General features: G+C 43.8%; 56 protein-coding genes (2 of these 56 cut by a window edge). 31 read left to right on the plus strand and 25 right to left on the minus strand.

The annotated features are described in order from the left end of the window. A protein-coding gene (locus AAA942_RS00185) for a hypothetical protein (RefSeq protein WP_338218199.1) crosses the window boundary here: on the plus strand, positions 1-302 show its 3' portion. 250 nt of this gene lie to the left of the window's left edge; 302 of the gene's 552 nt are visible here — the last part of the coding sequence; its start codon lies off the left edge, out of view; it ends in the stop codon at positions 300-302. A gap of 130 nt (positions 303-432) precedes the next feature. On the opposite strand, the gene AAA942_RS00190 is transcribed toward AAA942_RS00185, so the two are convergent. From AAA942_RS00190 to AAA942_RS00205, 4 genes are all read right to left on the minus strand, one after another. Further along, positions 433-798 carry a flavodoxin family protein gene (locus tag AAA942_RS00190; RefSeq protein ID WP_338218200.1) on the minus strand — a complete coding sequence of 122 codons (366 nt, stop codon included), beginning with the start codon at positions 796-798 and terminating at the stop codon, positions 433-435. 87 nt (positions 799-885) lie between these two features. Continuing rightward, complete coding sequence (locus tag AAA942_RS00195) at positions 886-1332, minus strand: nuclear transport factor 2 family protein (protein ID WP_338218201.1); 447 nt, start codon at positions 1330-1332, stop codon at positions 886-888. 101 nt (positions 1333-1433) lie between these two features. Then, positions 1434-1883 carry a nuclear transport factor 2 family protein gene (locus AAA942_RS00200; protein ID WP_338218202.1) on the minus strand — a complete coding sequence of 150 codons (450 nt, stop codon included), beginning with the start codon at positions 1881-1883 and terminating at the stop codon, positions 1434-1436. 143 nt (positions 1884-2026) lie between these two features. Then, positions 2027-2569, minus strand: a complete 543-nt coding sequence (locus AAA942_RS00205; RefSeq protein ID WP_338218203.1) for a fasciclin domain-containing protein — start codon at positions 2567-2569, stop codon at positions 2027-2029. Between the two features lie 332 nt (positions 2570-2901). Here AAA942_RS00205 and AAA942_RS00210 point away from each other — a divergent pair, with 332 nt between their 5' ends. The 6 genes from AAA942_RS00210 to AAA942_RS00235 all read left to right on the plus strand — a co-directional run bounded on the left by AAA942_RS00210 (position 2902) and on the right by AAA942_RS00235 (position 8002). Then, the gene (locus AAA942_RS00210) at positions 2902-3621 is read left to right on the plus strand and encodes a hypothetical protein (RefSeq protein WP_338218204.1); all 720 of its coding nucleotides are present in this window, start codon (positions 2902-2904) and stop codon (positions 3619-3621) included. Positions 3622-3624: 3 nt separating this feature from the next. After that, positions 3625-4524, plus strand: a complete 900-nt coding sequence (locus tag AAA942_RS00215; RefSeq protein ID WP_338218205.1) for a helix-turn-helix domain-containing protein — start codon at positions 3625-3627, stop codon at positions 4522-4524. Positions 4525-4529: 5 nt separating this feature from the next. Next, positions 4530-5039 carry a hypothetical protein gene (locus AAA942_RS00220; RefSeq protein ID WP_338218206.1) on the plus strand — a complete coding sequence of 170 codons (510 nt, stop codon included), beginning with the start codon at positions 4530-4532 and terminating at the stop codon, positions 5037-5039. A gap of 69 nt (positions 5040-5108) precedes the next feature. Then, entirely contained in the window at positions 5109-6089 is a 981-nt protein-coding gene (moaA, locus tag AAA942_RS00225) for a GTP 3',8-cyclase MoaA (RefSeq protein WP_338218207.1), read from the plus strand. Further along, the gene (locus AAA942_RS00230) at positions 6090-7265 is read left to right on the plus strand and encodes a molybdopterin molybdotransferase MoeA (protein ID WP_338218208.1); all 1176 of its coding nucleotides are present in this window, start codon (positions 6090-6092) and stop codon (positions 7263-7265) included. Next, positions 7265-8002, plus strand: coding sequence for a sulfite exporter TauE/SafE family protein (locus tag AAA942_RS00235; RefSeq protein ID WP_338218209.1), 738 nt, complete (start codon positions 7265-7267; stop codon positions 8000-8002). Before AAA942_RS00230 ends, AAA942_RS00235 begins: the two co-directional genes overlap by 1 nt. Before the next feature lie 33 nt (positions 8003-8035). Here the strand turns inward: AAA942_RS00235 and AAA942_RS00240 are convergent, their stop codons facing one another. The 3 genes from AAA942_RS00240 to AAA942_RS00250 form a co-directional block, all read right to left on the minus strand. Further along, positions 8036-8539 carry a GNAT family N-acetyltransferase gene (locus AAA942_RS00240; RefSeq protein WP_338218210.1) on the minus strand — a complete coding sequence of 168 codons (504 nt, stop codon included), beginning with the start codon at positions 8537-8539 and terminating at the stop codon, positions 8036-8038. Beyond that, positions 8536-8826: a type II toxin-antitoxin system TacA family antitoxin gene (locus AAA942_RS00245; protein WP_338218211.1), complete on the minus strand. Its 291-nt coding sequence runs from the start codon at positions 8824-8826 to the stop codon at positions 8536-8538. The genes AAA942_RS00240 and AAA942_RS00245 overlap by 4 nt, the downstream gene beginning before the upstream one ends. Before the next feature lie 156 nt (positions 8827-8982). Then, a complete protein-coding gene (locus AAA942_RS00250; RefSeq protein WP_338218212.1) occupies positions 8983-10344 on the minus strand; it encodes a glucoamylase family protein in 1362 nt (453 codons plus the stop codon). 201 nt (positions 10345-10545) lie between these two features. On the opposite strand from AAA942_RS00250, the gene AAA942_RS00255 reads away from it, so the two are divergent. The 4 genes from AAA942_RS00255 to AAA942_RS00270 are packed head-to-tail and all read left to right on the plus strand — an operon-like array spanning position 10546 to position 13066. Beyond that, positions 10546-10785, plus strand: a complete 240-nt coding sequence (locus AAA942_RS00255; RefSeq protein ID WP_338218213.1) for a MoaD/ThiS family protein — start codon at positions 10546-10548, stop codon at positions 10783-10785. A gap of 3 nt (positions 10786-10788) precedes the next feature. Beyond that, entirely contained in the window at positions 10789-11856 is a 1068-nt protein-coding gene (locus tag AAA942_RS00260; protein ID WP_338218214.1) for a HesA/MoeB/ThiF family protein, read from the plus strand. A 7-nt stretch (positions 11857-11863) separates the two neighbouring features. Continuing rightward, complete coding sequence (locus AAA942_RS00265) at positions 11864-12310, plus strand: molybdenum cofactor biosynthesis protein MoaE (protein ID WP_338218215.1); 447 nt, start codon at positions 11864-11866, stop codon at positions 12308-12310. A 45-nt stretch (positions 12311-12355) separates the two neighbouring features. Then, a complete protein-coding gene (locus AAA942_RS00270; protein WP_338218216.1) occupies positions 12356-13066 on the plus strand; it encodes a hypothetical protein in 711 nt (236 codons plus the stop codon). A gap of 32 nt (positions 13067-13098) precedes the next feature. Here AAA942_RS00270 and AAA942_RS00275 read toward each other — a convergent pair whose 3' ends face one another. From AAA942_RS00275 to AAA942_RS00285, 3 genes are all read right to left on the minus strand, one after another. Next, the gene (locus AAA942_RS00275) at positions 13099-14340 is read right to left on the minus strand and encodes a carcinine hydrolase/isopenicillin-N N-acyltransferase family protein (RefSeq protein ID WP_338218217.1); all 1242 of its coding nucleotides are present in this window, start codon (positions 14338-14340) and stop codon (positions 13099-13101) included. Positions 14341-14344: 4 nt separating this feature from the next. Then, positions 14345-15712: a flavin monoamine oxidase family protein gene (locus AAA942_RS00280; RefSeq protein ID WP_338218218.1), complete on the minus strand. Its 1368-nt coding sequence runs from the start codon at positions 15710-15712 to the stop codon at positions 14345-14347. A 113-nt stretch (positions 15713-15825) separates the two neighbouring features. Beyond that, positions 15826-16398, minus strand: coding sequence for a TlpA family protein disulfide reductase (locus tag AAA942_RS00285; RefSeq protein WP_338218219.1), 573 nt, complete (start codon positions 16396-16398; stop codon positions 15826-15828). Between the two features lie 270 nt (positions 16399-16668). On the opposite strand from AAA942_RS00285, the gene AAA942_RS00290 reads away from it, so the two are divergent. Together AAA942_RS00290 and AAA942_RS00295 are read left to right on the plus strand one after the other, a co-directional pair. Next, positions 16669-18909, plus strand: a complete 2241-nt coding sequence (locus AAA942_RS00290) for a Tex family protein (protein WP_338218220.1) — start codon at positions 16669-16671, stop codon at positions 18907-18909. A 214-nt stretch (positions 18910-19123) separates the two neighbouring features. Next, positions 19124-19702 (plus strand): hypothetical protein, encoded by a 579-nt coding sequence (locus AAA942_RS00295; RefSeq protein ID WP_338218221.1) that lies wholly within the window; start codon positions 19124-19126, stop codon positions 19700-19702. 111 nt (positions 19703-19813) lie between these two features. Here AAA942_RS00295 and AAA942_RS00300 read toward each other — a convergent pair whose 3' ends face one another. Continuing rightward, the gene (locus AAA942_RS00300; RefSeq protein ID WP_338218222.1) at positions 19814-22606 is read right to left on the minus strand and encodes a TonB-dependent receptor; all 2793 of its coding nucleotides are present in this window, start codon (positions 22604-22606) and stop codon (positions 19814-19816) included. 304 nt (positions 22607-22910) lie between these two features. Between AAA942_RS00300 and AAA942_RS00305 the strand changes: the two genes are divergently transcribed. Both AAA942_RS00305 and AAA942_RS00310 read left to right on the plus strand, forming a co-directional pair. Continuing rightward, the gene (locus tag AAA942_RS00305; protein WP_338218223.1) at positions 22911-23168 is read left to right on the plus strand and encodes a hypothetical protein; all 258 of its coding nucleotides are present in this window, start codon (positions 22911-22913) and stop codon (positions 23166-23168) included. Beyond that, entirely contained in the window at positions 23165-23938 is a 774-nt protein-coding gene (locus AAA942_RS00310; RefSeq protein WP_338218224.1) for an XRE family transcriptional regulator, read from the plus strand. Before AAA942_RS00305 ends, AAA942_RS00310 begins: the two co-directional genes overlap by 4 nt. Positions 23939-23994: 56 nt before the next feature. Here the strand turns inward: AAA942_RS00310 and AAA942_RS00315 are convergent, their stop codons facing one another. The 3 genes from AAA942_RS00315 to AAA942_RS00325 all read right to left on the minus strand — a co-directional run bounded on the left by AAA942_RS00315 (position 23995) and on the right by AAA942_RS00325 (position 26349). Further along, a complete protein-coding gene (locus AAA942_RS00315) occupies positions 23995-24756 on the minus strand; it encodes a hypothetical protein (RefSeq protein ID WP_338218225.1) in 762 nt (253 codons plus the stop codon). Between the two features lie 100 nt (positions 24757-24856). Continuing rightward, positions 24857-25285 (minus strand): DUF2141 domain-containing protein, encoded by a 429-nt coding sequence (locus AAA942_RS00320; RefSeq protein ID WP_338218226.1) that lies wholly within the window; start codon positions 25283-25285, stop codon positions 24857-24859. Continuing rightward, complete coding sequence (locus AAA942_RS00325; RefSeq protein ID WP_338218227.1) at positions 25282-26349, minus strand: AMP-binding protein; 1068 nt, start codon at positions 26347-26349, stop codon at positions 25282-25284. The genes AAA942_RS00320 and AAA942_RS00325 overlap by 4 nt, the downstream gene beginning before the upstream one ends. A gap of 95 nt (positions 26350-26444) precedes the next feature. Here AAA942_RS00325 and AAA942_RS00330 point away from each other — a divergent pair, with 95 nt between their 5' ends. Then, positions 26445-27281 carry a 1,4-dihydroxy-2-naphthoyl-CoA synthase gene (locus tag AAA942_RS00330; protein ID WP_338218228.1) on the plus strand — a complete coding sequence of 279 codons (837 nt, stop codon included), beginning with the start codon at positions 26445-26447 and terminating at the stop codon, positions 27279-27281. A 95-nt stretch (positions 27282-27376) separates the two neighbouring features. On the opposite strand, the gene hutG is transcribed toward AAA942_RS00330, so the two are convergent. Further along, entirely contained in the window at positions 27377-28333 is a 957-nt protein-coding gene (hutG, locus tag AAA942_RS00335; protein WP_338218229.1) for a formimidoylglutamase, read from the minus strand. Positions 28334-28416: 83 nt separating this feature from the next. On the opposite strand from hutG, the gene AAA942_RS00340 reads away from it, so the two are divergent. After that, positions 28417-29040, plus strand: coding sequence for a Uma2 family endonuclease (locus AAA942_RS00340; protein WP_338218230.1), 624 nt, complete (start codon positions 28417-28419; stop codon positions 29038-29040). Between the two features lie 49 nt (positions 29041-29089). On the opposite strand, the gene AAA942_RS00345 is transcribed toward AAA942_RS00340, so the two are convergent. The 3 genes from AAA942_RS00345 to hutH form a co-directional block, all read right to left on the minus strand. Further along, the gene (locus tag AAA942_RS00345) at positions 29090-31093 is read right to left on the minus strand and encodes a urocanate hydratase (protein ID WP_338218231.1); all 2004 of its coding nucleotides are present in this window, start codon (positions 31091-31093) and stop codon (positions 29090-29092) included. Between the two features lie 104 nt (positions 31094-31197). Beyond that, positions 31198-32475: an imidazolonepropionase gene (hutI, locus tag AAA942_RS00350; protein ID WP_338218232.1), complete on the minus strand. Its 1278-nt coding sequence runs from the start codon at positions 32473-32475 to the stop codon at positions 31198-31200. A 73-nt stretch (positions 32476-32548) separates the two neighbouring features. Further along, complete coding sequence (gene hutH / locus AAA942_RS00355; RefSeq protein WP_338218233.1) at positions 32549-34114, minus strand: histidine ammonia-lyase; 1566 nt, start codon at positions 34112-34114, stop codon at positions 32549-32551. Between the two features lie 178 nt (positions 34115-34292). Here hutH and AAA942_RS00360 point away from each other — a divergent pair, with 178 nt between their 5' ends. Beyond that, positions 34293-35159 carry a LysR family transcriptional regulator gene (locus AAA942_RS00360; protein ID WP_338218234.1) on the plus strand — a complete coding sequence of 289 codons (867 nt, stop codon included), beginning with the start codon at positions 34293-34295 and terminating at the stop codon, positions 35157-35159. A gap of 139 nt (positions 35160-35298) precedes the next feature. Continuing rightward, complete coding sequence (locus tag AAA942_RS00365; protein ID WP_338218235.1) at positions 35299-36093, plus strand: helix-turn-helix domain-containing protein; 795 nt, start codon at positions 35299-35301, stop codon at positions 36091-36093. Here the strand turns inward: AAA942_RS00365 and AAA942_RS00370 are convergent. The 4 genes from AAA942_RS00370 to AAA942_RS00385 form a co-directional block, all read right to left on the minus strand. Further along, positions 36090-38960 (minus strand): two-component regulator propeller domain-containing protein, encoded by a 2871-nt coding sequence (locus AAA942_RS00370; protein ID WP_338218236.1) that lies wholly within the window; start codon positions 38958-38960, stop codon positions 36090-36092. The genes AAA942_RS00365 and AAA942_RS00370 overlap by 4 nt on opposite strands. Positions 38961-39061: 101 nt before the next feature. Then, entirely contained in the window at positions 39062-40747 is a 1686-nt protein-coding gene (gene menD, locus AAA942_RS00375) for a 2-succinyl-5-enolpyruvyl-6-hydroxy-3-cyclohexene-1-carboxylic-acid synthase (RefSeq protein WP_338218237.1), read from the minus strand. Continuing rightward, entirely contained in the window at positions 40744-41955 is a 1212-nt protein-coding gene (locus AAA942_RS00380; RefSeq protein WP_338218238.1) for a chorismate-binding protein, read from the minus strand. The genes menD and AAA942_RS00380 overlap by 4 nt, the downstream gene beginning before the upstream one ends. Next, positions 41952-42374 carry a hotdog fold thioesterase gene (locus AAA942_RS00385; protein ID WP_338218239.1) on the minus strand — a complete coding sequence of 141 codons (423 nt, stop codon included), beginning with the start codon at positions 42372-42374 and terminating at the stop codon, positions 41952-41954. Before AAA942_RS00385 ends, AAA942_RS00380 begins: the two co-directional genes overlap by 4 nt. A gap of 53 nt (positions 42375-42427) precedes the next feature. On the opposite strand from AAA942_RS00385, the gene AAA942_RS00390 reads away from it, so the two are divergent. Further along, complete coding sequence (locus AAA942_RS00390; RefSeq protein ID WP_338218240.1) at positions 42428-43063, plus strand: histidine phosphatase family protein; 636 nt, start codon at positions 42428-42430, stop codon at positions 43061-43063. On the opposite strand, the gene AAA942_RS00395 is transcribed toward AAA942_RS00390, so the two are convergent. From AAA942_RS00395 to AAA942_RS00405, 3 genes are all read right to left on the minus strand, one after another. Continuing rightward, complete coding sequence (locus AAA942_RS00395; RefSeq protein WP_338218241.1) at positions 43035-43355, minus strand: hypothetical protein; 321 nt, start codon at positions 43353-43355, stop codon at positions 43035-43037. The genes AAA942_RS00390 and AAA942_RS00395 overlap by 29 nt on opposite strands. Before the next feature lie 292 nt (positions 43356-43647). Then, a complete protein-coding gene (locus AAA942_RS00400; RefSeq protein WP_338218242.1) occupies positions 43648-44415 on the minus strand; it encodes a zinc ribbon domain-containing protein in 768 nt (255 codons plus the stop codon). Positions 44416-44418: 3 nt separating this feature from the next. Beyond that, complete coding sequence (locus AAA942_RS00405; RefSeq protein ID WP_338218243.1) at positions 44419-45519, minus strand: Nif3-like dinuclear metal center hexameric protein; 1101 nt, start codon at positions 45517-45519, stop codon at positions 44419-44421. 39 nt (positions 45520-45558) lie between these two features. Between AAA942_RS00405 and lpxK the strand changes: the two genes are divergently transcribed. The 11 genes from lpxK to gmd form a co-directional block, all read left to right on the plus strand. Next, entirely contained in the window at positions 45559-46605 is a 1047-nt protein-coding gene (gene lpxK / locus AAA942_RS00410) for a tetraacyldisaccharide 4'-kinase (protein ID WP_338218244.1), read from the plus strand. After that, on the plus strand, positions 46602-48551 hold the full coding sequence (locus tag AAA942_RS00415; RefSeq protein ID WP_338218245.1) for a putative porin: 1950 nt from the start codon (positions 46602-46604) through the stop codon (positions 48549-48551). Before lpxK ends, AAA942_RS00415 begins: the two co-directional genes overlap by 4 nt. A 271-nt stretch (positions 48552-48822) precedes the next feature. After that, positions 48823-49434 (plus strand): tRNA-(ms[2]io[6]A)-hydroxylase, encoded by a 612-nt coding sequence (locus AAA942_RS00420; RefSeq protein ID WP_338218246.1) that lies wholly within the window; start codon positions 48823-48825, stop codon positions 49432-49434. A gap of 378 nt (positions 49435-49812) precedes the next feature. After that, positions 49813-51057, plus strand: a complete 1245-nt coding sequence (locus tag AAA942_RS00425) for an ABC transporter permease (protein WP_338218247.1) — start codon at positions 49813-49815, stop codon at positions 51055-51057. A 340-nt stretch (positions 51058-51397) separates the two neighbouring features. Further along, the gene (locus AAA942_RS00430; protein ID WP_338218248.1) at positions 51398-52225 is read left to right on the plus strand and encodes a polysaccharide biosynthesis/export family protein; all 828 of its coding nucleotides are present in this window, start codon (positions 51398-51400) and stop codon (positions 52223-52225) included. Then, positions 52225-54669, plus strand: coding sequence for a GumC family protein (locus tag AAA942_RS00435; RefSeq protein WP_338218249.1), 2445 nt, complete (start codon positions 52225-52227; stop codon positions 54667-54669). The genes AAA942_RS00430 and AAA942_RS00435 overlap by 1 nt, the downstream gene beginning before the upstream one ends. A gap of 458 nt (positions 54670-55127) precedes the next feature. Then, positions 55128-55457, plus strand: a complete 330-nt coding sequence (locus AAA942_RS00440) for a four helix bundle protein (protein ID WP_338218250.1) — start codon at positions 55128-55130, stop codon at positions 55455-55457. A 129-nt stretch (positions 55458-55586) separates the two neighbouring features. Further along, a complete protein-coding gene (locus tag AAA942_RS00445; RefSeq protein ID WP_338218251.1) occupies positions 55587-56012 on the plus strand; it encodes an adenylyltransferase/cytidyltransferase family protein in 426 nt (141 codons plus the stop codon). A 113-nt stretch (positions 56013-56125) separates the two neighbouring features. Beyond that, positions 56126-57118: a GDP-L-fucose synthase family protein gene (locus tag AAA942_RS00450; RefSeq protein ID WP_338218252.1), complete on the plus strand. Its 993-nt coding sequence runs from the start codon at positions 56126-56128 to the stop codon at positions 57116-57118. 80 nt (positions 57119-57198) lie between these two features. Then, positions 57199-57585 (plus strand): four helix bundle protein, encoded by a 387-nt coding sequence (locus AAA942_RS00455; RefSeq protein WP_338218253.1) that lies wholly within the window; start codon positions 57199-57201, stop codon positions 57583-57585. 56 nt (positions 57586-57641) lie between these two features. Continuing rightward, positions 57642-57671 carry the start of a GDP-mannose 4,6-dehydratase gene (gmd, locus tag AAA942_RS00460; protein WP_338218254.1) on the plus strand. It continues 1110 nt past the right edge of the window, so only the first 30 of its 1140 coding nucleotides appear in the window; its start codon is at positions 57642-57644; the stop codon falls past the right edge of the window.

Consider the following 57671-nt stretch of genomic DNA (forward strand, 5'->3'; position numbering starts at 1 on the left):
TCATCAAGGGTCTGGCAATTTGGGGTGAGGTAACCCCCTTGATCTATGAAATCAATCAAAATGACGAAGTAGATGTTTCGCAGGGTTTTACTGATGCCTCCGGATTTGTAAATCCAGGAGATAAGTTTAGTTTGTACTTTGCTCCGTCTCTTCAAATCAACTTGTCAAAGATGATAGATTTGGAGTTTCAACCCTTCTATAGGTATCAATTTGGTGATAAATCCAATTACGAATACAACAACGAACAGGGCGCCCCTCTTTCTCAATATGGCGTCAACTTGGGAATTATCAAGCGGTTTTAAACTAACCGAATTCTATCCAAAGACTGCCTTTGAAAGAAGGCAGTCTTTTTGTTTTCATACTTCGACAAAAAAAGATAGACTCCCTATTTCTTTTGGTAAGTATGATTTTCGCATATAGGTCTCAAAGCCACTACCTACTCGTTCCTGCATGGGTGTTGAAAGGGATGACCGTTTTCCCATCCAGATCATTTTCGCGCAGAAAGCTTTTTATGGGTGGAGGAAGCTGCATGCCCCAAGTAGGGAAACCAAGGAAAATGGAGTCGTATTTTGATAGGTCAACCTTGGTTTTCAACAGAGGTAGAAATCCCGTCTCATTTTCTCTTGCCACCTGAGCTACTATGGCTCTGTAGTCTTCAGGATAAGGATTTACCAGCTCCAGTTCGACCAAATCTCCGCCAACTTCCTGCTGGATCATTTCAGCGACTGCTTTGGTGTTCTTGGTGCGGGAAAGGTAGACGATGAGGATTTTTTCGGAATCCAACTGCGTATTTTTCACAGACGTTCCTGAATTAGTTTGACAGGAGCTTGAAAATGAAAAAAGAAGGAAGATTCCCAAGAAAATATTCCTCATCGCTTCATTGGTTTATTGGCCTCCCGGAGTCATCAATCGCGTAAAAGAGAGCGAACCCAGCTTCCAGCCCTCAGCCTTTTTGATGTACACTTCGGTAACTTCAAATGGATTGGTAACCTCATTGCCCCCAACCTCAGCAACTAGGGTGATACGGTTGAGGAGAATGGCAGTGTTGTCAATGATTTCTACCGAAACTTCATGGATATCAGCTTTTTTATACCAAATTCCCCCGCTTCGAATGATGTCGATTTCTTGATCTTTGCCCCAAGAACCACCCATGTGGACAAAGACAGATTTGTCATCAAACAGCTCAGCGAGTTTGTCAGCGTTCTTATCGGCCATCCATTGCCATTTGGTTTTGGAGAGTTGGATGATTTCTTGTTGCTCGGGAGTAGTTTGGGAGAAAGTGACTTTCGCGGCCAAAAGGACTATAAATAAGCTGATTAGTGTCTTTTTCATTGGAAAATATTTGGGAAAAGAAATCGTGTTGAGATTTGATTTTTAAGGATTACAAATCCTATAGATAAGGCCTCGGAATTACAAATTCCGAGGAGCATGGCCTACTTCTCAATCTCGTGGGTATCCCGTACGCTGCTGAAAGTCAAGGCAAGCATTTTCCAATCGGCTCCTTCTTTTTGGTAAACTTCCGTCACGGTGAATTCAGTCACCACATCATTTCCTCTTACATGGGCTGTCAATGTGATTCTATTCCAAACGAGGGCTGAATTTCCAAATAATTCAACAGCCGTATCGTGGACCTTAGCGTCTTTGTACCAAATGCTACCCGTTTCTATAATTTCCAGTTCACGGGCTGTAGTCCAGGTTCCACTCATATGGACAAATTTGGCATCAGGATGAAAAAGGGGTTTTAATTTAGCCACATCCTTTTCAGCCATCCATTTCCATTTGTTCATGGAAAGTTCGTAAACCTCTTTCTCAGTGGAGGATTGTGCAATTGCTGTACCTGCGCTGAATAGCAATAGAGCAATTAGAAATAAGTGTCTTTTCATTTTTTCAGGTTTTAAATATCAATATTCGTCATTGTCATGCTGCTTCAATTACTGCCATCAAACCAATCCTTACAAAAATCAAACAGCAACAAAAAAGCCGACTCGGTGGAGTCGGCTTTAAGACTATTTTGAATTCTTAGAACTTATTCTGGTAGAAGCACGGTGTCAATCACGTGTACCACGCCATTTGTTCCTGCCAAATCAGCAGCTACCACAGTAGCACCACCGATCATTACTTTTCCATCCTTGATCGATACAGTCAAGTCTTGACCATTCAAAGTGGTCACCACCTGTCCGTCGCTTAAGTCTCCGGACATCACATTACCTGCTACCACATGGTAAGTAAGGATTCCTGTCAAAGCGTCCTTGCTTTCAGGCTTCAAAAGTCCTTCCACTGTACCGGCAGGAAGGGCTTCAAAAGCTGCATTGGTAGGTGCAAATACGGTAAATGGTCCTTCACCGCTCAGGGTTTCTGCCAATCCTGCAGCCTGAACTGCAGCCACTAAGGTGGTGTGGTCGGGGGAGCTGACAGCAATGTCAACTACGGTGTTGGATGGGGCAGGAGTTTCTTCTACTACTTCCACTACTGCTTCTTCTGTGGTTTCTTCCTTTGGTGCACTGCATGCGGTCCATAAGCCTAAAGCAAGGAAGGTGGCGGCCAAAGCCGAAATTTTATTCATTTTCATTGGGTAAGGGGTTTGATTTTCAAGTAGAAAACAGATAAATGGCTATAAGGTTTTAGGTTTTTTTGTTTTATAAAGTGAAGCCTGAAAGAGTTTTTCGGTTTGAAGAGTTTGAAATGATAATGCTTTTGAGGGATTTGAGCCTAAGGAATATGGGTGTTTGATAATCGTAAGTTTTCCTTTGAAAATCATTAGTACTAGGTGGAGTATTTCTTTCAATTTTGTGCTATTCTATCTCTCAAATTCCACCTTACATTACTCCATTGAAACCTTTCTTTATCCCAAACCAAGGAAAAGCAAATCGATTCGCCTGTTCATTTGCCTTTCTCATATCCTTGATTTTAGTAAGTGTTTCTGTCCAAGGGCAGGAAAGTATCCATAGGCATGTGGGCGGAACAATTACCCTGACCAACAATGGGATATCCATTATCCCATCGTTTTCCTTAGGTCATCCTGCTGTATTTTTTGACTTGACTATGGGAGGTGACCGATTTTCCTTTGACCCCATGCTTCGGTTTGGATTGGATGGGAAGCCTTGGTCATTCGTGCTTTGGGGGAGATACAAGGTGATCAAAGACCGGCGCTTTTCGCTGACTGTGGGTGGTCACCCTGCCTTTTTGTTTCAGGAAGCCCAAGTGATGGTGGATGGAAAGCCCGAAATGAGAATGGTGGCCAATCGCTATGTGGCTGGGGAAATCAATTCCAGCTTTAAAGTAAGTAAAGACTTGACTTTAAGACTTTACTATTTGAAAGGCGTTGGGGTTCAGGTGATGGGACCGAAAAGTTCTGATTTTCTGGCTTTAAGCCCTGAATTTCCGGACATCAGATTGGCAGGAGAGTTTAGCATGGTCATCAATCCCCAGTTCTTTTTCCTGAAAGTAGATGAGAATTCCGGGTTTTATGTCAATTCGGGGCTTACCTTTAAAAAAGGGGAGTTTCCGGTGCAGTTTCAGGCCTTCGCCAATAAAAAACTCAATTCCACTATCCCGGGAGATGATTTGGTTTGGAATCTGAGTCTGCTGTATAAGTTCAACACCTCATTTTCAAAAAAATAAATTATGGATAGCTCTGAAAGCCTTAGGGAATTTTATGAAAGAAAATTCAACTGGATTCCGGAAAACATAGCTTCGGAAATCGGTCATTTCAATATTTTCCGCCTTGAGCCATATCTGGAAGGCAAAATGAAAGCCGTGCCCTACCGGAGAAGGGACTTTTATAAAATTATGCTGGTCAAAGGCCCAGGTACTGTTCACTATGCAGATCGGATCAATGAAGTCAAGAAACAGGCACTTTCCTTTTCCAATCCGTTAGTTCCCTACAAATGGGATAATTTGGCGCCCGATACGCAAGGGATTTACTGTATTTTCAACCCATATTTCTTTCTAAATTTTGGGCAAATTCAGCAATATGAGGTGTTTCAGCCCAGTGGGAATCATATTTTTGAGTTGAGGAACGAAGAAGTGCAGGAGGTGGAGCGGATTTTTGAAAAAATGGAGGCGGAGTTCAGTTCCGAATACAAATACAAATACGATGCGATCCGGGCTTTGATTTTAGAGCTGATTCATTTTGGGATGAAGCTGCAGCCTGCTGAGATTCAAAAAACCCAACACGGAAACGCTTCCCTGCGGATTGCTTCCATCTTTTTGGAATTGCTGGAAAGGCAATTTCCGATCGACGAAACCCATCAGACGATCGGCTTAAGAAGCCCTTCGGACTTTGCAGATCAGCTCAATGTCCACGTCAATCACCTCAACCGGGCCGTCAAAGAAATGACCGGAAAGACGACTTCTCAGTTGATCGCAGATCGGGTACTGCAGGAAGCCAAAATTCTTCTTAAACAAAGCAACTGGAATGTATCAGAAATCGCTTATGGCTTGGGATTCAACGAAGTGACTCACTTCAATAATTTCTTCAAAAAGCACGTAAATTTATCTCCAACTCACTTCAGAAAGGGATGAAACAGATGAATTTAAAACTAGTTTGGGTTTATTTTCTGTCAATCGGATTTGTTGCACAGGCTTGGGCCCAGCAGACTAAATCCATATCGGTAACGGGAGAGATAGCCTCAGAAATCGTTTTGGATTGGGACCTGATTTCAGCTCAAGAGGCAGAGGAAATCGGGGACTTTTCCATCACCAATCATCTCGGAGAACCTAGAGGAGTCCTCCAATCCGCCAAGGGTGTACCGGTAAGCTCCTTGTTAAAAGATTTGGTGTTCAATACACCTTCACCAAAAAAACTCAGCGAGTTTTACTTTGTATTTGAGGCGGAGGATGGGTATAAGGTGGTATTTTCATGGAATGAGCTTTTCAACAATCCTCTGGGAGAGGAGGTTTACTTCGTGACCTTCGCCAATGGAAAGCCCATGGAGGAAATGGAAGATAGCATTCTGGTCATTTCGAAGACCGATTTCCGTACCGGAAGAAGGCATGTGAAAAATCTGGTGAAAATCCAAGTTAAAAGAGTGCCTTGATTCAAGTTTTATGAGTCCATTTATCCCGAATGACTTTTTTCCCAAGGAGGGAATTCTCAACTTGTGCCTATGCTGATTGACCTTTTCGGACGTATTCACGATTACCTCAGGATCTCACTGACAGATCACTGCAATTTCCGCTGCACTTATTGTATGCCGCAAGAAGAAATGGAGTGGATGCCTCAGTCCAAGCTGATGAGTAAGGAGGAAGTCATCGAACTGGCAAAAACCTTTATTAATCTTGGGGTCAAAAAGATTAGATTGACCGGAGGAGAACCTTTGGTGAGAAAAGAGTTTCCGGAGATTTTGGAGCATCTTTCTGCCTATCCTGTCGAATTGACCCTGACCACAAATGGCGTTTTGATTCACAAACACATCGACGTTTTGAAGAAAGCCGGTGTCCGCTCAGTCAATGTCAGTTTGGATACACTCAACAGGGAAAAGTTTTTGAAACTGACCCGCAGAGATCAATTCGATCTAGTTTGGGGAAATATCCTGTTGCTTTTGCAGGAGGGCTTTCGGGTCAAAGTCAATGCGGTGGCGCTTCACGGTTTGATCGAGGACGAAATCTGTGATTTCGTAGCGATGACTGAGCAGCTTCCCATCCACATGCGATTCATCGAGTTTATGCCTTTTACAGGCAATCACTGGCAAAGCAAGAAAGTGGTCACAGCGGCTCAAATGCTGGATTTGGTGAAGGAAAAGTATGAAATCGTCAAGCTGGAAGACAAAAAGCACGATACGGCCAAGAAATACAAGGTTCCGGGTTTTGCAGGGACTTTTGCCTTTATCACTACCATGAGTGAAAACTTCTGTGCGGGCTGCAACCGAATCCGTCTGACAGCAGATGGAAAAATCAAAAACTGTCTTTTTGGAAAGGAAGAATTGGATTTGTTGGGCGCCTTGCGAAAGGGAGAAAATGTGGAAGAGATTATCCGGCTTTCTATTTCCAGAAAGCATAAAGCTTTGGGGGGACAATTTGACCCGGACTACCTGAAGGCCAATCCCGATGCAATCGAAAATAGAAGTATGATCAAAATCGGAGGCTAAATGATTTCTGTAAGCGAAGCGAAGGCAATTCTTCAGGAACTCGACTTGTCGCGGAATGTCCAAGTTTTACCTATCTCATTGGCTCAGGGATTTTTCTTAGCCAAACCCATCACCTCCCAATTAGACGTTCCCTCTTTTGACAATTCAGCCATGGATGGCTATGCTTTTTCCTGGGAAGAGGGATTAAGTAAATTGGAATTAGTCGGAGAAGCTGCCGCTGGTGCTACAAAACTTCCTAAAATCAGGAAAGGTCAAGCGATTCGTATTTTCACCGGAGCTCCTTTGCCTTCGGGTGCTGATTCGGTAATCATGCAGGAGAAAGTAGATCGTAAGGGTACTATCATTTATTTTGATGAAGCAGATGCTATTTTTGGCAAGAATACCCGGCTTCGGGGAGCCCAGTGTAAAAAAGGAGACATTATTGCCGAAGCTGGTGCAAAAATTACTCCTGGCTTAGTCAGCCTTTTGGCTTCGGTGGGAGTAGCAGAGGTTCCTGTCTATCGGGCCCCAAAAGTTGCCATTATTATCACAGGGAATGAGATTCAGGACTTGGGAAATAAGCTACGACCTGGCCATATCTACAATGCCAATGGACCTGCCTTGGAATCTTGGCTAAGAAAGTTGCAGGTAGATGAAATCCAAGCAATCAAAGTCCCTGATCAAAAAGAAGCTGTGGTAGAGACTCTAGCCCGAGCTTTGGATAAAAATGATTTGATCATTTTCACAGGAGGGATCTCTGTGGGAGATTATGACTTTGTCAAAATCGCTTTGGAAGAAAACGGGGTGAAGCAGCTTTTCTACAAACTCAAGCAGAGACCCGGCAAACCCCTTTATGCTGGAGAAAAAGAGGGTAAGATCGTTTTTGCCTTGCCTGGAAACCCGGGTTCGGTACTTTCCTGCTTTATGCAGTACGTAAAGCCTGTCATTCAATCCTGGAAAAGAGATCCGGAAGCATGGAATCATTTTCAAAATCTTCCATTGGCTCAGGATTTTGATAAGAAAATTCCGCTCACCCAATTTCTGAAAGCAAGAATCCAAAATGGAAAAGTAGAGGTGCTTCAGGGTCAGGAATCCTTCAACTTGATTGCTTTTGGTTTGGCGGATGGATTTGTGGAGATACCGGAGGAGTCATCCCTTGTCGAATCGGGTACTTTGGTTAAATTTTATCCTTGGTGATGGAAGACCTGATTTATTATGGCCTGTTTTTTTTGATGCCTTTTGCTGCGTTTTTGTATGCTTCGGTCGGGCATGGAGGAGCGAGTTCTTACCTGATGATTTTGGCATTGTTGGGATTTGCTCCTGAGGAGATAAGGCCCACAGCCCTGATTCTGAATATGATGGTGTCCATGGCTTCTTTCCTGAATTACCGCAAGGCAGGAGAGTTTCCGACCAGTCTGTTTTGGTCCTTGATTCTCTTTTCCATTCCTGCGGCTTATCTGGGAGGAACTATCCTGCTAGATGCCTCCATTTACAAAAAAGTCCTGGGAGCACTTTTGCTTTTTCCTGCCTTGAAGTTTGCCGGAGTTTTTCCGATTGCTGACAAGGTTAAAGTCGAACGGGCTTGGTGGATGGGTCCTCTTTTGGGGATTCTGATCGGGTTTCTTTCAGGAATGATCGGAATCGGTGGGGGAATTATTCTTACGCCTATCGTACTGATGCTGGGTTGGGCAGGAGTGAAAGAGACGGCAGCTTTGAGTGCGCTATTTATCTTTTTGAATTCTGTGGCCGGATTTTTCGGAGCCAGCATTTACGAAATTCCTATGAAAGAGGAATTGTGGGTTTTGGTCCCATTAACAGTTGCAGGAGGGATTTTTGGCGCTTATTTGGGGGCTAAACGCCTTTCTGTCAAGTCCTTGAAGTACCTTTTGGCTTTCGTGCTGCTTTTTGCAGCGGTGAAGTTGATTTTGAGTTGAAAAAACTGTTCTATTCAGACTATAAGGTGATTTTCAATCAAATAATTGGCTGATCGTCTTCATCGGTAAAAACATTTTTCCGCTATCAGGTAACTTGATGAATCCGAATTTTTTATAAAATCGTTCGGCCTCTAGGTCTAGGGGATCTACGATCACGGCAAATGAGCCGATGGTCTTTGAAATCAGATGACACCTTTTCAAGGCATCCACAAGAAGTAGTTTTCCTATTCCTTGCCCTTGGAACCGTTGATCAATTGCAAGCCTTCCCAATAGGATGGTAGGAATGGAAGTGTATGAGTTTGGTAACTTTTTTTGAATTTCAAGAGGAATATTTGATTGATCAATACTTCCATTGGATAAGGTGTAGTATCCTTTAATCAAATCGGTATCGGATTCCGTGATCACAAAGCAAACTGCGAGTTTTCGCTTAATGTCCTGATTGGCTTGCCTATGGAGGTAATGATCCAGCATTTCTTTTCCACAGGAAAAATCGGATTTCCGGTGAGTGGAGTTTAAGGGCTCTGAAAGCTGACTCATTTATTTATCAGGGATTCGAATTCAGCAGCAGCTTTAGCAAGTTCCTCGTTGGGAGACTTGGGATTCATGATAGCGTCGAAGAAAATTTCAGCATCTTTTTGAGATGCAATCACCCGCTCATTTTCGGCGATTATTTCCTTTGCTTTTTCTTGGAGAGTAGCGACTACAAAATCCGTCAGATTTCTATATCCACCGATTTGGGCAGCTTTTTCAAAAAACTCCTTTTGCTCTTTGCTTAGTCTTGTGTCAAAGCGGGAAGATTTTGAATTGGATTTTTTGGTTTCCATTTTGATTTTTTCCCAAAGTACAACTTTTATCCGTACAAATATATATTGTACGGAAATATTCCGTCAAATCCTTTCAGGGAAAATATTCAATTCCATTTTCTCCTATGACCTCCTCGCTTTCTTCCTGCTTTTTGCCTCGATCAAGCTTATACTTTCTTAATTGGGGATTTCGTAGGAAAGGCCCAATTTTTCCAAGCCTTGCTGTATTTCAGGAGCATTCATTACCAACTTCCAACCCAAACCTGATCTATAGTTTTCAATCATGGTCACGATCGGTCCCTGATCAATAGCCAAGTAGCGCTTAGGGAAAAAGTCATGATGAGGGCTCATCGCGTCGTAGAATCCATAAGGTCCAAACACTTTTTCTCCATAGTTTTCATACAGATTCCTTATCACCTGCATGGATTCCTCAGGGGTGTAAACAATGGAAGAAAGAGCTGCAGTCGGAGAAATCACACCTACATCATCTCCGGGGCGATGGGCATGGTAAAAATTGACCGAGTAGGAGGCGGTCAGGCCCCACAAGTTTTCACCATACCCTTTAAATTTTCCCGGATTGGAAATGCACCAAGCCCGATTGATCAGAGTTTGATTCCTGTTTTCTTCCCAATAGTCGGCATACTGATCTTTAAGTCCTTTGGGATTGATGCTGAGGTAGGAATAGTGGGCCCAAAAAAGCGGGCCTCCCAATTCCTCTGCCCCATTATGCTTTAGCTGTAGGGGAAAACCATAGGGCGTCTCTTTTGGTGAATGAATGCCGCCTGACCTCGCCCAGCCTTGATGGTAAGCTTCTGGATCGATGGGGTGAGTGGGAGAGGCTGCCGCCAAAATGTAGGTTACCAAAGTTTCATTGTAGCCTTCCAATGCGAAATTCATGTCCCAGCCAAAATTGGGGGACCAATGCCAGTAAAGTACCTTTTGCCCGTTTCGGGTATGCCAGGTCCAATCCATTTCCTCCCAAAGGGTTTGGATTCGCTGAGATATTTGTTTTTCGGCCTCATTCCCATTTTTGAAATACTCCCTGACTGCAAGGAGCCCCTGCATCAGAAAGGCCGATTCGACCAAATCTGCTCCGTCATCCTTCGGGCTGAAGGGCTTGGTTTTGCCCGTTTTTCCATCCAACCAATGGGGCCAAATCCCATGGAAGCGATCGGCTTTTTCAAGAAAGGAAAGCATCTTTTGGAATCGAGCTACGGCTTCCTCCCGACTGATCCAGCCCCGCTCTATTGCTCCTAAAATCCCTATCAATCCCATTCCTGTACCTCCGGTGGTGATGATATGCTGATCCTGATCGGGATAATCTCCATCGATATGAATTCGCTCGGGAGCCATTCCTGAATTGGGCTCCGCTCCTTCCCAGAAGTACTGAAAGGTGTAAAACTGAACCGTGTCTAGCAATTGCTCATCACTGAGCTGAGGTTTGGTATCAGGAGGCTGATTGGATGGCTCGCTTTGGCAGGAAAAGAGCAGGAGAAAAGAGGCTATTCCGGAAAGAATGGGTGAATAGATTTTGAGCATCATATGGGATTATTGGAAAATCTCAGTGATAATACGCATTCTTCATCGGGGAAAAAAGGAGGTTTCCGAAGGATAAAATTCGAAGTCAAGGAAAAGAATGGAGTGAATGCAGAGATAATTTTTCAGATTTTCTCACAATTCCTTTACCGGTTAGTTTAATCCAAAGGTGAGCAGTAATTTAGAGCAGACAAGAAGAAAATGATGTCAGATCAGATTAAAATCAAAGCTTTTGGAATGATTGCGGAGAAAATGGGGCAGGAGGAAATCCTTGTGCCTAATCCCGGGTCTACAGATCTGCTACTCCATAAGCTTTATCAAGAGTTCCCTCAACTCGAATCCATGAAGTTCAGCTTGGCCATCAACAAAAAGCTTTGCTCCGAACCTACATCCATACCCCAAGAGGCTGAATTGGCCCTTTTACCCCCATTTTCCGGAGGCTGATTTATGAATAGATACGACAGACAATTGGTGCTGCCGGGATTCGGCATAGAAGGCCAAGCCCGACTTCGAAAATCTTCTGTGCTTGTGATTGGAGCGGGGGGATTGGGATGTCCGGTTTTGCTCTATCTCGCAGCAGCCGGGGTAGGTAAAATAGGCGTGGTGGACGGAGATCAGGTGAATCTTTCCAACCTTCACCGGCAAGTACTTTTCGGAGAAAAAGACTTGGGGAAAAACAAAGCGGAAACTGCCGTCCGACACTTTCAGCAAAAGTACAGCGATATCCAATGGGAGATTTTTCCGGAAATGATCAGCAATTCCAACGCCGAAGAATTGATTTCCGGCTACGATTTGATCATCGATGGGAGTGATAATTTCCCCACCCGCTACCTGGTCAATGATGCCTGTGTGCTGTTGGACAAACCTTTGGTCTTTGGAGCAATCTATTTGCATGAAGGGCAGGTTGCGGTATTCAACTGGGGTGAAAAGGCCTGCAATTACCGGGATGTATATCCGGAGATGCCTTCTGCCACAGAAATCCCCAACTGTGCCGAAACCGGAGTTTTAGGCGTTTTGCCGGGCATCATTGGCAATCTGATGGCATTGGAAGCGATCAAGGTGCTATCCGGCTTTGGTAAACCTTTACAGAATCGGATGCTTTTTTTCAACAGCATTAGTTCCCAATCCTATGAGGTGGAAATTTCACCCAATTCCAAAGGAAGAAACGCCATTCCGGGAAGTATTCAAGATCTGCATGCCTTGGATTACGAGTTGGCCTGTGAAGGAATCAAGCAGCTGACTTGGAATGAGGCCATGCGAAAAATGAATTCGGATGTGGCTTTTGTGGATGTGCGGGAACCCGGTGAAATGCCTCCTTTGGAATGTACCGGACTGCAGAAAATCCCTCTTTCTTCTCTGGCTGATCATTTTGACCAATTGGAAGAAGCAGAAGAAATTCTCTTTTTCTGCCAAAGCGGAAGTCGCAGTCAAACAGCCGCCCAACTCCTGCAAAAAGAGTTTCCGAAAAAGAAAATCTTCTCTATCCGGGGAGGAATCAATGCCCTGAAAACCTAAATCTGAAATGGAAAAAGAACGCAAACCCAAAAATATTTTTGTGCAGGGGCCGATTTCTCCTGAGAAAATCGCCCAATCCATAGCCAATCATGCCAGCAAAACCGATATCGGAGGCCATTCCATTTTTCTTGGGCAGATTCGGGCCGACCAAAAGCCGGAAGGCAATGTTATTGCCATTGACTACACGGCTTACGAGGACATGGCTTTGGAGAAGGCCTTTGAAATCAGAGAGGATGTTTTTGCCAAATACCCGCTGACCTGCATGCATATCTATCACAGCCTGGGAGAGATCAAAGTCGGGGAGATTTGCCTCTTCGTTTTTACCTCCTCCAAGCACCGAAAAGCCGCCATGCAAGCCTGTGATGAATTGGTGGAGCGGATCAAAGCAGAACTTCCGATATGGGGGAAAGAAATCCTGGATACGGAAGGACATGTTTGGAAGGTAAACACCTAGGAATCAAGCTAAATTAAGTTTACCTTTTCGTCAAACACTTCGCCTATGTTTGACAAATTGAATCTGGGTTTACTTGACCTGTTGACGATTCTGCTTCCCGGGGGACTGCTAATTGGTTTTTTGATTTTTGTGGGTTGGCCGGAGGACTTGTTCGTTTTAAACAGCCTGGCAGATTCACCTTGGATGGAGGGAACCATATTCTTTGCCACAGCCTATGTTTCCGGGCATTTTATTTATCTGGTTTCCAGTTTTTTGGATGGATGGATATATGATAAAATCAAACCGATCTGGTGGTCCAATTTGAGTCTGTTCAATCAGGCCTTGGGTATTCGTTTCGCCAAAATCCAAACGGTCAGTAGAGGAGATTTCAATACATTCAAGTATGCAATGGCCTATTTGCTGACGCATAAGCCCAATCTCCATTCGGCAGTAGAACGAACGATGGCCGAGTCCAAGTTTTTCAGGAGCTTTTGTGTGGTGCTGTTCGTTGGGATTGTTTTTTCTCTGGTCAAAAGCAATTGGGTTTTAGGGGGGATTTGTCTGGGGTTGATGCTGCTATCCCTGATTCGATACCTCACCCAGCGGGCCAAATCCATCGAGGCAGCCTATCAGTACTTAATCCTGCTTCATGAAGGTGACTTGGGTTCTTTTCCTCCCCAAGAAGATGAGTTGAAGCTGTATGCCGGTCAGAAGAAGTCTGATTTTTGGAAGAAAGTGGGTTTAAGTGTAAATCAGGTTTTTGTTAGGAGATCGTAGGAAAGGTTTTTTTCAGATTCCGCATTCACCTTTCAAAGAGGACTGGATTTAGATGAAAATTCCTGCAAAACTCTCAAATACTCCCGAATACACTTTTCTGTAAATTGGCTAAAGTCTTTAGTCTCTGGATTCTTTTCTAGCAGCTTTTTATTTTCCAGAACCCAGCTCGTTTGAAGTTGGTCCAGTTGATTTCTCCATTCAGGCTGCAACTTGGAATAGTCATTTAGGATAGATCTTTGTATGGATTTGGCTTTCCACCAAAGGCTTTTGTCAGGATGGGCTGATGGGGAAAAAAGTCCTTGATCCCAGCTTGTCCCAAAATAAAACGGCAAATACACGCTCAGGCAGGGATGGGCTGTCCCGGTCATCCAAATCGTCGGGTTTCCAGATTGGGGTATTTCGGCCACCATGCTTCCCGTGGTATCCGAGGGATTGGTCATTCCGGTGGCATGCATACAGATGCAGCCTGTGGTGGCTTTTTTCGGGTTAAAATCTTCCCGGTCATGCTGTCTGAGGGCCTCAAAAAAGTCCCGTACTTCCAATTCCTTCCTTTTTTCCAAAAATCCAAAGGTGCAAGCCTGTCTTTGTTTTGCTCTACCCACTTGGGTATAAAGTAGGTCGGAAAATCTCCCGCGGAAACTCTCTTTCTTCCCTGAAAATAGCGATTGAACCGTCCGCTTCTCTTCTACAAAATGAGCTTCATCATAATCTTGGTCCAAGGTCAGCCCGTTGGAAATGCTGCCCATGGAATTGACACGACGATAGCCCCAGGATTTTCCTGCCGTTTCCAGAATGAATGCCTCTTGAGGATCAGCGATCAGGAAACTGTTGTGGTAATAGAAATTGCGGTTTTGATATCCTCCACAGGCATTTTGTCCAAATTCTTCCAAAAGATTGGTGATGATTTTCAGGGCTTGTTTGGCTGAGTTGCTTCTTTCCAAAGCCAAGCGAAGCAAATCCATGCCTGTGAGTCCAACTTTCTTTTTGTCAAAACGGACGTTGGTGAAAACCGCCTCATTTCCGATCACGACTCCGTGTTCATTGACTCCCATCTCGGCACCCCACATCTGAAAGGGCTTCGAGAGAATTACTTCGAAAGTTTCCTCTACTTGAGGGATCGTGATGTAGGTGCATTTCAGCTGGTTTTCCTTCGGAAGTTGCCTAGGGTAATGAGCTATTGACTGCGCTTCCAAAGGCTCCCGGTCAGAGTTTTTTCCGAAAATCAGGTTACCGAAGGCGGTTTTGTCCGGAAGAGCTACCAAAGTATCACACATTGCGTTAAGGATTTTTCGTTTGGACTTCCATCAAACACTTTTCAGCGGCAGCTTCACCCGCGATCACAGCCCCTTCGATATATCCATGCCATCGCTCAGCAGCTTCCGTCCCGGCAAAATGGATGTTTCCTTCTGATTTTCGGTAAGCATCCTGCCAAGCGGTCCAAGCGCCTTTTGGCATCAATCCGGCATAGCAGCCTTGGGACCAAGACTCATCTGTCATGGTAAAATCTTCGTATTGGATCGATTTCTTGGCCTTTTCTCCAAAATATCTAATCAAGACCGCCTCCAGTTTCTTCTTTCTCTCTTTTTTTCCTTGGGCAAAAAAAGTATCTGCCCGGCCGCCGATCGTGAATCCCATGATTATCCCTCTGCTGGCATCTGCTGGAGAGCAGTCAAAAAAGGTCTGAAATGGGGTGGACTCATCGGATAAGGCCTGACCCGAAAAACCCATTGCTCTCCAAAAGGGCCGATCATAGATCATAAAGCACTTGCCCACACGGCCCATAGGATAGTTTTTGAGGAGTTCGCTTTTTTCGAAGGAAAGTCTTGGAGAAAATTGGATTTTGAAAAGAAGAGGGGGAGGAACAGCCAAGATGATTTGTTTACAATCCAACTCAAACCCATCTCCTGAGACCAAATATCCTGAATTGGTTTTTTGAATTCGACTTACCGGATAATTGAATCGGATTTGCTTTGCAAATCGCTCTGCTATCTTTTCTGCCAAAGTTTGCATTCCGCCTTTGACCCGATGCTGCTGAGCTCCATTTTTGATATTGATCAGGCAATCCAAAGAAGTGCCGGATCGGATATAAAAAAGCGCATGGAGCAGGGAAATCTCCTTCAGGTCGCAGGCAAAGATAGTTTCGCAGCCTACTTGGAATACCTGACGAGTCTGGGAATGGGTACAGTTTTGGATTAAAAAATCCTCCAAAGTCACGGAATCCCATTCTTTGGATTTTGGATGAACCCAATGTGCTTCTAAAGACACAGAATCGGCCATTTTCTGGATTTTTCGCATTACCCAAGCCAGTTGGACTAAAGCAAAAAGGCCGAGCTTGGGAATGACTCCCCGGTAGGTTTTGATCCTTTGTGCAAGGTCAAGAATATTTTTTCCCTGATTATAAGTTTCAAAATACTCCATCCCATATTCCTTACACAGGGCATACATCCGGTCTTGGGTAGGGCCTATCCATTGTCCACCCAGATCCAGATAAAATCCGGAAAACTGCCGTGTATAAACTCTCCCACCCAAACGGTCCCGTGCTTCCAGGACAAGAAAAGAAATGTGGTTTTCGTGAAGTTTTTTAGCAGCTGCCAAACCGGAAAAACCTCCTCCGAGGATCAAAACTTCTGTGCTGGGGTGATTCATTTTTGGAAGTTATTCAAAATCCCAAATGTTCCCAACTCTACTCAAAAGTTCCCTAAATCCCGGACGAAGAAGATTTTTTCGAAATAGAAAAGGCAAAAAAACTATGCGGATCGCTATTGAGCGATTAAAAATTCCCTGAATTCCTTCGTGTTGAAATTGCTCATTCCTTCCTGGTAAAAGACGATTTTTCCTTCCTTATTTACCACCAGAGTAGTAGGAATGGACTCGCTTTGAAGGCTGGAATTCAAGCCAAAGCTGGCATGGACGACCGGGAAAGTCCAGGTTTTTCCCTCCATAAAGCCTTTGCTTTTTTCAAATTCCCGATCCAGTCCCACCATCAGGAATTCCAGATTGGGTTGGTCTTTTACTGATTTGTAGAGTTCCGAAATATGAGGCATTTCGGCTCGGCAAGGGCCACACCAAGAGGCCCAAAGATTGATAAATACGGTTTTTCCCCGATAATCCTGAAGGTTGATTTCATTCCCCCGCAAGTCTACAAATCGTCCCCGATAATCAAAGTTTTGATTGGTCAGATCCACCCGTTCCAATTTGGGTTTGATCAAGCCTGTAGACAGCAAGACAGACTGAATAGCTCCCTGGATCACGGGTAGTAAGCCAGTGAAATACAGAAAGGCAAAAAAGGCCAAAATCAGACCCCAGGACTTAATTTCTTTTTTCCAATCCATTATTTAAGGACGATTTTTCGATGCTTCGACTTCGCTAAGCACAAGTTTACGATTTACGACACTACTAAGAGTTTAAAGATTCCAAAAGGATTTTAACTCTGAATGAGCTTCAAACGATGAACCTCGAACCAAGAACTTTCAAACTTCCAAGTTTTCAAAATTAACCCCACAATTTCAGACCCTTAGTGACAAGTCTTACATTTTGGGGTTTCAGGCAAAAAAAGCAGCCTTATCTTGCGGCCTCATTTCTGATTAAGATTACACCTAAATATGAATTACGAGATTAAAATCGCCTCCGAGCTCGGCGTTAAGCCGCATCAGGTTCAGGCGACGATTGAATTATTGGATGGAGGAGCTACCGTTCCTTTTATTTCCCGCTATCGAAAAGAGGCGACTGGCACCTTGGACGAAGTTCAGGTGGCGACTATTCGGGATCGAATCGAACAGCTGAGAGAGTTGGACAAAAGAAGAGAAGCTGTCCTCAAGTCAATTGATGAGCAAGGTAAACTGACTCCTGAGCTGAAAAAATCAATCGATGCAGCCGAGACTATGGCCAAGCTGGAAGATATCTACTTGCCCTACAAACCGAAGCGAAGAACCAAAGCGACTATTGCTCGGGAAAAGGGCTTGGAGCCACTCGCAGAGAAGATTTTCACACAGACTTCTTTTGACCTTGCCGCAGAAGCCAACAAGTATTTGAATGAAGAATTGGAGGTGAAATCCACCGAGGAAGCCCTACAGGGTGCGCGGGATATCATCGCCGAGTGGATCAACGAAAAGGCCGAAATCCGTGAGAAAATGCGAAAGCTCTTTCTGGAAGAAGGAACCTTTACTTCTCGCGTGATTCCTGGTAAAGAAGCCGAAGCCATCAAATACAAAGACTATTTCGACTGGTCCGAGCCGATCAAAACAGCTCCTTCTCATCGGGTTTTAGCGATGAGACGTGGGGAAAAGGAGCTTTTCCTTATGCTGGACTCCTGTCCTGAAGAGGGGTCTGCTTTGATCCTACTGGAGCGGGAGATTTTGGCAGATGCGGCAAATTCTGCTGTAGATCAAGTCAAACTGGCGATCAAAGACTGCTACAAGCGCTTACTCAAACCCAGCATGGAGACGGAAATCAGACTCCTGACCAAGAAAAAGGCGGATGAGGAAGCAATCAAAGTATTTGCTGAAAATCTCCGTCAGCTTCTGTTAGGGGCTCCTCTCGGAGAAAAGTCCGTCATGGCCATCGACCCGGGATTCCGGACTGGCTGCAAACTGGTTTGTCTGGGGCCCCAAGGTCAGTTGCTGCATTATGAGGCGATTTTTCCTCATGAACCACAGCGACAGACTGCCGCTGCGGGCATGACTGTCAAAGGTTTGGTGGAAAAATTTTCCATTCAGGCCATTGCTATCGGAAATGGAACTGCTGGACGGGAGACGGAGGCTTTTGTGAAGAGTTTGGGGTTGCCGAAGTCTGTCATCGTGACTATGGTAAATGAAGCTGGAGCATCTATTTATTCTGCGTCGGAAGTGGCAAGAAATGAATTTCCGGACTTGGATTTGACCGTAAGAGGAGCAGTTTCCATCGGTCGACGGTTGATGGACCCCTTGGCAGAGTTGGTGAAGATCGACCCGAAATCCATCGGAGTAGGGCAATATCAGCACGACGTGGATCAAAATGCCCTGAAAAACGCTCTCGACGATACTGTCATGTCGGCGGTGAATGGAGTAGGAGTGGAGGTCAATACCGCTTCGAAAGAACTCCTGACGTATGTGTCAGGTCTGGGGCCTGTTTTGGCTCAGAATATCGTTGAATTCCGAACTGAAAACGGACCCTTTACCAGCCGCAGCCAACTCAAAAAAGTACCCCGATTGGGTGAAAAGGCCTTTGAGCAAGCTGCGGGTTTTCTTCGAATCCAAAATGCCAAGCACCCCCTCGATCGTTCGGCCGTCCATCCGGAGCGCTATGAATTAGTGGAAAAAATGGCCCAAGACCTCAAGGCTTCCGTTTCTGATTTGATGAGTTCGGAGGAGTTGAGGAATAGAATTGTGCTCAAAAACTACGTTTCCGAGATCGTAGGTCTTCCTACCCTTGAGGATATTTTGGAGGAATTGGCCAAGCCCGGTAGGGACCCAAGAGAGACGTTTGAAGTGTTTCAGTTCCAGGAAGGAGTCAATTCCATGGCTGATTTGAAGACAGGCATGAAGCTGCCCGGAATAGTCACCAATATTACGGCTTTTGGTGCTTTTGTGGATGTGGGGGTACATCAGGACGGATTGGTCCATTTGAGTCATTTGGCAGATCGTTTTGTTAAGGATCCCAATGAAATTGTAGCCGTGGCTCAAAAAGTTCAAGTGACTGTTTTGGAAGTGGATATTCCCCGAAAGCGGATTGGGCTGAGTATGAAGTCCGATCCTTTTGCGGAGCGAGGCAAAAGCCCTGTCAAAGCTCCTCAAAAAGTAAAGGAGTCAAGCCGAGAATCTTCCATGGCAGAAAAATTAGCCCAGTTGAAAGGAAAATTTCGCTAAAAAAATGAAAAAAAAGATAAGCGCGATCCAGGTGGGATCGCGTTTTTTTTTGCCCTTGATCAGACCTTTTTTTTGAAAAAAATAATTATTTCTCACCGTATTGAAATCATAATCCGTCTTGCGATATTTCTCGAGTCAAACCTCTTTTCTTAAATCCGAGGGATTCTTTCAAAATAGGTGTTGATCTTACCCTAAACCCCATATTTCATTTCCCATGTTTAAAAAAACAGTATTCATCCTGAGTGCTAGTCTCATGATGTGCTTTCCTCTTTTTGCCCAAGAAACGACCCCGGGTATTCGAGCCAAACTCCTGCTGGAAGGAGGCTTGGAATACGGCGGAGACGAATTACTTCAGGTCTTTTTCACCAATGGAGAAGATCAGGTCATGCGGGCTGGTCAGGGAGGCTTCTTGTCGGTAGGTGGACAGCTGGATTTTCCAAAAATCAAGCATTTGATGCTGAGAGGAGGAATCGGCTGGAAATACAACACCACGGCAGCCGACGATGCCAATATCCGATTTACCCGTCTTCCCATTTATCTGATACCTTTCTACAAAATCAATGAAAACTTCCGATTGGGAGCCGGAATCACTACTCATCAAGCGGTCCGATTCAAAGGGGACGGTTTTGTGCCGGACGCTGACATGGAAAGCAACTTAGGAGCAAGAGTGGAATTCGGCTACAAGTGGGTGGCTCTTACCTACACTTCAATTAAGTATACTTTGCCAAATAGCGAGGTGCTTTCAGGAAGTTCCATAGGTGTAGCTCTTTCGTTTACCATACCCGGAAGTTGATACCTTGAATTTCTATAGTCAACTACAGAGCCCAGACCTTTTGAAATCAAAAAAGCTGGAGGCGTGATTTCCTCCAGCTTTTTTTATGCTCAACCTGAAATGGTTTCTGATTTAGATATCTGACATTCTTCCTCCTCTGCCACCTCCCGCAGAGTCACCGGTATTGATCAGTTCATTGTAGTCGTCCATATCCATTCCCTTGCTGAAGCGGCGCAAATTGTAGGTAAAGGACAACATGAAGTAGCGCTGGAGTACATTGGTCTGAATATCCTCAATAAATGTCTCCGTTATATTTCTTCGGACATTGGCATTTTGACCCAATAAGTCATAAACCATGATGCTGATTTCTCCTCGTTGGTTTTGGAAGATTTTCTTACCAATGCTCATATTGATCAGGGAGAAGTTGTTGTCAAATCCTTCGGAAAGTCCGGAGTTGATCTGGTGGTTTAGATCTAAACGGTAAATAAAACCTTCCCAAATGATCCAGTTGAAATTGACCCGGAATCGCTGCTGAAAGAATCGGTCATTGAGGTTGGCGTTGAGTGTGTTTTCCACTCGATTGAAAGAAGACCTGGACCAGATATTGAAGTCAATCTGATCGCTGATGCTACTATTGATAGAGAATCCGGTGCTGATTCGCTGGGAGTTATTGAATCCGATTTGGTCATTGACCTGACCAGGTCGTCGGGTCACTCCACCTCCGAGATTGAGGTTGAGCTTGGACTTGATAAAATCCAGAGGCATTCCGTAGCTTAACCAAGATCTCATATCCCAGTATCCGTCCAAGTTGACCGGGCTATTTAATTGGGAGCCTTTCTCTAGAATTATTCCATCTTGGATTTCTGTGGGTTCATCTGCAATAAAGGTACTGTTGGAGATAAAGTTGTTGACTAAGGAAGAGCTGGCGAATAAGAACCAACTTTTATCCGTGTCAGGATTTTGACTTCTGAATCGAACTCGGAATTGGTGGCTGTACGATTGATCTAGATCGGGATTGCCAGTTCTCAGCTGAAGAGGGTTTGAATTATCAATTACGGGCTGAAGCTGCCTTACCTGAGGTTCGGCGGTGCGGGTATCGTAGTCCAGTTGGATATTGGTAGTAGGAGAAAACTTATACTCAAGACGCGCAGTAGGCAATATAGCTTTGAAATTTCTCTGTAGTGCAAAAGGCTGAGGGAATTCCTGGGAATTGTCCAAATCAGCATTTTGGTATTGGACTTCAGTTTGCATTTTGAAGTTTTCAGTGCTGTACTGATAGCCCAATTCAAACTCTTGGGTGAGGTAATCACTTTGGAACACGTTACTCAATGCCGTATCCAGCATCATTATTCCAGTTTCAAAATCCCCCCCTTCCACGTTGAAAATTAATTGCTCAGAGTCATTGTCTCTGTTTCCAACCTCATATTCGATCTCGATCTGGCTTTTTTCACTGAGTGCCTCTGTGAAAGATAGTCCCACTTCCCATCGGTTTCCGACGCGGTCTCGGGTGGTCAGCTGATCGATTTGCTCTACCCGCTCTCCAGACTCCTCGAAGTAGGTGTTTTTAGCAGTTCTTTCAGATTCGTCGTTATCCCAGCCTCGGTGGTAGAAGGTTCTTAGAGTAACCGTCCTTCCTGGCTTATTGAATTTGTGACTGTAAAGCAGGCGATTAAAGAAATCAAATTCTGAATAGTCGCCAATTCGGGCGTTTTCCACCTGATTGATGAGATTCTGCCCATCGGTAGTTTCTCCAAAAAAACCGGAATTTTCAGTTTCAAATCTTGCCCGCAATCTTGGGATGTAGAGGATTCTGTTTTTCGCATCCGGATTGTAGTCCAATCTTAAATCGGCTGAATGTTCATTATTTACCCTTACATCCCTAGATACCTCTGAGTATTCTTGATCGGAGCCGTCGGTGGTGACAAAGTCCCGGAAACGCGAAATGATTCCCACATTTTCTCTGTTTGAATACTGATAGCTCCCTGTGACCTTGATTTTTTCCCCCCAAAGATCCGTGTAGTTCATTCCCAAAATATTGGTAGTTACAATTCCTTCCTGTGGTCTGCCATCAGATTGGGTATTGGCATCGCTGGAATAGTTGAGCAAGTTGACATTGTTGGACAAACCGGTGAAGGTGAATCTTTGGTCTTCATTGAAGGCATTGACACTTGCTCCGACCAGATAACGGTCATCGGTACCATAGCCTGCCGTCATCTTTCCAAATTGCCCTTTTCTGCGGTTGGGCTTAGTGATGATGTTGATGGTTTTTAATCTTTCTCCATCATCAAATCCGCTCAATTGGGCTTTTTCACTTTTCTGATCGAATATCTCTATGCTCAGAATGACTTCTGCAGGTAGATTTTGAAGGGCGGATTGGACATCGTTTCCGAAGAAAGGTTTCCCGTCTACCAAAATCTGAGCGATTGCTTCTCCCTGGGCTTGCAGTACTCCACCTTCAGAAACTACACCCGGTAGCTTCTCTATCAATACCTGAGCACTGGCGTCTTTCATAGTCTTGAAAGCATCAGCGTTGTACATGGTGGTGTCACTTCGCTGTGTTCCGGTGGATCTTCTGGCTGCCACCACTACCTCTCCCAAAGCCGTGGCTTCTTCTCTAATGCTGATTGCTCCTAGGTCCAGATTACTTCTTATAGAAATGGTTTTATAGTAGTCCTGGTAGCCTAGATATTGAATTTTAAAAAGGTATTCGCCTTCACGGATATTGTTCATTTCAAATTCCCCATCGATTTCTGATATCGTACCTGTTACCTGTGAAGAGTCGGAAACAGATAGTAAAAGGATATTTGCATAAGGGACAGGCTCGGATTTTCCGTATTCCAATACCCTTCCCTTCACGGTGTAATTCTGGGAGAAAGAATTGAAAGAAAGCCCAAATAGGAAAAATAAAAGGTAGAAATACTTCATGGTTGGTTTGAGTTTACTCGGATGTATTGTCTCTTTAGGTGACAATACACACTATTTACTTACAAAATAACCGGACAAAGGTTTCATATCGATTCATTTATTGGCTGAGCGGTCGAATGGTAAAATGAATAGTAACCAGTCATGGAAAAAATCCAAAACTATCCTGTGCTTACCTGAAAATCAGTGGTTTATAAAGCGGGGTAAAAACCGACAGTTTTTGTCAGGAAAAAATGTTGATTTTTACATCATTATGATGTTTATAAAAACAACATTTACTAACTTGACTCATGTAAATCAAAGAGCTATGGAATCAGCAGAGAAAATCAGGATCACCTCCAAGGCACTTGCCTCAGGCAATCATCAGGTCAAATTTTTTGTGGAAGATGAGCAAAGACCACAATACGGCTATCTCTTGGTCACAGAACCCAAGCCGGTAGGAGAAATCATCGAGCAGATTAAGGCCAAATTGGAAAGCAGAAAGGCGAAAATGGGAAATTTGAACCCGTTTTTCCCTGTCGCTCCTATGGAAGACGACCCTAACTTTTATCTCTTTTCAGCATGAGTTATTTAGCCTCAAATCTCCGATACCTCCGCAAAGTGAAAGGAATCACCCAAAGTGATCTTGCGGATCAGCTGGACGTGCAGCGAACCATGATATCTGCCTACGAAGATGGGCGCTCTGAGCCCAAATTGGCGACCTTGCTGAAAATCAGTGAGCTGCTTGAAGTGGGTTTGGAAGAGTTGATCGAGCATGATATTGAGCGACTGGGACGCAAGGCACTTCAAAAGCGAAAGTTGAATATTCTCACCATTGCGACCGATGAGAATGATCGGGAGAATATTACTCTGGTGGGTCAAAAGGCCTCTGCAGGCTATCTAAATGGATTTGCCGACCCAGAATATATGGAGACCTTACCACAATTTCATCTTCCAAATTTATCCCGGCAGGCGACTTATCGGGCTTTTGAATTAGCCGGAGACTCCATGCTTCCCTTGATTCCGGGTACTATTGTGATCGGAGCGTATTTGGATCAGCTTACTCAAATCAAAAGCGGGAAAACCTACGTTTTGGTTACACAAACAGAAGGGGTCGTGTATAAGCGGGTCTTTAATTACCTGGCAGAAAACGGCAAACTCTTCTTGGTCTCTGATAATGACCACTACAAGCCCTATGAAGTCAAGGGAGAGGATGTATTGGAAGTCTGGGAAGCCAAGGCCTTTATCAGCACCGATTTCCCCAATCCGGGGGATAAGAAAACTCCCTTGACCCTAGAAGACTTGGGTAAGATGATTCAGGATATTCATTCTGATCTGAAGAAAATCACAGGCTAAAAGAGAAGGGGAAGGCATGAAGAGGGAATAAAGCCATTCGAATTTTGAGTCCTAAATCAGGAATCGATCAGTTCATCAAGGCGGTTCTTGATTTTCCCGACTGCATCAAAAGATGGGTCAATATTGACCACTCCTTTTCCTAATTCATGCCAATATCCGTCTCCACAGTCTATGTAAGTTCCCCGTTTGTTTCCCGGAGATTCCTTAGCCAATTCATAGTGATAGTCAGGAGTGAAAATAAGTTTCATCAGCTGAATGGCATATTCCCAATTGAGATTTCGGGTTTTTCCTCCTTGATCAAAAATTACCTGCCTGTGGGAGAAATGAACCGTAAGGCTGCAATCCCAAGCCCTTTCTGAATCGACTTTTCGAAAGTGGATCTGCAGCGGAGCTTCTTTTTTAACGGTTTCATAGATGGCCTGGATCAGGTCCTGTGCCATAAGCTGCCACTCTTCCTGATTGGAAGGGATTTTTACGCCTTCCTCTTTTCCCTGTCCCTGTGGGGTCAGAGAGATTCCGCCGTCCTCGATATCCTTGCTCGTCCACTTGCTGCTGGAGTACAGTTCTTGAATGGGATCGATCCAAACCTTGTCCAAAGGTCCCTGATATCGATAATCGTCGTTGAGGGTAAACCCTTCGTCGAGAATTTCTTCTTCCGAAAGCTCCTCGCGCTCAGTGTAGTGGAGGTCAAGTTGTACTTCCAAATCCCCTCGTTTCCAATCCAAAGCCAATCGAAACACATGGCTGTATGGTGGGGGAACCAATCCTGAATCGTATTCCAGAATCAAACCGGTGAGGGAGTTTTTAGCAGAGCTCATGCCTAATTTTTTGCCAAAAGTAGGGCTTTTCGAGGAATTGAAGAGAAAATCCGGAAAATGAAGGAGGATGGCAGGTATGAAAGCCGGTAAATACCTTGTTCTATTTCAGGCGGATTTGTATGGTCTTTTTCCCTTTTTCCAATTTAAAAGCCGCTTTGTCGAAAGAAGGAGGGCCAAAGTAGATTTTGGGGTTGTTTGAAAATCCAAAGCGTTCTGTTGGATAGCCCACTGGATTGGTGTCCAATTTCCCATTGAGATTTTCATCATGAATGATGGAAATGGCATAGGTTCCCGCATCCAAATCCTCAATTAAAAGCTTGCTTGTTGGTAGGGTGGAAGGAACAGAAATAGAACGAATGGCCTTATTGAGATCGTCTGGAAATCCGTCAGATTGCTGAAAAACCAGTACCCGAATCATTCCGGAATTGGACTTGGCCTGGAGAATTTCTATCTCCACAAGAGGTTTTTCCTGTGCTTCTATCAACAATGGAAAACAAGTAAGCAGCAGAAAAAGGAGGAATGCTTTCATAGATTGGAAATAGTCTTTTTCCGATTGATTTTTCCGTTTGGGGTCATTTGAAAGGATGGGATAAAGGATATTTTCCTCGGCACTTCGTATTTGCCCAATTGGTGCTTGAGTTCAGTCAGCAATTCTCCTGCCTTCTTTTCATCAAGTGTTGAGGATTCGATTAGAAGAATCACTTTTTCCCCCAGTTTTTCATCCTTTTCCCCAAAAATGAAAAATCGGGAATCAGAAAAGAAACGCTGAACATGCGATTCAATCTTGGCTTCCAAAAATTCAGGATGGATCTTGATACCTCCACTATTGATCACAAAATCAGCTCTTCCCAGCCAAACAAAAGAAGTTTCTGACCGAAGTTCAATAAGGTCATTGGTTTGAATAGGATCGGGACCGCTCATTTGAGACTTGATCCACAAGGCTCCACGCTGATCCTGACCAAACTGAACTCCCGGTAAAATCTGATAGATCAGTTCGTCCGCTTGGATCGGGGCTAGGGCAATGTGCGAAACGGTCTCCGTCATGCCAAAGGTTTGCCAGGCCTCGATGCCGTTTTCTACCAATTTGACTTTCAACTTCGCTGAAATTGGAGCCCCACCGATGATCAGATGATGAATGGATTTGAGTTTTGGAAGACTTGTTTGATCTTCCATAGACGCCTGCACCTGAAGGGGAACCATCGCGACAAAATCAAAACCCTCATCGATCTTGCTTAGGGGGTCGGAACTGGGCTCTACCAAATGAATTTCACAGTTCCAAACCATCGCCCTAACCAGCATCATTTTCCCGGCGATATAGGCAGGATTGAGGCAGCAGAGCAGTTTTGAATTAGGGTCAGTTTTAAAAAAAGATCCGGTCCCTTGCGCACTTGCCATCATTTGGTCTCTGGAAATGGGTATTTGCTTGGGGGTTCCAGTGGAGCCGGAAGTGGATTGGGTAAAGGTTTTTTCTCCTTCCAACCAGCTTTTGCAAAACGAAAAGGCAGCTTGTGCATATTCCGGTAAATCTCTCGGATTCACTTCAAAATCTTCGGCTTTCGAATAGGCTTGATTCTCAAAATGGAGTCGAAACATAGGTTGGGAAGCAGTTAGAAAGCGGTTTTCCAAGTAACAAATTCCGCAGGAGAGGGTTAACTTGCACAAAAATGTAATTTTTAAACCAAACGATCATGATCAACTGGATTACAGCCAAAGAATACGAAGATATCACCTACAAAAAGTGCAATGGCGTGGCCCGAATCGCCTTCAATCGCCCAGAAGTCCGAAATGCCTTTCGTCCAAAAACCACAGCGGAAATTTACGATGCCTTTTACGATGCGCAAGAAGATACCTCGATTGGGGTGATTTTGTTGTCAGGAGAAGGACCGTCTCCGAAAGACGGAGGTTGGGCTTTCTGCTCCGGAGGAGATCAGCGGGCACGAGGGCATCAAGGGTACGTAGGTGATGATGGCTATCATCGGTTGAATATTCTGGAAGTTCAGCGTCTGATTCGCTTTATGCCAAAGGTCGTGATTGCTGTAGTTCCCGGTTGGGCAGTAGGAGGTGGACACAGCTTGCATGTGGTCTGTGACCTGACTTTGGCGAGCAAGGAACATGCGATCTTCAAGCAGACCGATGCCGATGTGACGAGCTTTGACGGAGGGTACGGTTCTGCGTATTTGGCCAAAATGGTCGGTCAGAAAAAGGCAAGAGAGATATTCTTTTTAGGCCGAAATTATTCTGCTCAAGATGCCTTCGATATGGGGATGGTTAACGCGGTGATTCCTCATGCAGAATTGGAAAATACGGCCTATGAATGGGCTCAGGAGATACTCGCTAAGTCTCCGACCTCGATCAAGATGTTGAAGTTTGCGATGAATCTCACTGACGATGGAATGGTCGGTCAGCAGGTCTTTGCCGGAGAGGCAACTCGCCTGGCTTACATGACGGAAGAGGCAAAAGAAGGACGGAATGCATTTCTTGAAAAGAGAAAGCCTAACTTCAAGCATATCAAGTGGATACCTTGATTTAATTCAAGTAAAAAAAGAGGCTGAATTTTTCGAATTCAGCCTCTTTTTTTGTTAGTATTTTACTTTGCTTAAAGCAGAATTTAGCAATAATTTCACCCAAAAACCTTCCTCAAAATATACTCAATAGCCCGGGCAGCCAACCTCGCTGTGGCATTGTCCTGATCAAATTTCGGGTTAAGTTCGACCACGTCCAGGCTGATCAGTTTTTTGCTTTTAGCGATCAATTCAAAAACTTTGAAAGCGATCTGAGGATTGAATCCCATGGGAGAAGGTGCGGATACACCCGGAGCAAAAGCCGAGGAAAATCCATCCAAGTCGATACTCAAATACACCTTATTCACCGAGTCTAAAAACCAGATAATCTGCTCCTCGATATATTCCCAATTGTTGAGTCGGAAGTCTTCCATGACCAGATACCGACTGTTGAGTCTTTCTGCTGTTTGGAAAAGGGATTTGGGGTTGGCAGCCCGTTGAATACCTAAAGCCAAGTAATGAAAGTTACCCGGAAATTCTTGAGCTAACTGGAGGAAGGGAGAACCTGAATGGGCTTTTCCTCCAACCAGGGGTCTTAAGTCAAAGTGTGCGTCAAGGTTGATGATTCCGAGTTTTTCGCCTTTTTCGGAAATGAATTGCTGCACTCCTCGACCGTGGGCATAGGCTAAATCATGACCACCTCCCAGAAGCACGGGGAAATGATGGCTTTTTAACAGGTCAAGCGTGATTTTAGATAGTGCATCATGAGAAGCTTCTAAGTCTTGATTAATGGTGAAAATATCTCCGTAATCCAATAGAGGAAGATTTTCTGGGAGATGATAAGCGACAGAACCCAGCATTTTGCGGATTGCTGCAGGACCTTCTAAGGTTCCCAATCGACCTTGATTTCGAATGACTCCTTCCTCGCCGGCATAGCCGAGAATTCCTACTTTCTTTTCTGGACTTTGAACCAAGTCCAAATTCGAAATTGTCTTAACTTCTTGATGCCAATAATCCAATTGATCGGATTTGCGGCCTGACCAGTGATAGGGAGAGGGGTTTTGGTGAAGATTCATAGGCTTTCGATTTGAGTCTTGTGTTATTTACTCTAACTTAAGAAAACTTGTTTGTTAATTTCGTTGACCATTAGGAGATAGTCATGAAGCCTTACCGAATTCCTGAAAAAGAGAATATTGATTTGGATGCATTTAGGGAGCCTGATTCTACTTTTTCCGGATATACCTATGCCGATTACTTGACATGGAACTTTGAGGAAATTGTGGAGTTAATCAAAGGGAAAGTTTTTAAAAAGGCAGCTTCACCGAATAGAAGACATCAAGCTGTGTCTGGGAATTTGTTCGTGCATTTTCATGCATTTTTGAAAGGGCATATTTGCCAAGTCTACTCCGCCCCTTTTGATGTGAGATTATCAAAAGATCCTGACATTAAAACCATTGATTCCGTGGTCCAACCGGATATTTCGGTGATTTGTGACCCTAGTAAACTGGATGAAAAAGGCTGCCTAGGTGCCCCGGATTTGATTGTGGAGATCCTTTCTCCGAGCAATAGCCAAGTAGAACTTCAAAACAAATACGATCTCTATCAAGAGTTTGGCGTCAAGGAATACTGGATCATTCATCCTGTAGAAAACACCCTTCAAATCAATGTCTTGGTGGATGGAATATATCAGCCCTCGAGGCTTTTCACCACTGGTCAAAAAGTAACATCAAACGTACTTCCCGGATTTGAATTGGATTTGAAGGAGGTTTTCGAGGAAAGTTGATTTCTCTGAAGAACTTTTCCAAAGTTCGAAACTTTGGAAAAGTTGCCCGTCAATGAATAAGATTTTCAAAAATCTCCTCATCCACCAATTCCGGAAACGTCACTTTTAATCCCGGAGTCCGGTCCATTTCCCGTCGAATCGCTTCCATCGAACCCGTATTTCTCGCCCAAGCTCGGCGTGCAATTCCATTGTTGACATCGTAGAAAAGCATCGATTTTAATCTTCTTCCCGCTTCTTGACTTCCATCCAAAACCAATCCAAATCCTCCATTGATCACCTCTCCCCAGCCAACACCGCCACCATTGTGGATGGACACCCAGGTCGCTCCCCGAAAACTGTCCCCGATTACATTGTGTATCGCCATATCGGCAGTAAATCGGCTTCCATCGTAAATATTGCTCGTCTCCCGATAAGGAGAATCCGTCCCGCTGACGTCATGATGATCTCTACCCAAGACAATCGGAGCGGAGATTTCCCCTTCTGAAATGGCCTTGTTGAAAGCTCCGGCAATTTTTCTTCGCCCTTCGGCATCTGCATAGAGAATTCGAGCCTGCGAACCTACCACCAACTTGTTTTTCTCAGCCTCCTCGATCCAGGTGATGTTGTCCTGCATCTGTTGGGAAATGCTAGTGGGAGCATGTTCCATGATTTCTTTTAATACTTCAGCGGCTATCTGATCACTTTTTCGCAGATCTTGTGCTTTTCCTGAGGTGCAAACCCATCGAAAAGGACCAAATCCATAGTCAAAACACATCGGCCCCAAAATATCCTGCACATAGCTTGGATAGCGGAAATCAATTCCATTTTCTGCCATCACTTCAGCACCGGCCCTTGATGCTTCCAGCAAAAAGGCATTTCCGTAGTCGAAAAAATAGGTTCCTTTGGCTGCGTGACGATTGATCGCAGCAGCTTGTCGCCGCAATGATGCCTGAACTTTTTCCTTAAAAGCCACAGGATCATTTGCCATAAGCTGATTGGATTCTTCGAAAGTCAGTCCCACAGGATAGTACCCACCTGCCCAAGGATTGTGCAAAGAAGTTTGGTCTGACCCGAGTTCAACGAATATGTTTTGCTGATCAAAACGCTCCCAAACATCCACCACATTGCCTAAAAAGGCGATGGAAACCACTTCTTCTGCTTCTTTTGCTCTTTGAACTCTCGCAACCAATTGATCCAAGTCTTCGATCAATTCATCTACCCAACCCTGTTCGAATCGTTTTCTGGCAGCGGCGGGATTGACTTCTGCGCATACGGATACGCAACCGGCAATATTCCCTGCTTTGGGTTGGGCGCCGCTCATTCCGCCCAGTCCGGCTGTAAGGAAAAGCTTGCCCCGGGAAGATTGACCATTTTTCAACTTTTTCCTAAAGGCATTCATGACTGTAATTGTGGTGCCATGGACTATTCCTTGTGGGCCGATGTACATGTACGAACCCGCCGTCATTTGCCCGTATTGAGTGACTCCCAGTGCATTGAATCGCTCCCAATCGTCCGGTTTGGAATAGTTGGGGATCATCATTCCATTGGTGACGATGACTCGTGGTGCCTCGGGAGAAGAGGGAAAAAGCCCCATGGGGTGGCCAGAATACATGTGCAAAGTTTGCTCATCACTCATCTCCGCTAGGTATTTCATCGTGAGCAGGTATTGGGCCCAATTCTGAAATACAGCCCCATTTCCACCATAAGTGATCAATTCCTCGGGATGCTGCGCCACGGCAGGATCCAAATTGTTTTGGATCATCAGCATGATCGCAGCAGCCTGCTTGGATTGGTTTGGATATTCGGAAATTGGCCTTGCATACATCTTATAGTCCGGCATAAAGCGATACATGTAGATTCGCCCGTAGCTTTTCAATTCTTCCAAAAATTCACTAGCCAATTCCTGATGCCATTCCTTTGGGAAATAGCGCAAGGCATTGCTAAGCGCCAGTTTTTTCTCTTCCGGAGAAAGGATATCCTTTCGCTTCGGCGCATGCGAAATAGCGGGATTTCGCAGTTTTTTTGGAGGTAACTCTGAAGGGATTCCTTGTATGATTTGATCTTGAAAAGACATGGGATTTACGAATTACGGTTTTTGATTTACGATTTATGACCCTTTTTGGTCCTTAAACTCAGAATTGGAGGCCATTTTTAATTATGATTCTCCTATGACATCGGTCATCTGACACCGGACTTCAAAGCATCCATACCTCCCGTCTTCCTAACCTCCTTACTTCCTGACTTCCACACTTCCATCGGCTTCATCTTCCCTTGATGGTATAGAATCTCCCGATAATCTTTGGTAGGGAAAAGGATAAAATCAGCCAATTGACCCTGGGTTAATTTCCCCCGATCTGCTAATCCAAGTGCTGCTGCAGCCCGGAAAGTAATTCCAGCCAAGACTTCGGCTGTGCTCAGTTTTTCGAACGTAGCCAAAATAGAAGCCTGAGCGAGTAAGTCTCCCATAGGTGCCGAACCCGGATTCCAGTCGGAGGCGATGGCTAAAGCTCCGCCCTGATCTAGAACCTTGCGAGCGGGAGTAAAGGAGCATCCCAAACCTATCGAAGCACCGGGAAGTGCAACTGCAAGGGTATTTGATTGGGCCAAATTTCGGATTTCTTCGTCTCCGGAAGCTTCCAGGTGGTCAGCGGACAAAGCACCTGATTCTAGGGCCACTTTCGAACCTCCCACCGTAAACTGATCCGCGTGAACAGTCAAATCAAAGCTCATTTCTTTAGCCTTTTGAAAATAGGGTTTGATTTCATCCGGAGAAAAAGCACTTTTCTCCACAAAGGCATCGATGCGTTGAGTTAGATTTTCTTTATTCAGAATAGGAAAAAGCTCAGTTGAAATCATCTCCAAATACTCGGGATTGGTCCCTGAAAAATCCTTAGGCTTCATGTGGGCAGCCAAGCAAGTGGGAATCAAATCAGCTGAAGTCAGACTTTTTGCTTCTTGGATCGCCCGGAGCATTTTTAATTCTTCCTCTACCGAAAGCCCATATCCGCTTTTTACTTCAATGGTAGTCACACCTTCGGAAAGGTGACGATTGGCATGATTCGCTGTGATTTTTGCCAGATCTACTTGACTCAGTTTTCGGGTTTGGGTCACCGTTTCCCAGATTCCTCCTCCGGATTGGGCGATCTCGAGGTAGGTTTTTCCTGCATTTCGCATGGCAAAATCCTTGGCCCGAGAGCCACCAAAGCAAATATGGGTATGGCAATCCACCATTCCAGGCATGGCCACATAATCCCCCTTTAATTCGAAAATCTCAGCTTCTGGAAATTGCTTGGTTAGGTTTTCCCACTTCCCAACCTGAAAGATTTTTTCTTCTTCAATTAGGATTCCTGCCTGCTCGATGAGCTCCAATTGATCGTCTTTCAGCGCTCCTTTGAGCGGGAGATGATCCAGGGTCAGCACTTGGGAGATTGGGCCGATTAGTTTTAGCTTTTTCATTTTTATCTCTCACAGATTTCACAGATGAGCACAGATGAGATTTGTTGTAATCCGTGTCATCTGTGAGCCCTTTTTAATACTCAAATAGTTCACTCCATTCCGTTTCAAAAGCCAATCCTTCCTGATCGGCCACCTTCTTCGCCAGATTCACCAATTCTCCGCTTTTCACCAAATCAATAGCGGTCTCCATATCCTCATAGAGAATCCGATCGGAAATCACCGGGTCGATGCTTTGCCTTACCCGCTCGTAGATAGTGGTCATGATTTTTCCCGACTTCAGCGGAGCATGATAGTCCATAGCCTGTGCGGCATAGAACAGCTCGATCCCAAGTATTTTTTCTACATTTTCGATCACTCTTAGTGCCTTTCTGGCACTGATACTTCCCATGCTGACGTGATCTTCCTGACCCAGTGAAGTAGGTATGGAATCTGCCGAAGCGGGAAAACAAAGGCCTTTGTTTTCCGAAGCCAAAGCTGCCGTAGTGTATTGGGGAATCATCAAGCCGGAATTGAGGCCGGTTTCTTTAAGCAAAAGTTTGGGCACACCCGGCGTATCCCCTTCGATGGATAGATAAATTCTCCTGTCGGCAATGTTTCCGATCTCAGATGCTGCCAAAGTCGCATAGTCCAAAGGCAAAGCAATCGGCTGTCCGTGAAAATGTCCTCCGGAAATGGTGTGATTTTCATCAAAAACTACGGGATTGTCCGTCACTGAATTGATCTCGATCTCCAGGATTTCTTTGAGATGGAGGTAGGCATTCCAGCTCGCTCCGTGAACCTGCGGCATGCATCGAAGGGAGTAGGGGTCCTGAACTCTCGCACAGTAGAGATGAGAAGCGACTATTTCCGAGTCCTTGAGCAGATTCTGGATAGTTTCAGCAACGTGCCTACTTCCGGAATAAGGGCGGAGTAAATGCAAATCGGTATAAAAAGGCTTGACCGAACCCATCAATCCCTCAATCATCATCGCCCCGGTGATGCTGGCATGGGTCAACAGGTTGTGAAGCTTCTGGACCACTTTCACTCCGTGCGCAGCCATAAATTGGGTACCGTTGATCAGCGCAAGACCTTCTTTTGGTCCCAGGTGAAGTGGCTTTTTCCCCATTTGCTCCAACACTTCATTGGACTTTTGGACTTTTCCCCCGTAAGAGACTTTTCCCAATCCAATCAAAGGCAAAAACAAATGAGAAAGCGGAGCCAAATCCCCTGATGCCCCTACAGAACCTTGAATTGGGACCAAGGGAACGATATCATTCTCCAGCATCCAGTGGATTCTTTCCACAGTTTCCCATCGAATACCTGAAAATCCCTGAGCCAACGCATGAATTTTCAGAACCATCATCAGCCTGGATATTTCCAAGTCTACAGGTTCGCCTACGCCTACTGCATGGCTTTTCAGCAGGTTTTCCTGAAGGGTTTTGGTATCTGCTGCCGAGATTTTGCTGGTGCAGAGCGGACCAAAACCTGTGTTGATTCCATAGACGATGGCTTCGCCTTGGGCTATTTTTTCTACAGCTTCTGCAGATTCCTTGATTTTATGGATGGTTTCCGGGCTGAAAATTCCTTTGATTTCGCCTGAAGCCAATCCCAAAGCAAGGGAAGCGGTAAGTCGGTCTTGACCGTAGTTAAAGGTTTTCATGGTTTGGTTAACCTTTGGGATTTTTGAAAACCCCGAAGGTTTTGAGTTTTTTCGTTGAATTCATGAAGCTTTAAAGCCTTCGAGGTCGCTAAGGCCTCCAAGGTTCTGTAAAATTACCGCTTCTATTTGATGCTTTTTGATACTATTTTTGTCAAGTATTGATAATCAATAAGCATCAATGGAGCTAAGACATTTGAGTTACTTCCAAGCAGTGGCGGAGGAGTTGAATTATCGAAAAGCGGCAGAGCGCCTGTTTATTTCCCAACCCGGACTGAGTCGGCAGATCAAGCAGCTGGAGGAGGAGATGGGTGTGCAGCTGTTTGAGCGGGACCGAAAGCATGTAGAGCTGACCGCGGCTGGTGAGTATTTCAAAAGAGAGGTGGATTTTATCTTGAATCACCTGCAGATCACCCAAAAGCAGATTCAGGAAATCGCTCAGGGTAAGGAAGGAGAGTTGAGAATCGGGTTTTTAGGTTCAGCTTCCAATCAAGTACTCCCTGATTTGCTTCAAAAACTCAATTCCCGTTTTCCAAAAATCAACACCAGCCTGGAAGAATTGAGCAATCAGATCCAAGTGGAAATGATCCAAAAAGACAAGCTGGACTTGGGATTTGTCCGACTGGCTTCGGTGCCTGAGGATTTGGAAATGCGATCGGTTTACAGGGATACGTTTTCTCTGGTAGTTCCCGCAGATCACCCGATTTCCGTTGACACATTCCAAAGTGTCGGTCAGTTTTCTGATGAATCATTTATCCTTTTCTCTTCCGATTACTCCAATTTTTACTACGAGCAGATTTTGGGAATCTGTCGGGATGCAGGATTTTCGCCAAGAATCAAGCACAAATCCGTGCATGCCTTGACGATTTTCCGTTTGGTGGAAAATGGGTTGGGAGTAGCCATCGTGCCCACTTCCCTGAAAGAAGGCTATGAGCTCAATGTGCGCTTTATGGAAATCCCTGCCATCACCCAATTCACAGAATTGTCTTTGATCTGGAAGCTGGAAAACCGAAATCCCGTATTGGGGAAGGTTTTGAGTTTGATTTAAAAAAAGGGCTTAAAATGGCTAAAAATCCTATTTTTGAGCAAATGCCGTCTAAATGTCGGGTCAATTCCGCCCTTTTTTCGCGCTAAAGAATTTCCATTTGAATCAACTTGCCATGGTCAAACCAAAAACACAATTCACAATGAAACAACCGGAATTAGGCAAGAAGATCTCTGAATTGAGAAAAGCCAAAGGACTCACGCAAGAGGAGCTCGTCGAAAAATGCAATCTGAACGTCCGCACCATTCAGCGGATCGAGGCAGGGGAGGTGACTCCCAGAAGTTACACGATCAAGGCGCTATTTGAAGCCTTGGATTTTCAGGGGACCATGGAAGAAAGTGCCGATTTTAAGGTCAATAAGATATCTCCTTTTATTTATGTGGGGATAGCTTCCGCTTTGGTTTATTTCTTTCTTTCCATTTTTGAAATCGGCTATGAGGTAGAATTCATCGAAGGAAAGGAAGAAATCAGCCGAGGGGCATTTTCCTTCATTAAAATTGCAAGTGGTTTGGGATATATGCTTTTCATGTTTGCCTGGGTAAAAATGACTCAGCAATTCCCAAATTCCCTGCTGAAAGTAGGAGCTTTGATGATGCTTGGCGCCAGTGTAATATGGCTTGGTGTCGACCTTATTGCATTGATGACTGATTGGATTCAATTGGGAGATTACTACATGGTCAAAATCAGTTCCTTCGGCTTCTTTTATGTTCTCTTGGGAATGGCTTTCCTCGGATATAAAAACCGTTTTTCCGCCATTCCAATGATCGTTGGGATCCTTACTATCATCAGCGGGATATTCTTATTTACTGGATTTGCTGCTTTCATTGGTCTGATTCCTTTGACCATGGCAGAAATCGGGCAAATCGGATTGATGATTTATTTGTCACAAAAAATCGGGAGAGGAAACTCTCCCGATTCTGATTTTTCTGCTGCTTAGAATTTGAGAATAAACTCCTGAAGATTGTCTGAGCGTTCCAAATGAATTTTTTTGCGCAGTCGATACCGGGCGATTTCCACTCCCCGTACGGAGATATTCATCAGATTGGCGATTTCTTTGGAAGATAGGTTCATCCTGAGGTAAGCGCTCAATTTGATTTCCTGAGGGCTGAGATCAGGGAATTTGGTTTTAAAACGGTTCATGAAGTCACCGTGTACCTCGTCAAAATGCATTTCAAACTGCTCCCAATCCTTATCTCCGGCAATGTTTTTCTCGATGCTGTTGATGATTTTTTTGATTTCATCTTTTACCTCCTGATTCTTGCTCTTTTTGGTGATGTTCATCAGTTGGGTTTTGGTCTGATCGATAAATCCGTTTTTGTTGATCAGGTGCATGGTGGTGGATGCCAATTCCTTGTTTTTAATCAGAATTTCAGACCTGAGCTTTTCCGTTTTTAATCGCTCTATTTCCCGCTGGGAATCCTTCAGATCACTTTCTTTTTGCTGAATTACTTTGGATTGGGCAGCCTTGATTTTCGCAGCTGCTTTTTTCATTCTTCGGTCCAAATAGCGGAAAGCCAAAGCCAAGGCGATGATTCCCAGAATAGTATAAATCACATAGGCCAAAGGACTTCGATACCAAGGTGGAAGCACTTTGAATTCAAATTGATCTTCTTCTCCTATCTGACTGTAAATGTCCTTGCTGCGCACGTGAAAGGTGTAATTTCCCTCACGGAGATTGGTGAAGGCTTTGTCTCTTTTGGTCGTCCATTCACCAAATCCATCCTCCAGTCCTTCCAACCAAAACTGGTATTGGGTGGTATTTTCATTATTGGGAATAGGATTGCTTGCCTCAAATCTCAGATTTGCCCGATGGTATGGAATATTCGGAATTTTTTGAATTGAGTTTTCCTTCTCCGCAATGTACTTTCCTTCCCAAATCAGCGAATCAGCAATTCCAGTAAGGTAAACTGAACGAATCAGTGTAGGAAAAGCCTGGGGTGCGCTGTAATTTCTGTCCAGTTTATACCAAATAAAACCCTCGTTGGCAGCAAAAAGAACTTCATTGGGCCGGATAAGGGAAATATTCTGGAGATCGTCATTGAGGAAGGGTTTGATTTTGTTGAAAATCTGGTTGTTTTTAGTGTAGGACCCGTTGATTTGACGTTCAAGTACCCCGACTTCCTTTTCACCCAGATAGAAAATATTTCCCAAAGGATCTTCGGCCATACTTGTGGCCGAAAAATCGTAGTCAAAATATGGCTGGAAGTTTGGGTCCAATTCCAATCGGTCCGATTCTGGATTGTGTCGGTACAAGCCATACTGCGTAGAAAAGACCAGCTGATTGTTCAGCTTCCAGACGCTGTTCAAAAGGGTGGTAGGAAGGCCTGACTCTGTACCGTAAAACTTGAATTCCAAAGAATCCAAGGAGGAGTTTAGCCTCAGTCGGTATATTCCTTTGTATCCATGGGCCATCCAGATGTCTCCGTTGCTGTCCTGCTCAAACAGTCGGCTGGACTCTTCAAAGCCTTTCAATTTCCTGAGAAACCGGATCGAACCATTTTCTATTTCAAAGAGTAGAAAACCACTATAGCTACCAGCCAGAACAAGATTGGGATGATCTTTTAGCGGTTGGAAGTTCCAAATTCCAGGCGGTCCGTCAATAGCTTTAACACTTCCGTTTTGGATTTGAAAGGCCCCGTCATTCTGAGCTGAAAGCAGGAAGTTTTGTATTTCCGAAATCTGATAGACCTGCCCAATACCTCCGGATACGGAAGAAACTCCTTTGGTAGATTTCCCATTCCAAGTCTCTGAGAAAAGCCCGTAATTGGTTCCATAAATGAGCTGATTTTCTTTGAAATAGGCATCATAGCCTGTTCCGGGAAGTCCGGAAAACTGATCGATCAAGCGGAAGGGTAAGCTCAACTCAAGTAGTGTAATACCATTGTTGTGTCCCACCCAAAGATTGCCGGAGACATCTTCAAAAAGCGAAAGAATGGAATTATTTCTCAGTCCGTTTTCCTTGTTCATCTCCAGAAGAATTTCTCCTTCAGGACTCAGGATAAAAAGTCCATTTCTTTGGCTTCCGATTGCGATATTTCCATTTTTCAGCTGATGTACTGTATTGATTTGGATATCTACCGGAATATTGGCTCTCCAAGGTTCTGTTTTGGAAGGAGAAAAGCTGAAAATTCCTTCGTTACGAGTAAAGACCAAATGCTGGTTTTTGGTCAGTGAAATAAACCCCACAACCAGCATATCTTTGAAAAAATCCCCCTTTTCCCAGGCTGCAAGCTGATCATTTTCCAGATAGAGCAAGCCTTTTTCATTTTGGTTTACCAGGAGATTATTGTTGGCTATGTGAAAACTCTCAAAGTCTCCCTCAAGGTCAAGGATATGGGCCAGTTCCAGATTTTTGTTGAAAATAAAGATTTCGTCGAAAGTACAAAAGACGATTTTATCCTGAATAAAGAGAATCCTCCAGATTTCCTCCAGGTTTTGTTTTTCTTCAGGCAGCTTTTCCAGCAAGGAAAAATAGCTCAGTTTTCCACTCTCATTGGGTCTGAAATACCCGAACTGAGCCTGTCCAGCCACGAAAATGGTCCCTGAATCATCAATGGCCACATCCCGGATTTTGGTGCTGTTGGGAAGGGTGTAGCGCCTCCAAGTACTCCCGTCATATTCCAAAAGCCCAAAATTATTGGCTACATAGATCAGTCCCAGATCATTCTGAGTAAATGAAAAATTCTGGATTCCTCCCTGATAATCATTGGTCGAATAGTATTTTGAAAAGGGCAGACCCGGAGATTGGGCGAAACAATTACCTAATAGAAGTAAATATAAGATCAGGGATAAACAAGTTCTCATAAGTTATTTTGGGTCGAACAAATATGTTCAAAAACTATTGATTTCCAACATCTTCAGAGACTGGGTGAGGGAATCCGAGCTGAAGGGAAAGATCAAGGTGCTTATTCCTCCAAGAGGAGCTTTATTTTTTCCTTAACTAAAGAAAGTATTTCGGTATTTTTGGGGCTTTCTGATTGGATTTCGAGGATTTTGGCTTTCATTCCAGGAGCAAATAGTTCCTTGATTTGGCTATCCAATTCATGGGCTTGGGTCACCAAGCTATATCCAAATCCAAACTCTTTCGCCAGAGATTGTCCGTTTAAGGCCTGCTTGGTTTCAAAGAACTCCTCCAACTCGGGTTGGTCTTTGGGGCCATCAATCAATCTGAAAATACCCCCTGCATGGTTATTCAATAGAATGATGCGAAGATTGGCTATGGAATAGTTGTGCCAAAAGGCATTGCGATCGTAGAAGAAGGCCATATCCCCGGTGATGATGGTGACTGGATCCTTGGTAGTAAAAGCACAGCCTACCGCACTACTGTTGGTTCCGTCAATGCCGCTTGTGCCTCGATTGCAGCTAATTTCCTGATGGATTTTTCCCAGAAAATTCATGTACCGGACCGGCATGGAATTGGCCAAATGGATCTTTGAATTTTCAGGGATATTCCGGATTACCCGGTGAAGTGCCTGATACTCTCCAAACTCAGCATTAGAAAGTATTTCGGGAAGATTTTCCTTGACCTTAGACTCTAAAGACTGCCATCTCGAGAAATAACTTTCATTCATGGAAGGGATATGTTCGGCCAGCCATTCCAAAAAGTAAAGTGGGTCGCAATCCAAATGTCTGGTCAGGTGTTGGAAAGGATCTCTAGCTCCTTCGTGTGCCTGAATATGCCAATGGGAAAGGGGATTCCTTCTCAAAAACTGCTTCAAGGGTTTGGAAATGAGCGATTTCCCAAAGGTCAATATCAAGTCTGGGGCAAGTCCTTCAGAAATCTTTTCATTTCCCAACCAATGGTCGTGAAAGCTGATGCTCTCCTCAAAAGACAGGTTGGAGATGGTGTCCGTGACGGTCACCACTTTTTTCTGAAGGGCTAGCTGCTTGAGCAGTTTCTTGATTTTTGGATTGGGCTTTTGCTGCCCGGGGATGATCACCAATCGGTTGACCTGAGCAAGTTTGGCTTTCAGCTGTTCAAGAGCCTCGTGGGATAGCTGTTTGCAGGATGGATGGGGATGAACGATGTGTAATTCCTTGGAAGCGATGAATTGCTCACCCTTTTTTGGGTAAAAAGGCTCCCTTAGCGGGATATTGATATGTACCGGACCGGCTGGTCCTGTTTTAGCCAAATTAATGGCTTCATTGACGATCCGATGCGCATACCAAATCTGATCGGATGAATTAAGGCTGTCGGGAAACTGAAAGCTTTTCTTAACATGCTTTCCGTAGACTTCCTGCTGGTAAATGGTCTGACCGTCCCATTGATCGATCCATTCGGATGGGCGATCCGCAGTGAGAATGAGTAAGGGTACTTCCTGAAAAAAAGCTTCTGCTATAGCAGGGTAGTAGTTCAGTGCCGCCGAACCCGAGGTACAAACCAGAACTACCGGCTGATTGAGTTTTTGGGCCATGCCCAAGGCAATAAAGGCGGCTGATCGCTCGTCTGAGATGGTCCTGGCGTGGATTTCCGGGTGTCTGGCAAAAGCGAGTGTCAAAGGAGCACAGCGTGACCCGGGAGAAAGAATGGCGTTTTCAATGCCTTTTTTGGCGCAAATCGCCACTAAATCGGTGATAATTTGATTGGTCAATCGAATGGATTTTGAAGAAATTTACCAATGATATTGCATTTCAGCTCGGTTTCCTCCCATTCCATTTCCGGATCGGAATCTTCCGTCACTCCTGCTCCGGCATATAGGATTGCTTTTTCTCCCTGTAGATTGGCTGTTCTGAGGTTGACAAACACGGAAGTCTCTTCCTGAATATTGACCGGACCGAGGAATCCTGCAAAAAAGGAACGGTCAAAGCCCTCATGGGACTGCAGGAAGTCATGGGCCTCTTTTCGGGGCATTCCGCATACTGCGGAAGTGGGATGAAGCAATTCCAGCATCACCGTGCCCAGATTGGGGAAATTGGTGGATTTCATGTTTACTCGGAAATCAGACCTGAGATGAAGCAGATTCCCTGCAAGGACAGTCTTTGGCCCATGCTCTTCGTACTCTCGCAGCCTGATTTTTTTGAAGCAATCCACAATGTATCTGCTCACCATGGCTTGCTCTTCGATTTCTTTTTGAGTCCAAGCCGCGGATTTGAGCGGGTTTTCTCCTCGGCCAGGTTGAGTGCCTGCCAGAGACATGGTGTAAAATTGGTCGCCCTTGGTTTCAATCAATATCTCAGGCGAGGCGCCGATCCAAGTGCCTACACCTGGAATATGAAAGAAATTCACAAAGGAATTTGGATAAGCTTCCAAAAGCCGGGTAAAGGTTTGGGCTAGGTCAAAGTTTTCGGGCAGATCGATCAATCGGGTTCTTGACGGGACGATTTTCTCCAATAATCCCGAATTAATCGCTTCAATACCTTTTTCCACCAGATTGAGAAAATGGGCTTTTTGATCACATTTTCCGGCTGGTTTGGTTTGGGAAAAGCTTTTGCTTCGGATTAACTCTGCGATTTGGGTTTTGCTTTCTTCTCTGCCCAATTCTGTGGACAGCCATTCAGGTAGCTCGATTTCTGAAGGGATTGAATCCAGTTGAAACTGAAAATATTTACTTGCTTGAATGAAGTAGGCTTTTTTATCTTCTTGGTCTGCAAAAGGATGGGCTAGAAAACCGGCCGGGAGGTTTTCCAATTCCAGATTGACCCGGGTAGGGGCAGCCTGATCATCTTGGATGTATTCAAGCTTGTTTGATTTGGGCTTGCGCCAAAGTGCAAAAGCTCCTCCTGACTCCAGTCCTTTTAAAAACAGGGCATTCAAAACCTCTGCCTTTGAAATATAATTTCCTGTTGCGGTGATACTCATTTTTTATCTAGAATAGCCATCGTCAGTCGGCTAATACAGCACAATTTATCCTTTTCGTCCAAAATTCTGATTTCCCAGACTTGAGTTGACCTTCCTAAGTGTATGGGTTTGGCAATTCCCCTGACTATACCTTCTCTTACCGACCGAAGATGATTGGCATTTACTTCCAATCCCACACAAGCCTTTTGGTTCAAGTCAATCGTTAAGGATGAAGCGAGGCTTCCTAAGGTTTCTGCCAAGACTACATTTGCTCCTCCGTGTAACAATCCCATGGGCTGCTTGGTTCGAGCATCAACGGGCATTGTTGCCTCCAAATAGTCTTCTCCTACAGCGGTAAATACTATTCCCAAATGCTGAACAAGTGTGTCACGGGATGTTTGATTTAAATGGTCCAGGGAGGGGGATTGGAGAAAAATCATTAAAATCTGAGCTAAATCGAGTTTATTTGGGGTGTCGACAAAAATAAAGAATCTTGGATCGAAAAAAAATTTACTTAGTCCGTCACGGACAGACTGATTTCAACCTTCAGGGAGTGGTACAGGGCAGCGGGATTGATGCTCCCATCAATGCAACCGGGCGAGCTCAAGCCCAAGCTTTTTTTGATGCCTATTCTGATGTGCAATTTGATCAAATTTACCACACAGGATTGATCAGAACCAAGCAATCCATACAGTCATTTATCGATAGAGGTACTCCCACCCGGGCTCTAACAGAGCTCAATGAGATTTCTTGGGGAGATTATGAAGGCACTCCCATGACACCTGAAGAAGGGGAGTACTATCAGCACATGCTTCATCAGTGGCAGCAGGGGAATCTGGACTATGCCATTGCAGGAGGTGAAAGTCCCAATGCAGTCGCCGAAAGAATGAGAAGAGGAATAGACATCATTCTGAATGGACCGGGAAAGACCATTCTGGTATGTATGCATGGACGCGCAATGCGAATTTTTTTAAGCCTGATCCTAAACTACAATTTGAAATACATGGATCAGTTTGGTCACACTAATCTGTGTCTTTACCTATTGGATCAACTCGAAGACGGCTCATTTTCCGTCAAAAAATTCAATGATCAGAATCACCTTAGGGATTTGAAGCAGCCAAGCGAGTAACTTTTGCAGGCTTTTTCTTGGGAGATTGTTCTTCATCAAATTTGGCAATGTAGATTTGATGAAGATCTTTATTCTCTGTCAAATCATACAAGCGAAAAGCAATTTTCTCAAGCTGTACTTTTTTCTCCAAACCGGTGTCTACCAAAAATTCACCCAAGAAACACTCGTCAAAGTCACAGTTGGGAATACTGATCAGAAGCACTGGTTCTGAATTTCCACTGTAGGTCTTGGTGGTGAAAAAAGAAGAAAATTGCTGTTCAATCTGCTTTAGCGAAGTTTTTGATTGTTTCAACTCTTCGATTTTAAATAAAACCAAAAATGTTTTTGTTTCCGGATCTTTTGCAAAACCCGGAGCTGAGATTAAAATTGAAAAAAGCAGAATGGTGAGTATTCTCATAGCCTTCAAGTAAGGATATAATATGCTGGAATGCAAATTTGTTTGAATGGAAAGTTGTTTTCAATCCAAAAAAATCAATTGATTCTCCCGATTGGTCAAGTGAAAGACCAATTGAGGCAGGCAGAGTTAACCACAGAAAATGGACAAAAAAAATCCCCGAAAATTATCGGGGATTTTGCTGTATTGATTAAGCTTTCGCTGTTCTTCTTTTTGGTTTGCTCTCCTCTTCAATCTCGTCTTCTACACCTGCAAGTATTCTACCGCAGTGCTCGCAAACAATCAGTTTTTTCTTTTCACGGATATCAGCTTGTCTCTGCGGAGGAACTGTATTGAAGCAACCTCCACAAGCACCTCTTTTTACCATTACTACTGCCAGACCGTTTTTCGCATTGGCGCGGATCTTTTCGTAGGATTTAGCAAGACGATCTTCCACTTTTTTAAGGGCTTTCTCGCGCTCAGACATCAACTTGGACTCTTCTGATTCACTTTCTGCCACGATGGTGTCCAATTCTTCTTTCTTCAGATCCAAGTCCTTTTGACGGTCTTTCATCAAAGCAGAAAGCTCATCAAGATCAGCTGTTTTCTGGTCGATTTTTACTCCGGTTTCAGCGATCTTCTTTTTGGATACCTGAATTTCCAAGTCCTGAAGTTCAAGTTCTTTGGTGATTGCGTCGTATTCCCGATTGTTTCGGACATTCATCTGCTGATCCTGATACTTCTTGATCAGTTTTTCAGAATCCTTGATGTTTTCCTTGAATCTTTTGATATCCTCTTCAAAACTGTTGATATCATTTTGGAATTTCTGGAGTCGGGTTTCGTAGCCTGCTATCTCATCTTCCAGGTCTTGAACCTCTTCGGGAAGGGCTCCTCTTACTTTGATGATGGCATCTAATCTAGAATCTATGAGTTGAAGGTTGTAGATAGCGTCGAGTTTTTGTGCTACTGTACTTTCCATGTACTATCGGTAGGATGTGGGATTGGTAACTACTTTTGACAAATAGAGTGCAATATTAGGAAAATTTTGTGACAATAGTTCTGCCAATAAATCTTTTGTAAAAATTTCGCTCTCGTAATGCCCGATATCACAAAGGATGATTTGACCCTCTGCATCAAAGAATTCGTGGTATTTGACATCTGAAGTAACAAATGCATCAGCTTGTGCTCTTTTGGCATCGCCCAAAAGGAAAATGCCCGCACCCCCACAGAGTGCCACTTTCTTAACTTTTTTTCTTCTCAAGGTCGTATGCTTCACCACTTGGAGGTTCATTTTTTCCTTCAGATAATCCAAAAAAGCCTCCTCATCCATCGCTTCTTCCAATTGCCCGATCATGCCTGCGCCTACTTCCTGATTTTCATTTTCCAATGCGCTGAGGTAATAGGCAACTTCCTCATAGGGATGGGCTTTTTTCATCTTTTGGATGACCTTTCCTGAGAGATGTGCAGGCAAAATCACTTCCACACGCACCTCTTTCTCGTATTGGGGAATTCCACGCTGCCCGATATGGGGATTTGCATTTTCTGATGGAGTGAAGGTGCCCATCCCTTCCAACTGAAATGAGCAGTCTTTGTATTCTCCTATTTGTCCGGCACCTGCTTCAAAAAGGGCCTCCAAAACCGGCTCTTTATCCTTGGGAGGCACAAAAAACACCAGTTTGGAAAGGGTTTGCTTTTTGGGTTTCAGGATTTTGGTTTCCCTCAGACCAAGTCTGTCTGCGATTCTTTTGTTTACCCCTTGAGCGACATGGTCCAGATTGGTATGGATCGCAAAAATCGCGATATCGTTTTTGATGGCCGAAATGACCGTTCGTTCCACATAGTTTTTTCCAGTCAGGCTCTTCAATCCTCGGAATACGATGGGATGATGGGCCACGATCAAATTGGCACCTTTTGCTTTGGCCTCCAGAACCACTTCTTCCGTACAGTCCAAGGTACAAAGCACTCCTTTCACTTCTGCATTCCGATCTCCACAGATCAAGGTAGCATTGTCGTAGTCTTCCTGATAGGCTGAAGGAGCTACCCGCTCGAGGTAGGCAAGTATATCCTGAATCCGATGTCCCATATTTTTGTTTTCTTTGGTCAAAATTAGCAATTCTCCCCAATGCCTTGGTACGCTTTCCTGCTTGCACCCTTTGCCCTTATTTTTTTGGGGATCACTACTGCCCGTAATTTTTTGTATGACCGGGGCTGGTTAAAAAGCATTCGATCACCGATTCCAACAATTGTAGTGGGCAACCTAAGTGTGGGTGGTACCGGGAAAACGCCCATGGTGGAGTTTTTGGTAAATGCATTCCGAAAGGAAAAGAAACTGGCTACTCTCAGCAGGGGGTATGGCAGAAAATCCACAGGCTTTTTTCAGGCGAATCCCGAAAGCACTCCTGAGCAAATAGGGGACGAACCACTTCAGATTTATTCCAAGTTTGAGGGAAAAATACCCGTTTTTGTAGGGGAAGACAGAGTAGTTTCTTTGCAAAAGATTCACAATCTGAATCCGGAACTGGATTGGGTAATATTGGATGATGCCTATCAGCACAGAAAATTAAAAGCTGATTTTTACATTCTTCTCACCCCTTATTCCAAACCCTTTTCATCCGATTGGATATTGCCTATGGGTAGACTCAGAGAGGCTAGGTTAGGAGCAAAAAGAGCTGATTTAGTGGTGGTGACCAAGTGCCCGGATAGTCTTTCCGATTTACAAAAAAAACAAGTCGAGAGCGGAATTAAGCCATATCTGGGCTCAAATGTGCCTGTATTCTTTTCTGGATTGAACTATGGTAAGCCTTATCCGTTTCACCTGAGCGAACCATTTTCAGGGAAAGTCATCTTGGTTTCGGGTTTGGCAGACCCAAGTCTTTTTGAGAGCTATTGCAAAAGGACTTTTCAGGTATTGGATTCATTCTCTTTTCCGGACCATCATGATTATGAAGAAAAGGATTTGGGGAAAATTGTGTCCGCTTGGACTAATTTACGAAAAGAAAACCCGGTGATTTTGTGTACGGAGAAGGATGCGGGGAAACTTAAAGTCTTGGCAAATGAGGGAAAATTTGGGGAAATTCCGATTTTTGCCCTCCCCATGGAAGTGAAATTGGAATCTCAGGAAAAGGAAATGCTTCTCGCCCAAATCCGACAAAAATTAGGCAATCAGTGATCAGAAAAGGATTAGTCTTAGCTTTTTTCTTTGCCTTGCTGAGTTTGCAGGGGATTTTTGCGCAGCGACCCGTGCAGGGAAACCCTCCAACTGGCAGACCCATTCGTCCAGAACGTGAGGTGATAAATCCGGAGGAAGAAGAGGAACAGGAGGGGAGAAGGACCCTTTTGGATGACAGCACCCGAATGGTTTATGGACCAAAGACTTCTCTCTATTTCTTTGAAAAAGACATTCGCAGAAACAGCCTAACTCTTTACGAGCAGGATACCCTTCTGGACAATTTTCACAATTACGATCCTGTTCAAAAAGGAGGGTGGAAATATCAGGATCTGGCCAATATAGGTAGCGCTACAAAGCCGGTTTTCTATCAGGTTCCCGAACTGATCGGTACGACTTCCGGATTTCATGCGTATGACCTCTATTTTGTGGATCCTGCAAAGAGGAGATATTTTGATACCAAATCTCCCTTTACTGAGATGTCGGCATTTTTTGGGGGAGGAAACAGAAATATGCTGGATGTCTATTTTGCGCGGAATGTCAACCCCAGATGGAATGTGGGCTTCGATTTTCGCACAGAAAGAATCCGAAAAACCCTAAATCCCGATTCAAGAGACGACTACATGACTGAGCAAAACGCCTATGGCTTGCACACAAATTATCGCTCAGAAAATGGAAGGTATTGGTTGCTTGGCGCATTTTCCCGAATGCGGCATTTGGTCAACGAGATAGGAGGAATTATCCCTCCTGAAGTGGACAGCACTTCACTTTATTACACGTATGAAGATGCTAAAGTCTGGCTGCAAAACTCTCAGGCCATAGACCTAAGGCAAGATTACCATCTCTACCATGAGTACAAGTTGGGGAATGGACTTCAGGTATATCATGTCTTTGACCGAAAAATCCAAAAACTCACTTTCCTTGCTAATCTGAATACTACAGATTCGTCCTTTTATAATTCCAATCGTTTTCAGGAGTCGGATACCACCCAGAATTTTCATGGATTTTCAGAATGGAGAAATGAATTAGGGGTAAAAGGCACCTACAAGGGTTTTTTCTATAATGCCTACACCAAACTGAGAAATGCCAGATTTGAAAACCCGTTTTTTGAAGACGGTGCCGAACGCTATAATGAATTTTACATCGGGGGAGAGCTGATCGGTAAGATTTCCGACAAATGGTCCCTTCAGGCAGATGGGGAATATTTGCTGACAGATGCTTTTCGAATCCATGGAAAATTCGTGTCGCCCTGGCTGGAAGCTGAATATACCAAAGCCCTTTACAGGCCGACAGCCATGCAGCAGCGATATTTTGGGAATCACTTTCGCTGGGACAATGATTTCGTCAACGTAGGGGTAGATCAGATTCAGGGTAAAATCAAGCTTGATTTTGTCAAAGGACTTAGCCTCAGACCCATGCTTACCTTAAATCGGGTGAATAATTATGTCTATTTTGATGAAAATCTGGAGGTAGCTCAGGCCAATGGAGAGGTATTTATGTTTATGCCGGGTTTGCAGGCCAATGCTCAGCTGGGGAAGAAATTCCGATTGGATTTGGAAGTCATTTATACTGAACTCACCGGTGCCGCTTCCGATGTGGTTCGGATACCCAATTGGTATGCTAATACCCGAATCTACTTTGACAGCCCCATGTTTGATGAAAATATTTTTGTACAACTTGGGCTGGATATCCGATACAAGTCCTCCTTTTTTGCTGAAGCCTACAATCCTTCCTATCAGCAATTTCATCTGCAGAATGACTTCAATGTCTTTGCCTATCCCGTCGCAGATTTGTTCCTGAATTTCCGCATCAATCGAACCCGGGTTTTATTCAAATACAATCACCTCAATTCCGGCCTGATGAACAATGATGGGTATTTTGTTACCCCAGATTACACAGGCTATCGTTCATTCTTGGATTTGGGGATTACATGGTATTTGTTTGATTAGTACAGATATAAGACGCTAGACATTAGACACTAGATACAAGTGGCAAAACACATGATGTGAGAAAGATATCAATGTGATTAGGTTGATGAATACTGGGGAGTGAGTTTGTAGAAAAAAGAAAGGGTCATATCCTTTGCGATAGGAAAAAAATGGTATGATCTAACGAGTTTTTCGTCGTGGAAAAAGGATCAATTATTTTCTAAGCTGATTAAAAAATCATGATTCTGGAAATCAATAATTTCAAATCTCAAACCTCAAATTTCAAATCAAAATGAGTTGGGAAGAAAGTACAAAACAGAAAATGCTGCATCTCAAGCTACCCACGGACCCACGCTGGGTCGGGATTGCAGAGATGCATATCGAGGATATCCTGGTCGATCATGCCTATTGCGAGCAAAAGGCGGCCTCTTCCTGTATCAGTCTGATCGTTCGATTCAATGATTTGGAAGAACTGGTAGATACCCTTACTCCGATTGTCGCTGAGGAATGGGGACATTTTGAGCGGGTGATGGAGCAGCTTCGCAAAAGAGGGATGAAATTTGGCCCTCAGCGAAAAGATGAATACGTGGCCAAACTGAACGAATTCGTAAAGAAAGGTGGAAGCCGTGCTCAACAACTGACAGAATATCTTTTGATGAATGCCTTAATTGAGGCGAGAAGCTGCGAGAGGTTCAAGCTTCTTTCCAAGCATATTCAAGATACCGAGTTGCAGAAATTCTACTATGAACTGATGATCTCCGAAGCGGGTCATTACGTGACTTTTATTGAATTGGCAAGAACCTATCAAGATCCAGATAAGGTGAACAAGCGCTGGCAGGAATGGCTGAGCTACGAAGCTGAAGTGCTTAAAAACATGGAGCTAAGAGGGGATAGGATGCATTGATCAGATTCTAGAAGCGAGAGGCAAGAAACGAGACGTAAGATAGTAGACATATTTGAGCTTTAACCTGCCAGCTTTGCAACCTTGCCACTTTCCAACCTTGCAACAACCAAATCTTCCAATTTTCAAATCTTCCAAAGTTTCAATTCAAGAAGTAAGACTTTAGAGGGAAGACGTTAGACGTAAGACCTTTGAGCTCAAACCTACCAACTTTGCAACCTTGCCACTTTCCAACCTTGTAACCACCTAATTCTCCAATCTTAAAATCTTTTAATCTTCCAATTAAGAATAAACGTACTTTTGGCGAGTTGAGCGGACTTGCTTATACTTAATCGATAAATGAGAACTTTGCCAACAAACCTGTTCTAATCCGAACAAAACATGAATTTGATCGAAAATATCCGTGAGGCCATCAAGTCAGTAAAGGTAAATCTGCTCCGTACTATTCTGACGGGAGCTATTATTGCCATTGGGATTTCCTCCTTGGTTGGAATGCTGACGGCAATTGATGGGATCAAAGCCCAAATCGCGGAAAGCTTTGCAGGATTGGGTGCCAACTCTTTTGATATCCGAAACAAAGGCCAAAGCGGGGGAAGAGTAGTGCAGGAAGGAAAGACAGAAAAAACTTATCCGAGTATTTCCTACCGAGAAGCTATGCAGTTCAAGGATGAATACAATTCTATAGGTATTTCTACTGTTTTTATTCCCGTTTCAGGAGCTGCAGAATTGAAGAGAGGATCAAAACAAACAGATCCCAATACCCGTGTCAGGGGAGGTGATGAAAATTACCTTTCGATCAAAGCCGTTAAATTGGAAAAAGGAAGAAACTTCAGTCAAATGGAGGTTAGATACGGGACATCGGTAGCAATTATTGGTCAAGAGATTCAGAAAACTCTTTTCGAACCTTCCGAAGACCCGATCAATCAGAAAATAACAATCTACGGTAGACCCTACACGGTAATCGGAATCATGGAAAAGCAAGGCGGTGTAGGTCAGGATCAAGGTGCTGACCGACAGGTGCTTATTCCTGTTGAAAATGCCTCTCGCCTGGATACCAGAGGTACATTCAATTATCGAATCACTGGAGTGGCCTCTGACCCGGGAAAGCTGGACTATGAAATGGGACAGGCGATCGGCATTATGAGAAAGGTAAGACAGGACCGGGTAGCCCAGGAGGATTCATTTGAATTGACCAAAAGCCAGTCGGTGGCCGAAAGCTTGGAAGAAGTGGCTGGCTATCTAAGAATAGGAGGATTTGGAATCGGATTTATCACACTGCTAGGGGCATCCATCGGATTGATGAATATCATGCTAGTCTCCGTGACTGAGCGAACTCGGGAAATCGGTGTCCGAAAAGCTCTTGGAGCAACTCCTCTTCGTATCCGTCAGCAGTTTTTGATCGAGGCAATCGTAATTTGTGTCCTGGGAGGTATTTTTGGGATGATTTTGGGTATTGGTATCGGGAATATTATCGCCAACTTCATAGGCCCGGGAGGATTCTTGGTTCCTTGGCTATGGATGTTCGTTTCTTTTGTCATTTGTATCATAGTAGGACTTTTGGCGGGTTATGTTCCGGCATTTAAGGCCAGTAAACTTGATCCGATTGAGTCTTTGAGGTACGAATAGGGTTTCTGTTTCGTCCTGTTTTTTTCTCATCAGAAATCAAGGATGAGTATAGAGACTTTCTGAAAAATGGTCCAACTTTCTTGGTTTGAGTTTAAATGAGCTGAAAATTTCTTTGCTATGATCGGTGGTGGGTAAGTATTTGGCAAAAATAAAATTTCACCAAAATATGTCTGGCTGGAATCATCTTTCCCTCGTCTTGAAGGCAAACTTTTCTATTTGTGAGAAAATCGATTTTTGTTAAAAACTTCATAATTTTTGCCCAAATGACAAGAAAAATCCGATCGATTGGACAATCTTTCCTATGTTTGTCGGGTTTTGGTGTCGAATTTTAAAAACCTTTATGCTTAAGTACCTAAAAGCAATCGGAATCGTGGGCCTGGTATGGGCATCATTTTCTTGTGTTTCCAACGAAAAAATCATCTATCTCCAAAATCTGGAAGGCCAGCAAGCCATCCCTGAAGGAGAATTGATCAGTTACGAAATTCCAGAGTATAAGCTTCAATACAATGATATTGTAGATATCAATATCCAAACTGTAGATGACCTGCTGAAGAATGGATTTAATACCGGTAACACGAACCAAGTAAATGCTCAGGGGATGAACCTGATGGCCCAAAGTGGAGGAGATATCTATTACATGACAGGCTACACGGTAGATAAAAACGGAAATATCCGGCTTCCAATCATAGGGGAGGTTCAAGTCAAAGACAAAACCATTGAAGAAGCCAGAGAAGAAATTGAAAAGCGATTAAAAAGCTTTGTGGTAACCGAAGTATATGTAAAGGTGAAGTTGGGAGGCATTCGTTATTCCGCTTTAGGTGAATTTCGAAGACCTGGGAAATTTGTGGTGCTTCAGGACAGAATGACCATTTTGGAAGCTATTGCCAATTCTGGAGACCTGACCAATATTGCCAAGAGGGATGAGATACTACTTATCCGTCAATATCCGGAAGGAACAAGACTTCACCGAATCAATTTGAATGATCGTCAGCTTGTAGCTTCCCCTTTTTACTTTATCCAGCCCAACGATCAGCTGTATGCCGAACCCATGAAAGTTCGTGAAGTGGGTGCAGGTGAGAATGCGGCTCAGTCTTTGACTTTGTTTATTTCAGCCATCACTGCAGCCGCTTTGATCCTGAATCTTGTAATAGTAGCCAATAGAGAATAATGTATCCGAATACTCCCCAAGCCCAAAACGGTTCGCCTTCCCCTTTTATGGTCAATCAGGAAGATGAAATTGATTTGAAGGTTTTGCTTTTCAATTACCTTCAATATTGGCCTTTGATTTTGCTTTTTGTCTTCTTGGGCTTGATCTCTGCTTTTGTTTTCAACAGATATGCAACCCCTATTTATAAGGTAGAATCCACGGTGATCGTGGAGGATGAAAATAACGCCTTGGGTTCTGATCTTTTTGCCTCAGCAGGTTTGGTAGGGCTTCAGGGCAAAAGTAACATTGAAAATGAGATCGGGATTCTAAAATCCTATACACTCGCCTACAGCACGCTTCAGCAGCTGGATATGAATGTTCAATATTTTGCTGATGGATTTGTAAAGAAAAGTGAAATCTATGGGAATGTTCCCGTCTATGTCAGAGTGAATTGGGATAGAAAACAAGCCGTAGGAGGCTTGTTTAGGCTGGAAGTTTTGGATGATAATTCCTATGAATTGAGCATTGAAGAAAATCAATTCCAGCTTTTTAACCCTGCCGATCCAAATTTTAAATCTCAATTGGAAGAATTAGTTTTTGAACCTTCTGTTTTCCAATTTGGCGATACGATACAAACGGAGGTTTTTGAGTTTTCTCCGGTTAAATCCTCCGCTATGCCAGGGGAAGTTATTTATTTCCGCTTGGTGGACACCCCATCTTTGGCCTTAAAAATGGTAGAGGATTTGACTGTTTCTCCTACCAACAAGCAAAGTTCTATTCTTACCCTCAGTTTGGAAACTCCTTTGCGAAGAAAGGGGATTGATTACCTGAACAAGCTTCAGGAAACTTACCTTCAGCGAGAGTTGGACGATAAAAACCGTACTTCTGAAAACACTATCTTTTTTATAGATCAGCAGCTAAGTGGGATTACTGATTCTTTGAGGGGTTCGGAAGCAAAGCTTCAGCAATACCGTTCTGAGAACCGCATTTTCAACCTTTCTCAGGAAGGATCAGTCATATTTCAGCGCCTGCAGGAACTGGAGAAGGAAAGAGGGTTGAATGAAATCAATCTGAAATACTTGCAAACCCTCCGGGATTATTTGGCAAGCGGGCAGACGGGGGATTTGATTGCTCCTTCCATTGTGGGAACAAGCGACCCCTTACTTAATGCCTTGGTGCAAAGCCTTTCCGAATTGCAGGCTGATCGGGTACGATTGACTGCCAATTTTGCCGAGTCCACTCCTCAAGTAAGAGATATTAATGCCCGGATTCAAAGCACTTCCAAGGCACTTCAGGAAAACGTAAGTTCTGCAATTGTCAATACGGAAAACCTGATTGCGAACCTTAATGGGCAAATCCGGCAAATTGAGGGAGAAATCAATCAACTCCCGGCTACGGAACGAAAGCTGTTGGATTTTACCCGGCAGTTTACTATCAACGAAAATATTTACATCTACTTCCTGCAGAAAAAAGCAGAGGCCGAAATCACCAAAGCTTCCAATATTCCCAGCAATAAAATTTTGGACTTTGCCAAGTCCGGTCAACTCCCCATTGCTCCAAAACGGACCTTGAATCTTTTGATTGGATTGATTTTGGGCTTTATCCTTCCTATAGGCTTTATTACCGTGAAGGACTTCCTGAATACCAAAATCGAAGATCCTAAGGAGTTGGAAAAGCAGATAAAAGTGCCATTAATCGGCATGATTGGCAGGAATAATTCCGATGATGCCATTCCTGTATTACAAAATCCCCGCTCCACTGTGACTGAGTCTTTCCGTTCATTGAGAGCAGATTTGTCCTACCTCAGTCCGCAAAAAGACAATTTGACCCTTTTATTCACATCTTCCATTTCCGGAGAAGGAAAGACCTTTGTTTCTATGAATGTGGCTTCTGTTTTTGCCCTGATGGGGAAAAAGACCATCTTAATGGGTTTGGATTTGAGAAAACCAAGAATTGCACAGGACTTCAATCTGACCAATGATGTGGGAATGAGTACCTGTCTGAGTTCATCAAAACCTTGGCAGGAGGTGGTCAAGCAATCTGGTTATGAAAATTTGGATGTGATCTTATCAGGCCCGATTCCTCCTAACCCTGCTGAACTTCTTTTACAGGAAAAATTTGGAAAAATCATCCAGGAAATCAAAAAGTCCTACGATGTGGTGGTATTTGACTGTCCTCCGGTAGGATTGGTCTCTGAAACCAAAGAATTGTTTGCTCTATCCGATGTCAACTTTTATGTTTTCAGACAAGGGTATTCCATGAAAGGGAACACTCAAATTTTGAACAATCTGGTTGAAAAAGGAGGGGTCAGAAAAATGTATGGAATTCTAAACGATGTTCATATCGACAAGGGCTATGGCTATGGATACGGCTACGGTTATGGCTACGGCTATGGAACCAATACATATGGCTATCATGAGGAGGTTCAACTTCCTTGGTGGAAAAGGGCCTTGAGAAGGCATTAATAACTAGAAATTTCAAAGTAATTCTGAGATGCCTTTTCAAAGAAATCAGTAGTCAATCCAATGATGGATTGTTTCCTGACTTGTCGTTTTTTGGAAAGGCAAGGTCATGAAATGCAAATTCTTAGATATAAAAAAACCCTGAAAAGATTGTACAAAAAATGAGTACTTAAACTGCTCAGTTTTGATATATTTACTTCCTGAAAGGGGAAAATCTTGCATTTTTGTTAGAATTTGGCCCTTTTGTTAATTTAATTATTAAATTTTTCAGAAGAAATCTGATTCAGTAAAACGCCCAGCTAAGCCCCTGCACACAAAGAAATAGAGTAAGAAGAAAGCTAAGGTTATCAGCAATTTTTATTCTTATTTTTCTTTGTAAGTCTGGGACTGAAAGGGCGAAGCTATACCCGATCTTTTGGTTAAGGGTTAAGTGTTAAGAGTTCAATTAGGGAATAAAGCCTATGGCCCGAATTGAGAATTTTGAAGAATTAGAAGTTTGGCGTGAAGCACGTGAATTAAGTAGGCGTGTTCGTGAGTTAAGTCAGAATGCGCTATTTGCAAAAGACTTCAGATTCTCTTCACAAATCAATTCAGCGGCTGGATCAGTCATGGATAATATTGCTGAAGGTTTTGAAAGGGATGGAAATAGGGAGTTTATTAACTTTTTATTTATGGCTAAAGGTTCAAATGGGGAAGTCAGATCTCAGTCTTACAGAGCGTTTGATTCACAATTTATTTCTCAAGAAGAGCTTGAAGAATTGCTGAGTAGAACTGAATTACTGAAAAGATAAATTTTTAATCTAAAAACAACATTAAGAAATAGTGGATCAAAGGGTTACAAGTAATCTTACAGCTTAACCCTTAACTCTTAACTCTTAACTCTTAACCTTTGACCCTAAAGGTTAATCTCAAATCCAAATATGCCTAAAGCCATCATCGTCTCTGGCTACTTCAATCCCCTGCACAAGGGCCATATTGAGTATTTTAACCATGCAAAAGCCGTAGGTGATGAATTGATCGTGATAGTAAACAATGATCAACAGCGGGCTTTGAAAGGTTCCAAAGAGTTTCAATTGGAGGATGAACGAATGTTTATCGTATCCAATATCAAAAGTGTGGACCGAGTGTATCTTTCTATTGATAAGGATCGAACCGTCTGTGAAACCATTAGAAAGATTCATCAGGAACTCTTCGGAAGCTACCACTTGGCTTTCGCTAATGGTGGAGACCAGAATAACCAATCCATCCCCGAAGTCCCGGTTTGCCAGGAATTAGGTATCGAACTAATCGATGGCTTGGGAGATAAGATTCAGTCCAGCTCCTGGCTCCTTAAGAAAAATAGTTAAATGTTTATGGTTCAAAGTTCAACGTTCATGATTCCAGAATTGCGATACCCGAACCCAGAACTTAGAACCTCGAACCAATTAACGCTTAACAATTAACTTTTAACCTTTACAAATTGAACCTTAACCTACATACCCGAATATACATTGCCGGCCATCGAGGAATGGTAGGTTCGGCCATTTGGAGAGCGTTGGAAGCAAAAGGTTATTCCCATTTGATCGGTAGGACTTCCAGTGAATTTGATCTGAGGAATCAGCAGGCCGTTCAAAATTTCTTTTCTGAAGAAAAACCTGAAGTAGTTATTGATGCTGCTGCCCGGGTAGGGGGGATTATGGCAAACAATACCTATCCCTATCAATTCCTCATGGAAAACATGCAGATTCAGAACAATCTGATTGATACGGCTTTCCATGCTGGAGTGAATAAATTTATCTTTTTGGGTTCTTCCTGCATTTATCCAAAAATGGCCCCACAGCCATTGAAAGAGGATTATTTACTTACCGGTCCTCTGGAACCTACCAACGAATGGTATGCGGTGGCAAAAATCACAGGAGTAAAAGCCTGTGAAGCTATCCGCAAGCAATTTGGAAGAGATTATATCTCCCTGATGCCCACCAATCTCTATGGTCCATATGACAATTTCGACCTAAAAACCTCCCATGTGCTTCCTGCAATGATCCGAAAGTTTCACGATGCAAAACATTCAGACCTGTCTATGCTGAGCGGAGTCGAAGCAGGTAGTAAAAATTCGCCTGTCGAGCTATGGGGGAGTGGAACGCCGATGAGAGAATTCCTCTATGTAGAAGATTTGGCGGAAGCAGTGGTTTTTGCTTTGGAAAATGAATTCCAGGATAATCTTTATAATGTGGGAACAGGGGAGGATTTAACGATCAGAGACTTAGCCTTGCTTATCCAGAAAATAGTAGGACATACCGGTGAAATTATCTGGGATTCCACAAAACCTGACGGTACTCCGAGAAAATTGATGGATGTATCCAAAATGACCCAAGCAGGCTGGAAAGCGAAAACCAGTCTTGAGGATGGTATCCGCAAAACCTATCAGTGGTTCCTCGAGCATCAGGACTCATTCAAGGAAGTCAAAATTTAATATAGTTGTTCGAAGTTCAGGGTTCAAAGTTCATTTGCCCTGAACTCTGAATCGATAACATAAAAGCCCAACTGATTTTTGTGAAGATCGAATGCTTTGAGGACTTAGAAATCTGGAAAGAAGCTCGAGAGTTAAGCAAGTTTGTTCGATCCTTGACTCAAAAGATAGAGTTTTCAAAAGACTTCAAATTTGTTGGTCAAATTAACTCTTCTTCAGGATCTATTATGGATAATATAGCCGAAGGATTTGATAGAGATGGAAATAAAGAATTTATCCAATTTCTTTCTATTGCTAGAGGTTCAAATGCCGAAACAAGATCGCAAGCTTATCGGGCATTTGACTTTTCTTATATAAACCAAACAGAATTAGAGGAGGTTTTGACCCGTACAGAAAGACTAAGAACAAAAATTAAGTCTTTAATGATATATCTCAAAAATTCAGAACGAAAGGGAAATAAATTTTCCTGAACCCTACTTTGAACCACGAACTTCGAACATCGAACTTCGAACTCTGAAACTAACAAATGAATAAATCTTTATCACCAAAAGTTGCC

This window comes from Algoriphagus sp. oki45 (assembly GCF_036245605.1).
GTDB lineage: Bacteria > Bacteroidota > Bacteroidia > Cytophagales > Cyclobacteriaceae > Algoriphagus.

Excerpts from the sequence above, each read along its gene's own strand:
- AAA942_RS00195 (WP_338218201.1), bottom strand. The coding sequence starts at position 1,332 with ATGAAAAAGACACTAATCAGCTTATTTATAGTCCTTTTGGCCGCGAAA.
- AAA942_RS00200 (WP_338218202.1), bottom strand. The coding sequence starts at position 1,883 with ATGAAAAGACACTTATTTCTAATTGCTCTATTGCTATTCAGCGCAGGT.
- AAA942_RS00205 (WP_338218203.1), bottom strand. The coding sequence starts at position 2,569 with ATGAAAATGAATAAAATTTCGGCTTTGGCCGCCACCTTCCTTGCTTTA.
- AAA942_RS00215 (WP_338218205.1), top strand. The coding sequence starts at position 3,625 with ATGGATAGCTCTGAAAGCCTTAGGGAATTTTATGAAAGAAAATTCAAC.
- AAA942_RS00220 (WP_338218206.1), top strand. The coding sequence starts at position 4,530 with ATGAATTTAAAACTAGTTTGGGTTTATTTTCTGTCAATCGGATTTGTT.
- moaA (WP_338218207.1), top strand. The coding sequence starts at position 5,109 with ATGCTGATTGACCTTTTCGGACGTATTCACGATTACCTCAGGATCTCA.
- AAA942_RS00230 (WP_338218208.1), top strand. The coding sequence starts at position 6,090 with ATGATTTCTGTAAGCGAAGCGAAGGCAATTCTTCAGGAACTCGACTTG.
- AAA942_RS00235 (WP_338218209.1), top strand. The coding sequence starts at position 7,265 with ATGGAAGACCTGATTTATTATGGCCTGTTTTTTTTGATGCCTTTTGCT.
- AAA942_RS00240 (WP_338218210.1), bottom strand. The coding sequence starts at position 8,539 with ATGAGTCAGCTTTCAGAGCCCTTAAACTCCACTCACCGGAAATCCGAT.
- AAA942_RS00245 (WP_338218211.1), bottom strand. The coding sequence starts at position 8,826 with ATGGAAACCAAAAAATCCAATTCAAAATCTTCCCGCTTTGACACAAGA.
- AAA942_RS00250 (WP_338218212.1), bottom strand. The coding sequence starts at position 10,344 with ATGCTCAAAATCTATTCACCCATTCTTTCCGGAATAGCCTCTTTTCTC.
- AAA942_RS00255 (WP_338218213.1), top strand. The coding sequence starts at position 10,546 with ATGTCAGATCAGATTAAAATCAAAGCTTTTGGAATGATTGCGGAGAAA.
- AAA942_RS00260 (WP_338218214.1), top strand. The coding sequence starts at position 10,789 with ATGAATAGATACGACAGACAATTGGTGCTGCCGGGATTCGGCATAGAA.
- AAA942_RS00265 (WP_338218215.1), top strand. The coding sequence starts at position 11,864 with ATGGAAAAAGAACGCAAACCCAAAAATATTTTTGTGCAGGGGCCGATT.
- AAA942_RS00270 (WP_338218216.1), top strand. The coding sequence starts at position 12,356 with ATGTTTGACAAATTGAATCTGGGTTTACTTGACCTGTTGACGATTCTG.
- AAA942_RS00275 (WP_338218217.1), bottom strand. The coding sequence starts at position 14,340 with ATGTGTGATACTTTGGTAGCTCTTCCGGACAAAACCGCCTTCGGTAAC.
- AAA942_RS00280 (WP_338218218.1), bottom strand. The coding sequence starts at position 15,712 with ATGAATCACCCCAGCACAGAAGTTTTGATCCTCGGAGGAGGTTTTTCC.
- AAA942_RS00285 (WP_338218219.1), bottom strand. The coding sequence starts at position 16,398 with ATGGATTGGAAAAAAGAAATTAAGTCCTGGGGTCTGATTTTGGCCTTT.
- AAA942_RS00290 (WP_338218220.1), top strand. The coding sequence starts at position 16,669 with ATGAATTACGAGATTAAAATCGCCTCCGAGCTCGGCGTTAAGCCGCAT.
- AAA942_RS00295 (WP_338218221.1), top strand. The coding sequence starts at position 19,124 with ATGTTTAAAAAAACAGTATTCATCCTGAGTGCTAGTCTCATGATGTGC.
- AAA942_RS00300 (WP_338218222.1), bottom strand. The coding sequence starts at position 22,606 with ATGAAGTATTTCTACCTTTTATTTTTCCTATTTGGGCTTTCTTTCAAT.
- AAA942_RS00305 (WP_338218223.1), top strand. The coding sequence starts at position 22,911 with ATGGAATCAGCAGAGAAAATCAGGATCACCTCCAAGGCACTTGCCTCA.
- AAA942_RS00310 (WP_338218224.1), top strand. The coding sequence starts at position 23,165 with ATGAGTTATTTAGCCTCAAATCTCCGATACCTCCGCAAAGTGAAAGGA.
- AAA942_RS00315 (WP_338218225.1), bottom strand. The coding sequence starts at position 24,756 with ATGAGCTCTGCTAAAAACTCCCTCACCGGTTTGATTCTGGAATACGAT.
- AAA942_RS00320 (WP_338218226.1), bottom strand. The coding sequence starts at position 25,285 with ATGAAAGCATTCCTCCTTTTTCTGCTGCTTACTTGTTTTCCATTGTTG.
- AAA942_RS00325 (WP_338218227.1), bottom strand. The coding sequence starts at position 26,349 with ATGTTTCGACTCCATTTTGAGAATCAAGCCTATTCGAAAGCCGAAGAT.
- AAA942_RS00330 (WP_338218228.1), top strand. The coding sequence starts at position 26,445 with ATGATCAACTGGATTACAGCCAAAGAATACGAAGATATCACCTACAAA.
- hutG (WP_338218229.1), bottom strand. The coding sequence starts at position 28,333 with ATGAATCTTCACCAAAACCCCTCTCCCTATCACTGGTCAGGCCGCAAA.
- AAA942_RS00340 (WP_338218230.1), top strand. The coding sequence starts at position 28,417 with ATGAAGCCTTACCGAATTCCTGAAAAAGAGAATATTGATTTGGATGCA.
- AAA942_RS00345 (WP_338218231.1), bottom strand. The coding sequence starts at position 31,093 with ATGTCTTTTCAAGATCAAATCATACAAGGAATCCCTTCAGAGTTACCT.
- hutI (WP_338218232.1), bottom strand. The coding sequence starts at position 32,475 with ATGAAAAAGCTAAAACTAATCGGCCCAATCTCCCAAGTGCTGACCCTG.
- hutH (WP_338218233.1), bottom strand. The coding sequence starts at position 34,114 with ATGAAAACCTTTAACTACGGTCAAGACCGACTTACCGCTTCCCTTGCT.
- AAA942_RS00360 (WP_338218234.1), top strand. The coding sequence starts at position 34,293 with ATGGAGCTAAGACATTTGAGTTACTTCCAAGCAGTGGCGGAGGAGTTG.
- AAA942_RS00365 (WP_338218235.1), top strand. The coding sequence starts at position 35,299 with ATGAAACAACCGGAATTAGGCAAGAAGATCTCTGAATTGAGAAAAGCC.
- AAA942_RS00370 (WP_338218236.1), bottom strand. The coding sequence starts at position 38,960 with ATGAGAACTTGTTTATCCCTGATCTTATATTTACTTCTATTAGGTAAT.
- AAA942_RS00380 (WP_338218238.1), bottom strand. The coding sequence starts at position 41,955 with ATGAGTATCACCGCAACAGGAAATTATATTTCAAAGGCAGAGGTTTTG.
- AAA942_RS00385 (WP_338218239.1), bottom strand. The coding sequence starts at position 42,374 with ATGATTTTTCTCCAATCCCCCTCCCTGGACCATTTAAATCAAACATCC.
- AAA942_RS00400 (WP_338218242.1), bottom strand. The coding sequence starts at position 44,415 with ATGGAAAGTACAGTAGCACAAAAACTCGACGCTATCTACAACCTTCAA.
- AAA942_RS00405 (WP_338218243.1), bottom strand. The coding sequence starts at position 45,519 with ATGGGACATCGGATTCAGGATATACTTGCCTACCTCGAGCGGGTAGCT.
- lpxK (WP_338218244.1), top strand. The coding sequence starts at position 45,559 with ATGCCTTGGTACGCTTTCCTGCTTGCACCCTTTGCCCTTATTTTTTTG.
- AAA942_RS00420 (WP_338218246.1), top strand. The coding sequence starts at position 48,823 with ATGAGTTGGGAAGAAAGTACAAAACAGAAAATGCTGCATCTCAAGCTA.
- AAA942_RS00425 (WP_338218247.1), top strand. The coding sequence starts at position 49,813 with ATGAATTTGATCGAAAATATCCGTGAGGCCATCAAGTCAGTAAAGGTA.
- AAA942_RS00430 (WP_338218248.1), top strand. The coding sequence starts at position 51,398 with ATGCTTAAGTACCTAAAAGCAATCGGAATCGTGGGCCTGGTATGGGCA.
- AAA942_RS00435 (WP_338218249.1), top strand. The coding sequence starts at position 52,225 with ATGTATCCGAATACTCCCCAAGCCCAAAACGGTTCGCCTTCCCCTTTT.
- AAA942_RS00440 (WP_338218250.1), top strand. The coding sequence starts at position 55,128 with ATGGCCCGAATTGAGAATTTTGAAGAATTAGAAGTTTGGCGTGAAGCA.
- AAA942_RS00445 (WP_338218251.1), top strand. The coding sequence starts at position 55,587 with ATGCCTAAAGCCATCATCGTCTCTGGCTACTTCAATCCCCTGCACAAG.